Here is a 57,671-nt window from a genome sequence, read left to right as displayed (position 1 = left end):
CAATGGATTTCGACTTTGAATGCCGGATATAATATTTGGAATTGGGTCGAAGTCTATGGCGATCTAGGTGTTGTCAAAAATAAATCTCAAAACGAAAAACTGCTATTTGACAGCGGAATTCGTCTGAATTTAGTTCCGGACTATTTTGAAATGTATTTACCAGTCTATTCTTCGAATGGTTGGGAAATAGGACAAAACAAGTACAATGAAAAAATAAGGTTCATAATTACTTTATCACCAAAAATATTAATCAATTTATTTAATCGAAAATGGTTTTAATTGATTAAACAAAAACATTGCAATTAAAATATTCTCAACAAACAAGTCTTTTAATTACACATAATAAAAAAATACATAATACAAAACAGATAAAATTACACATAATTAAATTTTATTTCTTTTATTGAATTATGATAATAGCTAGTTTTTAAGTAAATTTGCAGCACTAAGTTATACTTTTCAATTATGATAAAAGAAAAAACCAATATTACATTGACATTCGAAGATTTTAAAACCGAAGTATTGAACGACTACAGAATCGCTATAACAAGCCGAGAATGTAGTCTATTAGGACGTAGAGAAGTATTGACCGGAAAGGCTAAATTTGGAATTTTTGGTGATGGGAAAGAGGTCCCTCAGCTTGCGATGGCTAAATTTTTCAAGGACGGAGATTTCCGTTCTGGCTACTATCGTGACCAAACTTTTATGATGGCTATTGGTCAATTGACTGTAGAACAGTTTTTTGCCGGTTTATATGGAAATACTAGTATAGAACAGGATCCTATGTCGGCAGGCAGACAAATGGGCGGGCACTTTGCCACTCATAGTTTGAATGAAGATGGTTCCTGGAAAGATTTAACAAAACAAAAAAACTCCAGCGCTGATATATCTCCTACTGCAGGGCAGATGCCCCGCTTACTGGGACTTGCACAAGCATCAAAAATATACAGACAGGTTGCTGGAATAACCAATAAATCCAATTTTTCGGTTGAAGGAAATGAAATTGCTTGGGGGACTATTGGAAACGCAAGTACATCTGAAGGGTTGTTTTTTGAAACTATCAATGCAGCAGGTGTTTTACAAGTACCTTTAATAATAAGTGTTTGGGATGATGAGTACGGAATTTCAGTTCATGCCAAACATCAAACTACAAAAGAGAATATTTCGGAAATCCTAAAAGGATACCAACGCGATAAAGATGCTAAAGGTTATGAAATCCTTAGAGTAAAAGGATGGGATTATTCAGATTTGATTGCTACCTATGAAAAAGCATCTCTCATTGCCCGTGAAGAGCATGTGCCCGTGCTCATTCATGTAAACGAACTGACACAACCTCAAGGACATTCCACTTCAGGTTCGCATGAAAGATACAAAGATGCTGATCGTCTTGCTTGGGAAAAAGATTTTGACTGTATCCGACAAATGAAATTATGGATGATTGCTATTAATATTGCATCACCGGAAGAAATTGCCGAAATTGATTTGAAAGCAAAAAATGAAGTTCTTGAAGGTAAAAAAGCGGCTTGGAACGCTTTTATAAATCCCATCATCCAAGACCAAAAAGAACTGGTAAAACTATTGGAAAAAGTCGCTGTTTCTTCTGAAAACAAAGACAATATCCTAAAGCAAATCTCAGAATTAAATAGCATAAAATCTCCTTTGAAAAAGGAAATTCTTATAGCAGCCCGCAAATCTTTGCGTTGGATTTCTAATGGTGACGGAAAAAATGAATTGTCCACTTGGATTACCTCCTACCTAGCAAAGAACCAACCCGATTTTAGCAGTCATTTGTATTCCGATTCTGATTTGAATGTATTTTCTGTAAAAGAGGTTTTGCCTCAATATAACGAAAACTCAAAAGAAGAAGCAGACGGAAGAATGATTCTGCGCGATAATTTTGATGCCATTTTCACAAAATATCCAGAAGCCTTAATTTTTGGAGAAGATGCCGGAGCTATTGGCGATGTAAACCAAGGACTGGAAGGAATGCAGGAAAAATACGGTGCACTACGCGTAGCTGATACCGGAATACGCGAAGCTACTATTATAGGACAAGGAATAGGAATGGCCTTAAGAGGCTTAAGACCTATTGCCGAAATTCAATATTTGGATTATTTATTGTACGCTATACAAATCATGAGTGATGATTTGGCAACCCTGCAATACAGAACCGTCGGCAGACAAAAAGCACCTTTAATTATTCGTACCAGAGGACATCGCTTAGAAGGAATTTGGCATTCTGGTTCCCCAATGGGAATGATCATCAACGCTGTTAGAGGAATCCATGTTTTGGTTCCAAGAAACATGACCAAAGCGGCAGGTTTTTACAACAGTTTATTAGAATGTGACGAACCGGCTTTAGTAATCGAATGCCTGAATGGTTACCGATTAAAAGAGAAAAAACCAATTAATTATGGGGAATTCAAAACACCAATTGGTGTTGTTGAAACCATCAAAGAAGGCAATGATATCACCTTGGTTTCTTATGGTTCTACATTGAGATTAGTGGAACAAGCTGCCAATGAGCTTATAGAAGTGGGTATTGACTGTGAAATCATCGATTTACAATCTTTATTACCTTTTGATATTAACCATGATCTGGTAAAAAGTATCGCTAAAACAAACCGTCTTTTAGTAATCGACGAAGATGTTCCTGGCGGCGCTTCGGCTTATATTCTACAACAAATTGTGGAACAACAAGACGGCTATAATTATTTAGACAGTAAACCGCAAACCTTAACGGCAAAAGCGCACCGACCTTCTTACGGGACAGATGGTGACTACTTTTCAAAACCGTCTGCAGAAGATATTTATGAAAAAGTTTATGCTATGATGAATGAGGTAAACCCTTCTAAATTTCCAAGTTTATACTAAAATAACTATTCAATAAGAGAAAAAGGATGTCTACAATGACATCCTTTTTTTGCACTAGAGTATCGATTTTGCCCAAAAAATCATCTTAATTAAACATTATAATTTAGATATCAATCTCTTATGTTGTATTTTTATTGTAATTTAAAAATTCAAAATTCAATAAAAATGAACGACTTAGAAACGACACTAAAAAACATCCAAAATGTAAAAGTAATAGATGATTCAATAGATTATCAATACTATTTTCCTCTGGATCTTTCGGTTTCTAATAATGAATTATCAAAACACGATTTAAACAGTGCAGCTGATTTTGAGAACTATATAGAAAATCAATTGATCTTGAACAAATCAAAAGTAGCTTATGGCGGTTATAATGAAGAAAGAAATCTTTACAAAAGAAGCCAAATTTTCAAGAATCAAGAGACTGAAGAAAGAAACATACACTTGGGTTTAGACTTATGGATAAAAGCTGGAACAGCAGTATTAGCGGCCCTTGACGGTAGAATTCACAGTTTTGACAATAATGCCGGTTTGGGCGATTATGGACCAACAATAATCTTAGAACACAGACTGGAGCATCAACAGTTTTATACTTTATACGGACATTTAGCGTTAGAGAGTTTAGATAATTTAGAAATAGGCGCTTTTTTCAGAAAAGGAGAACAACTAGCCACTTTAGGAGATACATCGGTAAATGGTGATTATGCTCCCCATTTACATTTTCAAATCATAAAAAATTTAGAAAATAATCTGGGTGATTATCCTGGCGTTTGTAGCAAAAAAGATTTGGCTTTTTATCTGGAAAACTGCCCTGATCCCAATTTATTATTAAAAATACAAGCATGAAAAAAATAATCCTACTACTTAGCTTAATTGTACTCATTGGGTGTAAATCCAAAAAAACTGCCCTCGAGACTGAGAAAAAAAAAGAAATTAAATTTGAGAAACTAGCCCTGACAGCGGTTGATGCAGGCTTGAAGAATAAAGCATACGAACTGGGCAAAAGAATTTTGATGACTTGCAATACTTCAAAATTTAAGCCTTTTAATGAAACGGAAGCTACAAGCTCTGTTATTGCCAATATAACCTTAGAAAAACTTTCCAAAACCTGTACCCGTTACCGCCAGTTTTACGGAGATTTCAAAGATATTCAGTTAGTTGAAATTTTTAAAGACTATCAAAACAACAACATCGTTTTTCGCTATAAGGCATTATACACTAAAAAAGTGGCCAATAAAGAGCTTCGCGTGTATATGAATGAAGAAAATAAAATTTCTGCAATAAAATCAATGGATTGGAAAGATTCATTTTAATTGAAATAAAATTAAAATCCTAAATAATAAATTTTAGGTGCTGAACAAAAAATACAATTGGCCAATTCATACTAGCTACCGATAAATCAAAACTTTAAAAAAAGTACTGCCTTTTATTTTAGCTTTTATCTACTGGCGTAAATTTCAGTTAAAGTCTAAAATCAGTGAATTATATAACTTTTTAAAAAAGTTATATAATTCATTTTCAATAAAAAAGAGCAACTTTTACAATCAGTTAAAAAAACAAACAATTTGAAGTTATATATTAAATACATGGTCAGCAATCGCTGCAAATCAGCGGTCAAAGAAGAGTTAAAAAAACTTGGATTGCATTTTATAGTTGTTGATTTAGGGGAGGTTGATGTGATGGAAAATATTTCCAAAGATCAACGTGAATCTCTTAAAATAGGACTGCTTAGCTCTGGCTTTGAACTGATGGATGATAAAAAATCTATGCTTATAGAAAAAATTAAAAATGTAATTATTCAGATGGTTCACCATTCTGACGAAATCATTAAAGTAAATTTCTCTATTTATTTAAGCGAAAAATTAAATCACGATTACACCTATTTATCAAACTTATTTTCTGAAGTTCAAGGAACGACTATTGAACATTTTATCATTTCCCATAAAACAGAAAGAGTCAAGGAATTAATCATTTACGGAGAACACAATATCACTGAAATTGCATGGAAAATGGGATACAGCAGTGTAGCTCATCTCTCGAGTCAGTTTAAGAAAGTAACGGGACTCTCCCCTTCCCACTTCAAGAATTTAAAAGATAAGAGACGCTGTCCAATCGAAGAAATTGGCACTGAAAACAATAGGAATCAAAATATTCTAAATTAATTTTTTAAAAACGATTATGAAATTAATTTCAGACAAAAAATTCCATTTCTATTCCCTTTTTTTAGTTCTAATATTGGCTTCCGTCTTAGCTTTTTTCTATTACAACAACCTAAAAGTCAAGTCTAGCGGCGACTCAGCTAACCACGCTCAGGATATTCTTAGTAAAAATGATAATGTTCTTTTGGATCTTCTTGCTATTGAAATTGGCATGAGAGGCTATATCATTTCCGAAAACAACATTTATTTGGAGACCTATAATAATGCCAAAAAATCGCTACACAAAAACCTACTGGCTTTATCAGAATTGACTAAAAATAATCCAAAGCAAAAAAAACAGGTCGATTCCTTAAGGATCATGGCGTCGGAAAAATTATTCTTACTTCAAAAAAGTATCGATGACAGAAAGATCGGTTTATTAAATGAGAATGAAAAAATAGCCATTCTTAACAATGGAAAAGTTATCACTGATAAATTAAAAAACATCATAGCTGATATAAAACAGGATCAGTACAACTATTTAAAACAAAGTAAAGACGAAAATGACAATAGAATCCAAACCACGGAAATCCTAATCTTTTTACTTTTACTTTTAATATTTACCATTTTCAGCCTTGTCTTTATTATCATCAAAAATTTAAAAGACAGAAATAATGAATTAGAACTCTTTACCGCTTCACAAAAATTGCTCTCTAATTATTCCCTTAGCCTTATTGAAGCCAGTTTAGATCCGTTAATTACTATAAATATAGACGGAAAAATAACTGATATAAACGAAGCAACCGTTAAAATTACGGGCTTGAATCGTGACAAACTCATTGGTTCTGACTTCTTTGATTATTTCACCCAACCCCAAATGGCAAGAGAAGTATATCAGGAAGTTTTTGCCAAAGGTTCTGTGGCTGATTCTCCCCTTACGCTGCGACACAAAGACGGAAAATTGACTGATGTACTATTTAACGGATCTGTTTATAGAGACGATCAAAAAAATGTACTTGGAGTAGTTGTGGTCGCTCGTGATATCACTGACCAAAAAAGAATTGAAACAGAACTGATAGAAGCCCGGGTTTTTGCCGAACTAGCAACCGGAATTGCTGAAGAGGAAAAAAGAAATGCCGAATGTGCCACCTTAATCGCCGTAAATGCCGTAAAGGCAAAGCAACAGTTTTTATCCAATATGAGTCATGAAATACGAACTCCAATGAATGCTATTATTGGGTTTACAAAAGTGGTCTTAAAAACAGATTTAACGGCAAAACAAAAAGAGTATTTAGACGCCATAAAAATGAGTGGCGACGCACTAATTGTATTGATAAATGATATTCTGGATTTAGCAAAAGTCGATTCCGGAAAGATGACTTTCGAGAAAATCCCCTTTAAAGTAAAGTCATCGATATCATCGATGCTCCATCTGTTTGAAACAAAAATTCAGGAGAAAAATTTAACGTTAATTAAAGAATACGATCCTAACATTCCCTCAATAATAGTGGGCGATCCCGTTCGTTTACATCAAATTATTTTAAATTTGGTGAGTAATGCCGTAAAATTTACCTCAAGAGGAAAAATTACTGTTGTCGTTCGTCTTATTGATGAAAGCCCAGAAAACGTGACCATTGAATTTGCTGTTACTGATACCGGCATTGGGATTCCAGAAGAAAAAATAGCCACAATATTTGAAAATTTCCAGCAAGCATCCAGCGGAACATCCCGAATTTATGGAGGCACAGGCTTGGGACTGGCTATCGTTAAACAATTAGTAGAACCCCAAGGCGGTACTATTAAAGTAAAAAGTAAAGTGGGCGAAGGAACTACATTTAGTTTTAGACTGAATTTTGAAAAAACGGATGTCGATGCCGAACTGGAAACTGAAATACTTGAATTGGATTCTGACATAAAAAACATAAAAGTTTTAGTCGTAGAAGATATTGCACTAAATCAATTATTGATGAAAACATTATTGGATGATTTTGGTTTTCAAAGGGACATTGCCGAAAACGGAAAAATAGCCATAGAAAAACTAGAAAAAAACAGTTATGACATTATCCTAATGGATTTGCAAATGCCTGAAATGAACGGTTTTGAAGCTACTGAATACATTCGAAAAGTAATGAAATCCAATATTCCTATTGTTGCTTTAACAGCTGATGTCACCACCGTAGATTTGGCCAAATGTAAGGCCGTAGGAATGAATGATTATGTTACAAAACCCGTTGACGAACGATTGTTATACAGTAAAATAGTAGGAATCGTAAGAAAATCATCAAGCATAAAAGACAAAGAACTGAAAAAAAATAGCCTTGCGAAAAATTCCAAATGCATTGATTTAGCCTATTTGAACAGTCGTACTAAATCAAATCCTAAACTAATGATGGAAATGATTGCGGCCTACCTGCTACAAACACCTCCTCTTATAACCGCCATGAGACAGGGCCTGAGCAACAAAGATTGGTCTCTACTTGGAGCTTCGGCCCATAAGATGATCCCTTCTTTTTCCATAATGGGAATGAGCTCTGATTTTGAAGAAATGGCAAAAAAAATTCAGAACTATTCCAATAATTTAGAGCATCAAAAAGGAGAAATCGACGATTTGGTTTTGGAACTTTCAACTATTTGCGACCAAGCTTGTAAAGAATTAGAAATAGAATTTAATAATATTAAAAACATAAACGGATGAAAAACGAAGAGAAAATAAAACTATTTTTAGTAGATGATGATGCCGTTTTCTTAAAATCATTAGAAATCGAGTTTCTTCATCATACCGATTTTATTGTTGAAACTTTTGCTACCGGTGAACTTTGCATCGCTAATTTAGATCAAAATCCAGATGTGATCATTCTTGATTACCATTTAGACGGAATAGATCAAAATGCAATGAACGGAATAGAAACATTAGATAAAATTAAAGAATTTGATGCTAATATTCCTGTAGTAATGCTGTCTTCACAGGATAAAATTGATGTAGCAATAAGCTGTATGCATCATAAAGCCTTTGATTATGTCGTAAAAAGCGAAACGGCTTTTTTGCGACTTCAAAAAAATATTACTGCCTTTTTCCATTTTGAAAGAATTGAGAAAGAACTGAATTGGTATATGGCTAGAATGTAAATTGGTGATCGTTAATCTATATTTAGCCTAGAAAAAATCATTTTGAAGAAATACAAGCACCCTTTGTTAAGTACAAATGGTGCTTTTTTGCTTTTAAAAACCACAGATATCCTAAAAGTGTGAAAGATGAAACTTTCTGTACAAATTATATAAAACGAACTATGTATAAGAGCCTTACCTTTGATATTAATAATACAATTACAAATTATTGTATGCTATTAATGAAACAATTCCTTCTTTATTAATTATTACTGTATTTAAAACTTTAATCTGTAAATCAATACATTCTATAATTAAAAAAGATAACCAAATCTAACAACTTACGATCATGAATCTAAAACGAATCTTCGGGGCATTACTTACAGTTCTAGGCATAGGAGCTCTTATTTATACTGCGGTAGTGTTTTCAAACACTTCTGGCAGTAATGCAGACATTAAATTCCTAATTATTTACGGAATACTGGGAATAATATTCTTTACTTCAGGTATCAGTTTAGTTAGGACCACTAAGGATGAATCTTAAAAAGTTTATCTCTAATTAGTGATTGCCAACAAAATTTATTTGTAAATGAATCAAAAAGAGGTAAATACAGACTGAATGCCAATTAAAAAAGAATTCTATGAATCTAAAAACTATCGGAATAGGAATAATTATTATAGGAGCCATCATGGTTTTCTACACAGGGTTTAATTATGTTACTACAGAAAAAGTAGTCGCCTTTGGACCAATTGAAATAAACAGACAGCAAAATCATCCTGTACAATGGTCACCAATAGTTGGAATAGTACTAATCATTGTTGGAGGAATACTTGTCATACGGGATAAAAAATGAAAGAGATAAAAAATGAAAAATGAAAATTTGAAGCAGACCTGGAAAGAGCAAAAAGAACATCTAAAACAAAAATTTGCGTCTTTGACTGATACCGATTTGCTTTTCCTTCAAGGTAAAGAAGATGAAATGATGACAAAACTTCAAATTAAATTAGGCAAAACCAAAAAGGAACTCTATAAAATTATAAATACACTTTGAACTAAATTTTATACTCCTAAAATATAAAGCTCTTCAAATCTAAAAATCAAAAAAATGAAAAATTCAAAAACAATATTTTTAGCGTCAATCGCATTGACATTTATGGTTTGTACCTCAATTACAGCCCAAGAAAACGCTCCCAAATTTGGTATAAAAGGAGGTGTTAACTTCTCTAATTTGTACACTGATAATGTAGATGACGAGAATGTACTAACTGGTTTTAATATTGGACTATTTGCAAAATTACCAATAAGCAATTCTTTTGCCATTCAACCCGAAATATATTATAGCGGAAAGGGTGCCGAAGTAATTTACGACAACACTTTAGCAAGTGGTACCGCACGATTCAAATTGAATTATATTGAAGTTCCAGTAATGCTAGTAGCCAATATCTCAAAAAACTTCAATATTCAGGCCGGACCTTATGTTTCTTATTTGATTAACGGTAAAACAACAAATGAATCAAACGACGGTAGTTTTAACTTCGAAGATAACATTGATGTGAATGACTTTAATAGAATCGATGCGGGACTTGCCGCTGGTCTTGGCCTTGATTTAGGAATGATTAGTTTAGGCGTACGTTACAACTATGGATTAGTCAAAGTAGGAAAAGAAAAAAATTATTTTGGAACAAACTATACTTTTCCAGATGCCAAAAATAGTGTATTAAGTTTTTACGCTGCTATTTCATTTAACTAAAATCAGCCCAAAATATCCTACACAACAAAATAAAGCGTAATTATTTGATAAACAGATAAATAAGCTTAAATTTATATGTAATTTTACTTAACACTCTAAAAAATAGAAATCATGAGCAATTTACTTTACACAGTGGCTATAATATTAATAATATTTTGGGCAATTGGATTCTTTGCCTATAGTGCAGGGAGTATCATACATATTTTACTAGTTATAGCAGTAATCGCAATATTATTAAGACTTATCCAAGGAAAAAGATTATAAAACTAAAAAATTAAACTATGAAAACAGATAAAGTAATACTAGGAGTTATAGGTGGTCTTGCTGCCGGCGCACTAATGGGAATATTATTTGCTCCAGCTAAAGGTACCAAAACCAGAAAAAAAATTAAGCGAAAAAGCAATGAGTATGCCGATGGGATAAAGGAAAAATTTGATTCTACCATAGATACTATTTCAAACAAATATGATACGCTAAAACAAGAAGGCTTAAATCTCTTAAATGATGGAAAATCTAAATTTGAGAAAACAAGAAAAGAAATTGAAAATCTAGAAGTATAAAAAATTTCAAGACATACGATTTCACAATCATTGAAATCGTCTCTTACTATCACTTTCTGTTTATTATTTATTAAAAAAAAAACCGAGAAGCATTCTTCTCGGTTTTTTTTTGCTTTAGACCAAAAAGACTAAGAGTATCTTCTTGTCAAAAGTCCAATTCATTGACTACTTCCATTGATTTAAACAATGCGCATACGTGAATCTTACAACTTATGGTTTTAATTGTATAATACATTACGGCCATAAGTAAGCAACCTTTGTTTTATCAAATAATTAATCCCCTAAACAAAATAAAATGAAAACTAAAAAATTATTAATACCTTTTGTAATACTATTTATTACATTAATTTCAAGTTGTGCTAAAGACGATTTTGAAGGAATAGACGGAATTTGTCCCATGGTAGAAATCACTAGTCCGGCTGATGGAGACATTAATATAGCGCTCGACAAAACGATTTCTGTTGTCTTTAATGAAGACATGAATGCTAGCACTTTCAATCAGGCCTCTTTTACTTTACAGGGTACATCTTTAGTAGCAGGTACTGTTTCATTTTCAGGAAAAACAGCATTATTTACTCCAACCAATCCTCTGGCGCCTAATACAACTTACACTGGAACCATTAAATCTTCGGTAAAAGACCTCACAGGAAATGCTTTACAAAAAGACTATATTTGGACATTCAGTACCGGTTCTACTATTACCCCAATGGTAACTGTAACTGATCCAGCGTCCAATGCAACAAACGTATTCCTTAACAAGGTAGTTTCGGCTAATTTTAATATGGTCATGAATTATTCTACCATTAACACTTCAACTTTTACTTTAAAACAGGGAACAACATCAGTTGTTGGAACCGTTGAATATGTTGGAATGACAGCTTATTTTACTTCTAATAACCCTTTGTTGCCTAGTACCGAATATACCGCTACAATTACATCTGGAGCCAAAAATATTCAAGGAACAGCAATACCTAATGCTTATACATGGAAATTTACCACTGGTATCATTACAGCACCCAAAGTAATAGCTACAGACCCTAAGGATAAAGCTATAGGCGTTGCGCTAAATAAAGCTATTACAGCAGACTTTAGTATTTCTATGGATCCATCGACCATTAACGCTACTACTTTTACTTTAAAAAACGGTACAGCTTTAATAACAGGAATAGTTACTTATTTAGGTACTACCGCTACTTTTACACCAAGCAGTCCTCTATTAGAAGCGACTACTTATACCGCCACAATTAAATCTGGAGCCAAGAATTTAGCGGGTGTTTCTTTAGCAAACGACTACAATTGGGACTTTACAACAGCTTCAACTTTAGTAGGTACTTTAGTGGATTTAGGTTCAGCCAAAAGATTCGGAATATTAGCTGGTGTAGGTGTTAGTAATAATGCTGGTTTCAGTGTAATTAACAATATGGATGTAGGCATAAGCCCAGGAGTTCGTTCTTCAATTACAGGTTTCCCTCCTGCCACTATAGTTGGCGGAGCTATTTATGCTTCTGATGATATTGCTCCTCCTGGAACTCCTGCAATGTTAACCCAAGCCAAACTGGATTTAACAAATGCCTATCTTTTTGCCGAAGGGGCATCTTATAGCGCGCCAATAACAGTATCCGGAGATCAAGGAGGAAAAACACTTGTTGCCGGTATTTACAAATCAACATCAACTCTTTTAGTGCAAAATGGAGATTTAACTTTATCCGGTAGTGCCACAGATGTTTGGATTTTCCAAATAGCATCTGCCTTTACCACTGTAGGTGGAGCGGGTGGAAACATCAAACTTACTGGTGGAGCTTTGGCTGAAAATGTTTTTTGGCAAACCGGAAGTTCTGCAACTATTGGTGATTACACAAGCTTTGTAGGAAACATATTGGCCTTACAATCCATAACAATGGGATCACATTCAACTGCAAAAGGCAGAATGCTTGCCAGAAATGGAGCAGTAGTAATGACTCATACTAACATCATCACAAAACCCTAAATCATAAAAATAATGGAATTAAAAAATAATAATAAAAAGGGACTGTGCTCAGCATGGTCTCTTAATAGCCTTAGCATTAAGAATACTGCTATAATCGCCTTATCATGGTTGAGTTTTCAAACAACGGTGCAAGCACAGGAAACACTTGAAGTAAAATACAGCAAACCTTCTTGGTACTTTGGTTTAGCGGGTGGAGCCAATTTTAATTTTTACCGTGGATCAACCCAACAAATGAATGCAGGCTTTACATCTCCAACAACTTTTCATGATGGATTTGGGACAGGACTATTTATTGCACCACTTTTAGAATATCGTCCTGCTGATTCTAGATGGGGTGTTATGCTACAGGCAGGTTATGATAACCGAAAAGGTAAATTTGACCAAGTAGTTACTCCATGTGACTGCCCAGCTGATTTAAAAACAAACCTAAGCTATATTACGGTGGAACCAAGTTTGCGTTTTGCACCTTTCAAATCTAGTTTCTACTTATATGGAGGTCCACGTTTGGCTTTCAATCTGGACAAATCATTTACTTATCAATTAGGTACTAATCCAGCGTTTCCGAATCAGGAACCTAATACAGCAGTAAAAGGTGATTTTGATAATGTCAATAAAACGATTATTTCGATGCAAATTGGTGCCGGTTATGACATTCCTCTTTCATCGGATAGTAATAAGACACAATTTGTACTGTCGCCATTTGTTTCCTTCCAACCTTATTTTGGCCAAAACCCACGTTCTACAGAAACATGGAACATCACTACTGTACGAGCTGGTGTTGCGCTTAAATTTGGACAAGGACAAAACAGCCAACAGTCTACTGATATGGTGAAGGATGCCGAAGTTCAATTTTCAATAAATTCTCCTAGTAATGTACCAGGTACATCTCGATTTAATGAAATATTTCCGCTTAGAAACTATGTTTATTTTAACACTGAATCTACTGAAATACCAAATCGTTATGTTTTATTAGAAAAAAATCAGGTAAAAGAGTTTAAAGAAGACCAATTAGAAGCATTCGCTCCAAAAAAATTATCGGAACGCTCAAAAAGACAAATGACAGTCTACTATAATGTACTGAATATTCTTGGAGACCGCATGCAAAAAAATCCATCTGCAACCATTACTTTAGTTGGTTCTTCGGAAAAAGGTCCTGAAGATGCTTTACTAATGGCTGAATCTGTTAAAAATTATTTAGTCAATACATTCGTTATAACTGCCTCAAGAATAAAAACTACAGGCCAAAACAAACCTAATATCCCCTCTTTACAACCAGGCGGAACATTAGAATTAAAGCTTCTTAGCGAAGGAGACCGTAGAGTTTCTATTGAGACAAGCTCTCCTGATTTGTTGATGGAATTTCAAAGTGGTCCCGATTCTCAATTGAAACCGGTACAAATTGTTGCACTTCAAGAAGCTCCAGTAGAAAGTTATGTCACTTTTGATAACAAAGGAGCCACCGAAGCTTTATCTTCATGGTCCCTGCAAATTGCAGATGAACAAGGAAAAACACAATCTTTCGGTCCTTATACTGAAGAGGTAGTTAGTATTCCTGGGAAATCAATTTTAGGCAGTCGTCCAGCAGGTGATTACAAAGTAAAAATGATTGGTCAAACCAAAAGCGGTAAAATAATAGAGAAAGAAAATTCAATGCATGTAGTCCTTTGGACACCAGCCAAAGTTGAAGAAGGCATTAGATACAGTATTATCTATGAGTTTAATAAATCTAAAGCCATTACTATCTATGAAAAATACCTCACTGATGTAATAGTGCCAAAAATTCCATTTGGAGCTACAGTAATTATTCATGGTCACACAGATATTATTGGTGAAGAAACCTACAATCAAGATTTGTCTTTGGCTCGTGCTAATGATGTGAAGAACACTATTGAAAGTGGTTTGTCTAAAACAGCAAGAAATGATGTTAAGTTTGAATTAAATGGATTTGGAGAGGATCAGAACAAAGCCCCTTTTGAAAATAAAACTCCAGAAGAACGTTCTTATAACAGAACAGTAATTATTGACATTATTCCCGCAAAAAAATAAGTCAAGACAATACAAAATTTATTTTTATAATTTACAAAAGAGGATAGACACATAAAAGTCTATCCTCTTTTGGTTTTTTATAGCTTTCTAATTAATGATACGCTAACAAAAACTGCACACTGAAGTTGCTGGTTATTTAAGTTTAAAGTATCAAGAAGTAATAAAGTAATTTCATGTTATCAGCTGATTGTTTTTTGAACCATTTACAAAACACAATCTTAACAAAAATTTACAAACAAAATTAATTTAAAACACTTAACTTCAATAAGTTATTACTTTAATACCTAAAATTAATGATATGAAAAAGTTCCTGCTTTTAATCCTTTTAGGAGGATTTACATTATTAGTTAACAGCTGTGCTGGATATGTTTCTGAACAGCCTGCTTATGTTCAATTAGACATCACTCCAAGACCTTACCCAAATTATATTTGGATTGAAGGAGGATGGAGATGGGATAATTCCCGTAAAAATTATATCCAAAAGAAAGGATATTGGGCAAATCCTAATACAGTACGAAATCACAAAAATGGAGAATGGAGAAAATACGATCGTGGTTATCGTTGGGAAAAAAGAAGACGATGAATAAATCTTTCAAATTAACAAGAGCTTTTCCAAAATGATTCACAATTCCAATCATTCTGGAAAAGCTTTATTATAAAAATCAAGATCTAAAACTGCTCGAAATCAAACGCCCAATCCAACTCTTTTCTATACCATAATTCCCCTTTAAAAACTTCAAGCGGACAGTCAAAATTATTCGTATAAAGCGCTCCGGTTCCAAGTCCTTGTGGCATCAAATTATGCTGTAAAAAAGTCCATTGTGCAATGGCATTTAATCCGATGTTACTCTCCAAGGCAGAGGTAATCCACCATCCTATTTGATACTTTTCGGCCAAAGAAATCCATTCTTGAGTTCCCCGAAAACCACCTACAAAACTCGGTTTTAAAATAATGTATTGGGGCTTAATTTTTTGTAATAATTTCTCTTTTTCTTCGAAAGAAAACACTCCAATCAACTCTTCATCTAAAGCAATAGGCAAAGGAGTGATTTTACAGAGTTCTGCCATCCTGTCAGTATGATTTTTTCGAATAGGCTGCTCGATACTATGTAATTCAAAACCAGTTAGTTGTTTTAACTTATATAAAGCTTCGTTTGAATCAAAAGCGCCATTAGCATCAACTCTTATTTCTATCTCTTTCGCACTGAAATGCGCTCTGATAAATGCCAATAATTGCAATTCTTTATCAAAATCTATCGCTCCTATTTTGAGTTTAATACAATGGAATCCCTGAGCTAATTTTTCCTCAATTTGCTCCTTCATAAAAGCTTCCTCTCCCATCCAAACAAGTCCGTTGATTTGGATCGAATTCTCCCCTTCGGTAAAACCCGAAGGAAACAATAAAAAAGGATTTTCACTTTGCAAAGACTGGAACGCCATTTCAACTCCAAACTGGATCGAAGGAAACTCGATCAGCGCCTCCCAAAGTGCATCTTTTCCAAGATGAATATTGGCACAAGTCCACTGCAATTTTTCTTCATAATCCGGTCTGTCATCTGCGCTCAATCCTCTGAGAATTCCGCACTCTCCTATTCCTTTTTTTCCTTCGTTTTCCAAAACTAAAAACCAGGTTTCTTTTTCGGTCATAACGCCGCGCGAGGTTCCGGAAGCTCTCTTGAAATCGAGGATGTATTTATGGTAGCTTGCTTTCATTTTTTATCTAAATTGAAGTTTTTTTTAAACATATAAGTCATCTAAGAAAATCTAAGTTTATCAATATTTTAAAATTTGCTTCATCAAAAAACTTAAATGACTTATATGTTTGAAAAAATAAAAAGTCTTAAATCGTTAATCATTTCCCAACAACTTCAAAACTCTGTCAAAATCACCTGAAGACAATCCCGCTTTTTTGAAAGTCTCAAAATCCAGTTTTACTTTTTGACTCCAACTCAAGCTATCAGTCACATTTTGGGTTTGATATTCTTTGTAAATGGCTTTAGCGGCAGAATAGTTATTATTCAACAAATAGGCATGTGCTAAATTTAATTTCAATAACAACTCCGAATCATCCAGTTTTACGCCTTCTTTCAAGAATTTAATCGCTTTGCCGTACTGTTTAGTCAAAATATAATTCGTCCCAATAGCATTGTAATCCAATACCGTTGCTTTGCCCTCGTTGATTATGGTTGCATATTGAGCTATTGCATTGCCATAATCCCCTTTCTTAGCAAAACCCGCAGCCTGCTTTCTTAAATCGTTATAAAGTTCCCGAGAAGCTCCAGTTTCGTTGAAACAACTGTTGCCAAAATCTTTATACACTTTTGCCTGTTCTATGGCCAGCAGTTTTTGAAATTCTTGAAACTTGTACTTTTTTTCCATTTTTTCCTGAATGCATACGCAAAAATCATCCGAATTAGCCAGTTTTCTGGCCAATGCTGAAGTTTCACATTGATTGATGATGCTTTTCCTGTTTTCCAAAGACCAGCCGCGACTGAGCTTTGTATCGACCCAAGGAACAACTTCAAGAATTATTTTTTGTTTCAAAATCCAGTTGGTACTTTCAAAACCGAACCATAAATTTTCAATTCCCGGTTTCAAGCAAGCCGATTTATCTACCGAAAGTCTTTTTGCGTCCTTACTCACCGGAGTATCCTGTACCAAACAGGCTTTGTCTTTTTTAGCTTTCTTTTGATATTCTAAAGCCAATTCGGATGATGAAAAAACAGCGTATTTGCATTTGTCTGATCCGGAAACTTTAGACAAAACAAAAACAGCTCCTGCTGATCCCTGACTGATTCCTGTAGGATCTGGAATGGCTTTTAAAACCGAAACTAAACTGCTGGCCAGTTGTTGATTCTCATCCAAAAGCGTGATTCTATAAATCAACTCTGTGGTTCCTACGGGGAAATCGTCTGTTTTTATTAGTATCCGGTCTCTGGCCGAAACGACAATTTCTTTGGTTGTTGCCCTGTCTTTGTCCCAATAACCGTCCTTTTGCGCAAAAGCCGACTGATAAAAAATGCTAATGAATAGCACTAAAAAGATATTTTTCACTTGTATTTTCTTAATTAACGATTTGCCCTAGCCCTGATGGGAGTGAAAATCCTTTCCTAGTGGTTCTGGAGCTTTGGAACCACTAGGAAAGATTGCAACGTACAGCAGGAATAGCTCCTAAAAAAATTATAATTCGATACTATCGCCTATTTCCAGCAACATTAAATCCTTGCCTTTATCAAAGAATTTACGGATTGCCTCTTCGTGGTTGATTTCGATGTATCCAAAAGTATCGTAATGATAGCCCAGAATTTTATCGCATTCGACAAAATCAGAAGCTACAATCGCATCTTCGACGTCCATCGTGAAATTATTCCCGATAGGCAGGATGGCCAAATCGAGTTTGGTTCGCATCGGAATGAGCTTCATATCCATCGTCAGTGCCGTATCTCCGGCTATGTAAATGTTTTTATGCTCGCCTTCAATGACAAAACCGCCGGGATTTCCCCCGTACGTTCCATCAGGAAAAGAACTGGAATGAACCGCATTGACGTATTTTACTTTTCCAAAATCAAAATTCCAGCTTCCGCCATGATTCATCGGATGAGTTTGTAATCCTTTGGCTGCATAATAACCCGCAATTTCCGCATTTGAAACGATGATCGCATTGGTTCGCTTTGCTATCGACTCGACATCCAAAATATGATCACCGTGAGCATGAGTCAATAAAATGTAATCGGCTTTTAAGTTGTCAATATCGATATGTTCTGCCAATGGATTAGCTGAAATAAATGGATCGACTAAAATGTGTTTTCCGCCTACTTTTATTCCTAAGGAGGCATGTCCGTAAAATGTTATTTTCATGGTAGTAAATTTATCTTCCGCCCAATAGCGTGTTAACAATTATATCTGAAAAAAAGTAAATCATGCATAAAGCAAGCAATACTGAAAGCGCAAAAGTACTCAAAGCCAGTTTTTTTAATTCAGGATCTAACAACTTGGCTTCTTTATTTTTATAGACATTAATTAAATGTTTAGTCAAAGGAATATAAGCCAGTAAAAAAAGATACTGATCTAGTTTAAAACCACTTAAAAGCGCAAAAACAATCACCAAAACCATTGCTGAGATTATTAGAAAATAGTGATAGATTTTTGCTTTGGCTCCACCAATTTTCACCACTATGGTGTTTTTATTTGACTTTCTATCCGAGGCTTCGTCACGCATATTATTTAAATTCAAAACTCCTACACTCAAAAGTCCCACTGCAGCAGCCGGTAAAAACAATAATGGATCTAATTCTTTTGAGTAAAGAAAATTCACTCCCAAAGTACTCACTAATCCAAAAAATACAAAGACAAACAAATCTCCGTAACCGCGGTAGCCATAAGCGGTATTCCCCACTGTATAACGAATTGCGGAAGCAATTGCCAAAATACCCAAGATTAAGAAAAACAGAGAATAAAAAATATTGGTATCTGTAAATGCATAATAAATCAACAGCATTGCAGAAAGCAAGGTCAGTGCTGCCGTAATAATTATCGCTCTTTTCATTGCCTCAGGAGAAATCACTCCGCTTTGAATGGCTCTTTTTGGACCTACCCTATCTTTATTGTCTGTGCCTTTTATACCATCCCCATAATCATTGGCAAAATTGGACAAAATCTGTAATCCAAGAGTAGTTAAAATTGCAAAACCAAATAACCTCCAGTTAAAAACCTCTGTTGGCGTAAGTATATTATCCGTTGGGTTAGCCAATGCGTACATGCTTCCCACTATGATTCCAGATATGGATAAGGGCAATGTTCTTAATCGTGCGGCTTCAATCCAATGTTTCATTTTATTTATTTTTTAGTATTTCTATTATTCTTCTTTTTAAAATTTGGACCATTACATCCAATTATTGTTGGCGGTTTCTATTCGATACAACCAAAGATTCACGTACTGTTTAATGCTGGTAAAATTCCCCAATTGAAAAACTACGTCACCTCCTGCTGTGTGAATTATCAAAGAACCTATATCGGCCTTTTTGTGCCAAAATAGCTGTGAAGTTGTTATCGCCTGGATTTTACCCGGTTCAATAATTTCATTATCAATATCCCAAGCTCCGCTTTGCTTAATAATAAAATCATCACTTATATAGAGTCTGTTATTTTTGTATCCAAAACTAACAATCAGCCCTACAAAAAGCAAGTACAAAGGCAAAGCAAAAGCATAATCAAACAAAGTTGCGTCGATAAAATTGGCCAAAGTAAAAAAAACAATAACCGGAAGCAGCATAAAAAGGACTATTGAAAAAACCAATTTTCGATAATTCGGTTTCAAAACGAAGCCTTTTTCTGGAATGCTATGAAACAAAAGCTTAAAAATAGCTTCTTTCTCCTTTTCGTCACAACCCGGAATTTCAATTATGGATTTATTATTTTCTTTATCGCTACTGGTTGCCTGTTTTATTTTAATTTCCAGAATATTCATTTTCTTCTGAAAATAATTCCTACTTAGGGTCACTATTTGAACTTTTTCCGGTTTTACAATAGTACTTTTAGTACTTAATAATCCAAAAGAAAGCAACAAAGAGCCATTTTGTTTGGTCAATTGATAATCAAAATATTTAAATACAACACGGACTAAATTGATTATTAAAATCAAACTCAGCGTCAAAAAGAAAACAAGTACAATTGAACTAATAACAGCACTTTGATCGATATAATTCCCAATTTCTTCCTTATTAAAACCGTCTTCCGGTAAGAATTTTTTTCCGTTTTCATAAATGGTGGCCAAGAAAGCCAATATCAACCCCAGCGTTTTTACATAATTTGACGTAATCCCCACTTTCAATAAACTTAGAAAACTAATCTTAATGAACGGCTTTGGGTCTATAATTTCTTCTTGCAAAAATCCCTCGGCCATTACGGTATCCTGATTTTTCCTGTCATTTTCCAGCAACCTTGTTTTCAAAGCCAAAGCTAAAGGATGCGAAATCGCTTTTATCTTTCCTTCTTTCTTTGCACTACCGGCCGTATCGACATTAAGCTCATAAACCCCGATAAGCCTTTGAATCAAAGACTGGTTGATATCGACTTGCTGAATCTTATTTAATTGGATAATCGTTTTTGTTTTGTTTAAAATTCCTTCATTGATAACAAACTCCTCATTTTCACTTTCTAAAAAAAAAGTAAAATTCAGGTATTTCAAATAGGCCACAAAGACAATAATCAGCAAAAAAACACTAATTCCCAGAAAAAGATACACTTTATTCAGTTCATTGAATTTAAAAGCATAAACAACTAAAACAGGCCACAAACCGCGCGCCCATTGCTGTAAAGTTTCAAAAAACATCACCAAAACGCCTATTGGAGACTGCCTTTGAGGATGATTAAATTGTTGCTCCATTACAATTGTTTTTGAATTTTACCCATCAACAATTGCTTGATTTTTTCGGCTTGTTCAATCGCTATTCCCGGAACTTCTAAATCGCTTGAACTACCTCCTGCTGTGAAAATCTCGATTTTGGCCAAGCCAAAATAACGCGAAACAAACCCTTCATGTAAAGCCACATGTTGTATTCTATTATAAGGGATTATGATTGTATTTGTAGCCATCATCCCAGATCTAAAAAGCACATCATGTTCCCTGAATGCGAACCCTTTTTTCTTAAAACTAATTCTCGAAAAAATGAACGTAAGCAACAGTAAAACAACAAAAAGAAGGCTTATTTCGACACTAAAAAACTTTACTTCTTCATTATAAAACAGCAACAAGCTGAAGCCTGTCCCTAAAACCAAGAATAGCATTAGAATATTTATCACTATTACTTTCCAATAGCTAGCGCTCAGCACCGAGAACTGTACGGCTTCAAATTTTGGAAGTTCGGTTGTATCGATAGTCTCGTTTGAGAAGTTCTCCATTCATTATGTATTAAAAATTAAATCCTTTAAGTCACTCTCAAAGACTTTTTTGTTTTTAATTCAAAAAACTAAGGCAACCATTTCTTTTCAAAATTTGGTTTTCTCTTTTCAAGAAAGGCATTTCGTCCTTCTTTGGCTTCTTCTGTCATATAAGCTAATCTGGTCGCTTCTCCTGCAAAAACCTGTTGTCCAACCATACCGTCATCAGTTAAGTTCATCGCAAATTTCAGCATTTTAATCGAAGTTGGTGATTTTTGCAAAATCTCCTGTGCCCATTCAAAAGCAGTATCTTCTAGCTCGGCATGAGGAACTACGGCGTTTACCATTCCCATTTCAAAGGCATCCTGGGCAGAATAATTGCGTCCCAAGAAGAAAATTTCACGTGCTTTTTTCTGACCTACCATTTTGGCAAGATAAGCTGAGCCGTATCCGCCGTCAAAACTGGTTACATCGGCATCGGTTTGTTTAAAAATAGCGTGCTCTTTGCTGGCCAACGTCATATCGCAAACTACATGCAAACTATGTCCGCCGCCTACTGCCCATCCCGGTACGACGGCAATGACCACCTTTGGCATGAATCGGATTAAACGTTGTACTTCCAGGATGTTCAAACGGTGTTGACCGTCTTCGCCCACATAACCCTGATGACCACGAGCATTTTGATCCCCTCCGCTGCAAAAAGAATACACTCCGTCTTTTGACGAAGGACCTTCAGCCGACAGCAAAACCACACCTATCGAAGTATCTTCTTGGGCGTCATAAAAAGCATTATACAATTCAGCCGTAGTCTTAGGTCGAAAAGCATTTCGTACATCCGGTCTGTTGAATGCAATTCTGGCAACGCCATTGCATTTTTTATAAGTGATATCTTCGTATTCCTTGGCAGTGATCCAGTCCATTCTAAATAGCTTTAAATTATTTTAGTGTAAAAATAATGCATTTTTCACACTTTAAACAACTCAATTCGGACTATGATAGAAAAGGAATTCATAAGAATCCTAAAATCAGAAAGACGCAAAGCGTGCTCCAAACAAATAGCTTATTTTTTTTTTGTTTTTTTTAAATAATATTCTTACTATATTTACAATAGCTTCTGACTCATTATCATGTAGTTACCAACTAAACCCTGACGCTAATGATTTCTTGGAAAAAATATATTTCAGTTATAAAACATACAATTTTAGTTTCTTCAGATCAAAATAAAAATTTAAAATATTGGAGAGACGATATGTTTTCCAATACGATTATTTTTATAATCCCCTTAAGTATTATTACTTTGGCTCCTTCATTAATTTGGGCTTTCGATTGCGGTTATTACCCTATGGTAGTTATAGATCTATTGTCTGTTTTAATGATTATACTGCTTGGTTTTAGAAAAGGAATCAAAATAAAATACCGAAAATTATTATTTATTGCTAATCTATACATCCTTAGTTTTACTTTGATTTATTATGTTGGCCTTAATAGTACACTTTACCTACTTGCATCCTGTTTTTTGTCTGTTTTTATACATTCTTTTAAAAACAAATACACTCCGGCGCTTTTAAATCTTTACATTTCTATCCTTTACATTTCATTGTATTATATTGATTGGTTACCCGTTCATCAAAATAGCACTAAACCAAATGAGCTCTTTGCTGTTTTCTCCAACTTAATTTTCCTTAGTTTTTTAGTATGTTCTTTAATTCCAAGGTTGTTTAGCAAATTAAATGACCGTTTTCGAGAAAACTTAGTCCATACTAAAAAAATAGAAAAGCAAAATAACCTATTAAAAGAAATCACTTGGATTCAGTCCCATGTTGTCAGAACACCATTATCTCGATTAATGGCTCTTATTGAACTATTAAAAGACAGTGGTAATTCCGAAGAAGACAAGAAATTTCTTTTAGACAATATCGTCATTTCCAGCAGAGAACTTGATGGTGTAATTAAGGAAATTGTAGTAAAATCAGAAAGCGTACATGCCGAGAAATAGATGGCTTTGAATTCAAAACAAAAAAAAAAAGACCAATCTTTATTGATTCGTCTTTCTTTCTTTTTATTATTCTTTAACCAGATAAATTCCGTCATCCTTAATCTCGATAAGCTTTTCACGATACAAAGCTCCAATCGCCTTCTTAAAAGTTTTCTTACTCATTTTCAAGACCGTTTTGATATCTTCGGGATGCGAATTGTCGTTCAATCTCAGAAAACCACGACTGGCTCTTAGCTCGTCTAATATTTTCTCGGCATTGGGTTCAATACTTTCATAGCCTTGAATTTGCAGAGAAACATCTATTTTATTATCAGGTCGAATATTTTTAATATAACCACGCATACGATCTCCGGTACGAATTGCATCATCATAAACTTCATCTTTATACAACAAGCCTTTATGGCGCTCATTGATAATGACATTGATTCCGATTTCAGTAATATGAGAAACGATTAACTCTACTTCTTCGCCTTTTTCAACGGTCAGCTCATCATTATTCAAAAACTGATTCGTTTTGCTCGAAGCCACTAAACGGTTGGTTTTCTCATCCATATAAAGATAAACCAGATAACGCTTGCCTTTTTCCATAGGACGCGCCTGCTCTTTAAAAGGAACCAGAATGTCTTTTTCCATTCCCCAGTCCATAAAAGCACCTATTTGATTGACATAATTCACACGCAAAAGCGCAAATTCGTTCAGCAAAATATAAGGTTCCAAGGTAGTTGCCACCGGACGCTCTTCATGGTCCAGATAAACAAAGACAATCAATTCCTCACCTATTTCAAATTCGTTGGGAACATATTTATTGGGCAAGAGTATATCATGTATTCCTTCGGGATCCGTTTCTGGTGATCCTAAAAACAACCCCACTTTAGTATCTCTCAGTATAGTAAGCGTATTGTATTTTCCTATTTCAATCATTTTATTCTTTTTTCTAAAGCGCAAAGGTACGAAGTTTGAAAATAGCAAAACCAAAAATGATTTTACAAACACCTAATTTATTTAGTTCTAAAGCTACTTTTGCGATAACATCAGAGAAAAATCTGCTTATATGCAATAGTCTTCATTGTCTTTTTTTTGTTAAATTTGAAAAAAAACATAACCAAAAATGAAACTACATTCCATCGCTTACCTATCGCTGTTACTCTTTTTACCTGTTGTTTTATCCGCCCAAACTATACTGAAGGATCCGGAAATCAGCAAAATGATCACCGAAGTAAAAGCAGAAAATCTTGAGACAACAATACATAAATTAGTATCCTTTGGCACAAGACATACCTTGAGCGATACCAAAAGTAAAACTCGCGGCATTGGCGCGGCACAACAATGGGTAAAATCTCAATTTGATAAATATGCATTGGAATCTAATGGAAGACTGACTGCCACCATCGACTATTTTACCGTAAAAGCGGATGGCAAGCGAATTGCAACAGACAGCCAGCTGGGAAATGTAATGGCAACGCTAAAAGGAACTGACCCAACTGATGATCGCGTTATGATTATAAGCGGGCATCTGGACTCCAGAGTTTCGGATGTGATGAATACCAAATCAGATGCGCCGGGAGCAAATGATGACGGTTCCGGTGTTGCAGCGATGATGGAATTGGCCAAGATAATGTCCAAAAAAGAGTTTCCTTTTACTTTAATTTTTGTTGCTGTTACGGGAGAAGAACAAGGCCTTTATGGTTCCAGACATTTGGCGGAACACGCCAAAAAGTCCAAATGGAATGTGATCGCCATGATTAATAATGACATGATCGGCAACAGCTTATCGAGCGGAACCCAGTTGAGAGACAATACAAAAGTGCGGGTGTTTAGCGAAACCATTCCTTATCTGGAAACCGAAGAAGAGGCTAAAATGCGCAAAGCAACCAATAGAGACAATGACAGTCCATCGAGATTACTGGCGAGATATATCAAAACTACCACAAATCAATACGTAGATCAGTTGGACATCAATTTAGTGTATCGAAATGACCGTTTTTTGCGTGGCGGCGATCACACGCCCTTTAGCCAAAATGGTTTTCCGGCGATACGTTTTTGCGAAATGAATGAAAATTTCAACCATCAACACCAAGACGTAAGAACCGAAAATGGCACAAAATACGGGGATCTTCCTGAATTTATGGATTTTGAATACCTAAGAAAAATTACCTGTTCCAATCTGGCGGTATTCAGCAATTTGGCCTGGTCTCCCAAAGCTCCTGTCAATGTAGGAATTGAAGTCAAAGAACTCAGTAATTCTTCCACTTTGGTCTGGGAAGCTCCAGAAGGAAAAAAGGTTTATGGTTACCAAATCCTGATCAGAGAAACTGCCGCTTCTCATTGGGAAAAAACCATTTTTGTGACCGGTACCAAAGCCGAAATCCCTTATTCAAAGGACAATTTCTTTTTTGCCGTTCAGTCTGTTGATGCCTTAGGACATGCAAGTATCCCCGTTTTTCCGGTTCCTATTCGGTAATTTATTTATCCCGAGTTAGCTAATGTCTTTTTCTCCAATCCATCATAATCGAATATCACTTTTAGAAAAGGTAAAGCAATCTTCAGATAACTACTTAAAAAAAAAGTTAACTCAAAAAAAAACGCCCAAGAAGGGCGTTTTCTATTTTTAAGGCAATTTACTAATTGTAAACACTCTCTTTATTAAAGTGAAGTGTCAATAAATAATAAACCACCACTCTGTATTTATTCTTGTTAGAACGACCGTATTTTTCCATTACGGCATCAATTCCAGCATCTAAAGCAGCTCCATCAGAAAGGCCTAATTTCTTGATTAGAAAATTATTTTTAACTGTATCCAATTCTGATTGCTGACTTCCGGCTACAGTAGCCGAATCAGCATTATAGATTGAAGGACCGCAACCAATAGTCACTTTTGTCAATAAATCCATATCTGGATTAACACCACATTTGTCTTTCAAATCAGCTGCATACTTTTCAATTAATTCTTCTCTTGCACTCATAATTAAAATTTTAAAATATTGATTAATAATTCTCTTATATTCTCAAATTTAAACATTTATTCAAAAAAAGACTACTATTTAATGTAAAATAAACATTAAAATTCAGCTAAGCCCTATATCCAACATCATGTTAGTTCTTTGAAATATTGTAAAAGAATAGCATCATTCTCCAATGTTGGGGTGAAAACTTCCAATATACTAGGCTTCTTATTCTGGCTGTATAAAGTTGTTAAACCCTTTGTCAGACTGTCTTTGTCTGTGGCAATTGCATATTCGAAACCATGCATTTTGGCCAAATGTTCCGCTGTCAAACTGTGGGAAGTTTCAAAAAAAGTATTAAAAACAGGAGTTTCTTCATGTCCCGGTAAAATCCTAAAAATACCGCCACCGCCATTATTAATTAAAATAATTTTGAAATTAGTGGGAATATATTGATTCCACAGTGCATTATTGTCATAAAGAAATCCAATATCACCTGTTATAAAAACGGTCTGTTTTTTATTGGCCACAGCCGCACCAATGGCTGTCGAAGTGCTTCCGTCAATACCGCTGGTTCCTCTATTAGAATACACTTCTATCGAAGGATCGATATCAATTAATTGCGCGTAACGAATCGCCGAACTGTTGCTGATTTGCAGCATACTGTTTTGGGGCAAACTTTTAATCATACGATCAAAAACCACAAAATCAGAAAAAGGAATTCTTGAAATGTAATTTTCGCGCTTTCTTTTACGCAAAAGATTAACCTCATTCATTTTTTGGAAATAATCACTTGGAACTGCCTTCGTAAGCGGTAAAAACAAATCGAAAAAGACGTTGGGTTCCATTTCAAAATGCTGCGTCAATGCGCCAAAAGTGTCATAGGCCCGCAAAGAATCAATATGCCAATGATGCTTTGGCTTGTATTTTCGCAAAAAAGCCTTAATGCGCTTAGAAACTATCATTCCTCCAAAAGTCACCAAAATATCGGGACGAAAACGCTCAAAATCAGCTTCGGTAAAAGGAGTAATTATCGTATCAATATTAGTTATAAAAGAAGGATGATGCAAATTGGACGTCGTTTCGGTCATTACCACAACCGATTCATCTTGGGCTAAAGTCTGAATTATATCTTCGCTAATGGTATGAGGTGCATTTACTCCCACCAACAGCATTTTTTTGGGAGCTGCATTCCAAATAGCAGTAAATTTTGATAAATCTCCATTCGAATCGGCTTGCTTATCATTTGCGGCAGCATGAATCTTAACCTCTACAGAAAGTTGCGAAACGGTTTCATACAAAGGCTCTTCAAAAGGAACATTAATGTGTACCGGTCCTTTTTTCAGAATTGCCGTATTGATAGCTTCGTTAATCTTAAAATCATTTTCCACGGAAACTAACTCACTCAAATTCGCATTGTATAAAGAATGATTGGCAAAAACATTTTCCTGTCGGATCGTTTGACCGTCACCTATATCTATTTTACTTTGAGGCCTATCAGCCGAAATCACTATCAAAGGAATTTGGCTGTAAAAAGCTTCCGCCAAAGCAGGATAATAATTCAATAGCGCAGATCCCGAAGTACAAACCAATGCTACGGGTTTATTAGTTTGCTGGGCTATTCCAAGACCAAAAAAAGCAGCAGCGCGCTCATCAGCTATACTATAACATTTAAAATTGGGATTAGACGCAAAACCGATTGTTAAAGGAGCATTTCTGGATCCCGGCGAGATTATAATGGTTGTTATTCCTTTGGCCAGACAAATTTGAATTAAACTTTGGGCTAAAGGTATTTTGGGGTAAATCATTGTTCTTATTTTATGTTTGCCTTCGAGGCTCGGATCAAGTATCAAAGATACAAAGTTGTAAAGGTTTTTCCATAAACTTAAATAGTTTTCTTAATTTTGATGGAAATTACATTTGATATGAAAATCAAGATAAGACCGGCTGTTTTTTCTGACTTAGACACTATATTGGAAATCATAAATCACCAAATTCTGAACAGTACATCGATTTACGATTATGAACCACGCGATTTTGAAACCCAGAAATTATGGTTTGAAAAAAAACAAGAGCTTAATTTTCCCGTTATTGTGGCCGAATACGAAAACTCCCCTATTGGGTATGCCACTTATGGGACTTTCAGGGAAAAAGAAGCCTATCGTTTCACGGTAGAGCATTCTGTCTATGTGGCCGAAGAATTTATGGGAAAAGGAGCCGGGAAATTACTCTTGGCCGAGCTCATTCAATTAGCCCGAAATCAAGGTTTTCACAACATGATTGGTGTTATCGATTCAGAAAATCAAGGCAGTATTGATTTTCATCAAAAATATGGTTTTAAAGTTTCGGGAATTATTAAAGAATCGGGTTATAAATTTGACCGCTGGCTTGATTCTGTTTTTATGCAACTTTTGCTTTAATTTTTCTTTTCAGCTATAAAAAAAGCTATTCCCAAATTCAGGAATAGCTTTTTTATTTTGCTTGTGTTTTCTTAAAACTAGGCTTTGATCCAATTGATTACAGAAGCATCTGTTGGCAATGTTCTTGGAGCGATTACTTGTTCTAATTGTCCTTTTTTATTGATAAGGTATTTTTGAAAATTCCATTCTACTTCTGAATCTTTCAATCCATTTTTAGCTTTCTGTGTCAAGAACTGATATAAAGGACACATATCATCTCCTTTTACCGATACTTTGTCCATCATTGGAAAAGTAACTCCATAATTTTCTTGGCAAAAAGTAGCGATTTCTTCATTGGTTCCCGGTTCTTGTGAGGCAAAATTATTTGCTGGAAAACCTACAATGACAAAACCTTTGTCTTTGTATTCTTTATAAATAGCTTCTAAACTTTTGTATTGAGGAGTCAATCCACATTTTGAAGCTGTATTGACAATCATTATCTTTTTGCCTTTTAAAGTCGAAAAATCAAATACATTACCGTACAAATCCTCTACTTTAAATTGATAAATTGTTTGTTTTTCCATTGCGTTTTCGCTTTTACTTTTAACTGCTTTTTGGTTTTGTGCCTGACTTTGACCTCCAAAAAAGAATAGGGTAAAACAAGCTAATACTACTATTTTTTTCATTTTTATATTTTTTTATAAAATTAGACAAATTGGTAGGATACAAAGCCGATTACCTCTATTATTTTGCTTCAACGGATGTTAAATATTAATTAAATAAAAACAATATTGTTACTGATTCAACCTAAAAGAATCGCGATTAAAATTAAAACCTATACGTTACTTTAGCTTTCATGAAGAAAGGCGTTCCCGGTGTAAAATGAATTTCTTCGACGCTATTGACTTCATCCTTCAATCTGGATTCGGTGGCAAACTGAGTTTCGTTCCATTTCGTATTAAACAGATTATCTATTGAAACCCCAAAAGTGACGCTTTTATATTCATAATTTACATTCATATCGGTTACAAAATATCCTTTGGCAACGATTGAATTGTCTTCATTTGCCGGACGATTCTTCAAATAGCGATAGCGCAATCCACCTGAAAATCCGTTCCATTTTTGAAAACTCAGCCCGCCGGTAGTCGTGAAATCTGGAGCAAGCGGAATGAAATCCTGTCCTTTAGACTCATCAATACTTCTGGCATAAGTATAATTAGCATCGGCATCGAGATACAACCAATCGTTCAATTGGTAGCGTAATCCTAAATCGGCACCCATGCGATTCGATTTTCCGCTTGGCTCAATAATTCCCGCGTCACCCACATAAACAAATTCCTGTTGCAGGTAAAGGTACCACAAGGCCGAGTTCACGAATAAGTTAGGAAATGGTTTCCAAATGGTACCTACATCCGTACCAATAGCCGTTGGTAAAATCTGTTTTCCATTATTTTGAACTACTACACGAGTATCATTCGAATGAAATCCGATTCCTGATTTTACAAAAAACTGCAAATTGTTATTTTGCGAATAAATAAAATTTAACTTAGGCGAAACTTTCACTTCGGTTTCAGACTGATTTTTATACACAGGAGCGAGTTTATCCTGATAATTAAATTTGAAATAATCCAAACGTACAGCCGGGTTTATGGTTAATTTTCCCCATTTAATTTCTGAATTCAAATAGCTAAATCCATTTGTTTGATCAATATCACCTAATTTAATATTCTCTAAAGTAGTCGATCTGTTTAGGGTGTGAGACAGTTCAGAATCTATGGTTGCATCGGCTCGAAAACCGGCACCCAGCTGAAACGAAATATCCCAATCATTATTCTTTATCTGCTTATTGAGCTCCACATTCATTCCATAAATAGAACGGTCTTCTTTTTGCTTGATTTGGTCTCCATTGATAGGATCTTCCAGAAAAAAAGTAAAATTAGAATACAACTCAAAATCATATTTGGAATAAAAAGCATTGGCTTTCAAGAAAGTATTTTCATCGATGGGCTTACTCAAAGTCGCATTTATATTAGTTCTAGCAGTATTTCCTCCCTCGGTATCATCAACAGATCCGAATCTGGAAATGATTCCATTGTCAACCAATCGCTGTGGTATTTGTCCGGAAGCATCCCATTTACTGTAAAAACGGGAAGCCATTATAGAAAACTTACTGTCATCATTTAGTATTGCCGAATATTTCCCCAGCAAATTGACTCTGCTAAAATTTTGCGGCGAATCAAAAGGTCCATCGGTTAAAATGTATTCCGTGGCGATATAGGCACTTTGCTTTTTTTGGTTACCCAAAAGATTAAACAAACCTACTGTTCTAAGCGTATTAAACTGACCGGCTTCAAAACTAATGCTGCTGTTTTCTAATTTTTCTTTAGTTTGGAAAGTGACGTATCCTGCTGTTGTAAAATCCCCTTTACTGGCATAATACGTCCCTTTTCCAAAATCTATCTTTTCTACGGTTTCCGGAATCACAAAATGCAAATCAGAATAACCCTGACCGTGCGCATGAGACACCATATTCACCGGCATTCCATCTACCGAAATAGCAATATCAGTACCATGATCTATGTCAAAACCTCTTAAAAACAGCTGCTCTGCTTTACCTCCGCCGGCATGCTGCCCGATGAATAATCCGGGAACTTTCCTTAAAATTTCCTGAGAGGAATTGACAGGAGTGGTTTGTAAATCTATTTTGGAAATGACATTCATCGCCGAGAGTTTAGGTTGAATAACAATTTCATTTAATCTAAAAATATCCTCTTCTAAGACAATTTTATTTTCAGTGCCTACAATAGTGAAATTCTTTTTTTTGTACCCTAAAGCCGTTACTTTCAAAACATTTCCTGCCACCGATTTATCAATACTTAATAGCCCAAATTCATTAGTATGCGCATGACTTTCTGAATTTATATTAACGATATAGGCATTCTCTATCGTTTTCCCAGCTTCGTCCAGAACAATTCCTTTTTGTATTTGACCGTGCGATAGTAATCCTAGAACAGACAGTAGTATTGTAAAAAAATATTTCATATTGGGGATTTATTGGGTATTATAATTGTTTTACTTTTTCTTCCATATTGGGACCTAATTCATAAATGCTCGAAAGTAATTCTTGCTTTATAGGTGCCACTTTATTCATTTTATTATTTGACTTGTAAATCATCGCTAAATGGTACTGCACTTTGGGTTCAAATGTTTTTCCCTGCACATGCTTTTCGGCAATTTCCAATGCCTTTTTATTTTGTCCCATCTTTAAATAAGACCAAGCCAATAGATCATAAGAATCTGGTGTAGGTCTGTGATTGACTTCAATTTTGGCTATCGCCAGGGCTTTGGATGCCGTTTCCTTTACATCGGCATAAATCAGAGTATTGTATTTATTGTACATTGCTCCATAATCGTTATTCTCCTGCATGCAAAAATAAGCGTTTCTTTCATGTAATGCCTCCTCTTTATTTCCTTCAAATTGAGCTATTTGAGATTTCAACAAATAAAAATCAGGTGTATTATGGGTCAATTCAATAGCTTCTACAATTCTATTTGCCTCTTTTGTATTCCTTTCATGAGAAAAAACAATCCAGGCAATTCCTTTTAAAGCATAGGAATAATTGGGATCTATTGCTAATGTTTTTAAATAACAATCATAGGACTCTTGAATTCTTCCGGCATGTCCATAGAAATCCCCCAGATTAGAATAAGACCATATTTTGAGTGTTTTATTATCTTCTTTTTCGGCAATATCTCTTGCCTTTTCCATAAAGGTAATGGCTGTTTCCAAATCGCCTTTGTGATCATTCCATTTTGCCAAACGAATCAAATAATCAAAATCATTCATATCCTTAACCGCATTTAAATTTTTTTCGGCTTCGGTATAATTGCCCAATTCCATTTGGACATCAAACAATAACTTTTGAGTTTCTTTTCGGCCTTCGCCTATAGCAAATGCTTTATTAGCCAAAACTAAAGCTTCTTTAAATCGGTGTTGGGAAATATAATTCCTGGCCAAAGAGCGAATTGCCGCCACTTTGGAATATTTATAGGATTCATTAACCTTTGTCAATAGTTCTTCTGCTTTATACAAATGACTAACATCTCCAGTATACTCAAAAAGAGTCGCATATTTTGAAGCTATTATACCCAAATAACTGCTTTGATTAGGCGCTTTATCAAATTTCTTTTGCCAAAAATCAATTTCGGCATGGGCAAAATCCAATGCTTTATTTTCTTTCACCTTTAAGTAATTATTGTAATCGGCAACTTTTGTGATTTGGGTATTTTTAGTATCGCAAGCGAATATAAAAAGGATTGTGAAAACCAAAACGGGGATTAATTTATAGGGTTTCATAATATGTCGTTTATAAGTTGTTTATAAAAAAAAACAGAGTGCTATTAATATAAAAGAACTCTGTTTTTTTTGAATTATGTCTTACCAGGCTGCCACCAAATAAGGAAATGAGGCCGAAAATGGTTTATCATTTGCATCTACATGATCTGAAGTAAGACCAGGATTAGAAGTTCCCATTGGTCCTCCAAAAATTAATAGTAATTCCACATCAATCACATCATCAGCCAAAGCTCTGCCCGTTAAAACATTAGTTCCGTCAAAAAAAGTTGTTTTTCCCGACGTTTTTACATTTAAAACATCCGTCGCTAATACTCCGCTAAACTGAGAAGCCGTTAAGCCTAAAGCATTTGTTGTATAAGCCGCATTCAAAGCAAGAAGACGGGATTGAAAAGCAGATTGGTATTTAGCGCCCATCATCGAAGGAATGGTTGCATTAAACTCATCTTTAGGTTGTCCCGAAGCAATAAATACCGTATTGATTGCCGGTCTTGCCATTTGATCTTGTTGCACAAAAGTTCCTGAGAAATCAGCGCTCACCATCGAATTATTACTAGCATCGTCGTCGTTACAGCTTGCTGAAACCACTGCACCCATAAGTGCTATTGCTATGATTTTGATTTTATTTGTCTTCATAATTTTTGATTTTAATAATTGGTTTTTATTGTTTTTTCTTAGTTTCTGCCCATACATTCAGTGAAGTTGCTGTTCCCAACATTGCTTTTGGCACTTCAACAACTACCGAAAGTACATTTGTTCCTGCAAAAGTATCTGTTCCCGGATTATTAAATCCTGAAGCTGTTCCGCCTAGTATGGCCTGAAACTGACCTAAGTCAAAAAAGAAAGGATCATCTCTGGGACCTGCAAAAAACTTCATTCCACCACTTTCAGCAATCACAGCAGCCGAACCATAAGTAGAAATTGCTACGTTTCCTGAAGCAGCACTCGTTTTTATGGTGCTAGAGGTTCCTGTTGCAGCTGGAGCATAAGGTCCAAAGAAATACATCTTATTTCCTTTTCTTATCGCTTGAATAACCAAATCTTCAACATTATCACCCGTATTATCGATGTTAATTTCAATCATCACATTTTCACTAAACATGGCCGCAGCAGTTGCATTGGGACTTAATAATCCTTGTGTGTTAACCGCAAAAACTAAATTGTTGGTGTTTTGTCCTTGAAAAGTGTACATATCGGTAATATCAGCGGCATTTCCTGTTACCGATGGCGCATCAATATGATCCGCTGCTACTAAAACTAAGCCTGTAATCGCCACTAGCGCCAGACCTAATATCATTTTTGGTTTTTTCATTTTGTTAAAATTTAAAAGGTTATAAAAGCATTTACGCAATAAGATTCCTTTTGGTTTTAAAAAATTAAAAAAAAGTTAACTAAACTTATAAATACCTACAATACAGCATCTTAAAAAACATAAATAAATAAAATCGGATTCAATCAGAACCGAATTTAAAGCAGTTGCTAATTTTAAGTGTCCAATTATAAATAAGTTTGTATAAGTTTGTAACTATAAAACATAAAGTATATGACTCAGGAAGAACTTTTAGTATTGATCTATAAGAAAGACGATAAGGCATTTACACATCTTTACGATATGTATTCAAAAAGTTTATTTTCAGTGATACATGTTCTGGTAAGAAACCGCGAAGAAGCAGAAGATGTACTTCAGGATGTTTTTGTAAAAATCTGGAAAAACATTGATTCCTATCAGGAAAGCAAAGGCCGATTCTATACTTGGATCATAAACATTGCGCGAAATACCGCTATAGATATGCTGCGTTCCAAAAATTTTAACAACAGCCAAAAAAACCTTTCTTCTGATAATTTCGTACATCTATTAGACGACAGTAGTAAACTGATCAATAAAGTGGATACTATTGGTATGCAGGAATTTGTAAAAAGACTCAAACCAAAATGCATTCAAATAATTGATTTGTTATTTTTTAAAGGGTATACCCAGCAGGAAGCTTCAGAAGAATTAGCCATTCCTTTGGGAACCGTAAAAACACATAATAGAAATTGTATCAATGATTTAAGAAACTATTTGAAAGTATAATGGAAAATAAAGAATATATAGAATCCGGAATATTAGAACTTTACGTTTACGGTTTGCTTAGTGAAACCGAAAATGAGGAGATTAGCGCTCTGGCCAAAAAAAATCCTGAAATCAATGAGGAGATTATCGCTATCGAAAAAGCAATTATCGCATTATCTTCCAGTTTTTCGCCTTTTCAATCAGCTGCTAATTATGAAAAAATAAAAGCAAAGCTCGACTTACAGCAAACAGCCGTAGTTCCAATGGAAGCTTCACGAAATTGGTCACAATATATCGGATGGGCCGCCGCTATTCTATTATTGGTTGGAATCGGATTCCAATACAACCAATTGCAACAAACCAATAATCAGGTGGTAAATGCTCAGATTGAAAAAGTAAAAATAGAGAAAGAACGCAATCTATTAGAGTTAAAAAACAAACAAACTGAAACCAATCTGGCCGTAATAAGAGATGCCAAAAATACCGTTGTTTCACTTGGTGGACAAGCTGTAGCACCTGAGTCATCTGCCAAAGTGTATTGGAACAAAGAAACCGAAGTGGTTTATGTTGATGCATCCGGACTGCCAGAACCTCCTAAAGGAATGGTTTACCAAGTTTGGGCTTTGAAATTGAATCCTTTGACGCCTACCAGCATTGGTTTGTTAGAAAAATTTGACGAAAACAACCAACGCATTTTTGCAGTGAATAATACGGGAGATGCCGAAGCTTTTGGAATTACGTTAGAGCCAGCCGGAGGAAGTTTGACCCCTACAATGGAGCAATTGTATACCTTAGGAAAGGTTTAAAACAACAATTCAAAATATTATATTCTAAAAAAGACTTTCATTTGAGAGTCTTTTTTTTTGTTTACCAATACTTTTCTTAAAGACTGACAAAACATAAACTCACTTAGAAAGTCATAACCGCCCAAAGTATCTTATATTTGCACAATTATAATTTTCATGAGCTACACCCTACTTTCTTCGCCCCTTCAAGGTTTTACTGATTTTCGTTTTAGAAATGCTGTAAACAAATATTTTGGAGGCATCGATACCTATTACGCGCCCTATATCCGTTTGAACGGAAAATTAGTCATCAAATCCTCTTATCAACGGGATTTGCTACCTGAAAACAATGCCAATCTGGAGGTTATTCCACAAGTGATAACAAATGATGCCGATGAATTTTTGTTCGTGGCAAAATATGTTCAGGAGCTGGGATACAAAGAGCTGAATTGGAATCTAGGTTGTCCTTATCCAATGGTAACCAAATCAGGAATGGGCTCAGGATTGATTTGCCAAACTCAAAAAATCGATACTATTTTAGAAAGAGTTCATGCGGAGTCGGATATTATAGTGTCTATGAAAATGCGTTTGGGCTATGAAAATACCGAAGAAATTCTTCAGGTTTTACCCATTTTGGAAAACTATCCTATCAAAAATGTAGCAATTCACGCCCGCATTGGAAAACAATTGTACAATGGTGGCGTAAATTTGGATGCGTTTCAACAATGTGTCGATGCCACAAAACTCAAATTGTATTACAATGGCGATATTACCTCAGTAGCTAAATTCCATGAAATGCAAGAACGTTTTCCTAGCATAGACCACTGGATGATCGGTCGAGGTTTAATTGCTGATCCCTTTTTGCCTTCGATGATTAAAAACAATAGTGTAGAATATCCTAAAAACAAAATGCAATTATTTAGCGATTTTCATGATACCTTATACGAAGGTTATAGTGAATCCTTATCTGGTGCAACACACATCCTGTTGAAAATGCACCATTTGTGGGAATATTTTTCTGTTATTTTTGATAACCCACACAAAGTAGCTAAAAAAATAAAAAAAGCGAACAGTATCCGTAATTATGAACAAGCCGTTCAAGAAATAATAAAAGCGGGCTAAACATCCAAAATGTTTCTAAGAGTTTATTAGCTTTCATAATTCTAACAAAAAAAGGTTCAACTTGCGTTGAACCTTTTTTTGTTTAAGACTTATAAACTATTTATTTATAATATTTCCTATATTTTGGATAAGTAATCGCTCCAATAAAAGTAATTGTTCCCAACGAATACCAAATCCAATCTAATGAATGTGCTTCTCCACTGGCATAAGAATGCAGTCCTACCAAGTGAAAGTTCACCCCATAATAGGTAAACAAGATAGAAATAAAAGCAAACATACTCATCAGGTTAAATATCCATTTTCCTCTTAAAGAAGGTACAAATCGAGCGTGAATCACAAAAGCGTACACCATAATACTAATTAGTGCCCAAGTTTCTTTTGGATCCCACCCCCAATAACGTCCCCAGCTTTCATTAGCCCATTGCCCTCCAAGGAAGTTTCCTATAGTTAACATAATCAATCCAATGGTCAAAGCCATTTCATTGATATAGGTAATTTCCTTAATATTCAACTCCATTTTAGCTTTGTTCTTTTCATTGGTAAAAAAGATTAGCAATAAGGAAACAAAACCTAAAATCATTCCTAATGCGAATGGCCCATAACTAGCCACGATTACCGCCACGTGAATCATCAACCAATACGAATTAAGAACTGGTTGTAAGTTAGCAATTTCCGGATCAATCCAGTTTTGGTACGCAGCCCAAAGAATCATTGCTGTTACAAAGGCTGATGAAGCTACTGTCAATTTAGATTTGATATCGAAAGCCAAACCAAAAAACATAGTTGCCCAAGCAATATAGATAATAGATTCATAAGCATTACTCCAAGGGGCATGACCTGAAATATACCATCTGGCAATCAGTCCCAAAGTATGCAAAACAAACAATAATCCTATAATTACATGCATTATATTAACGGCAACAGTCAAAAACTTACGCTCCTTGAATATCGATAAAATTGTAAATGCCAACATTAATATAGCCGATAGAATATACCAATAAAATAATTTTTGAAAAACATCATATTTGTTGTACAATATTTCAGTAGTCACTTTATCTTCACTTGGCAAAACCTTACTGCCAAATTTTCTTTGGAAACCGTGAATACTTTCCAATAAATCATCTGGATTTTTATAATCATTTGAAATCGAAGCGTTATTTAAAGAGCCAAAATACAAAGGCAAAACACTTTTGGTATAAGTAGAATCCATTCCTTTTAAACCGGAATTCCCCACTTCTAAGTAAGAAATCCATTTATCATTTTCATGATTAGGAATCGGGAAAATTTTTAAAATCCTACCGCTCAAGGCTGATTCCATTATGTTTACTTTCTTATCCGTTTCGATAAAATCTTTCTCAAATTGATTTGGATTTGCCGCTTTATAGGCAGCATCCAAATAAGGAGCTAATTTGTAGTTTCCTTTTTCGTCAAAGAAAGCTACAAAAGGAGCCGTTTTGGCTTTTAGATCAACTCCAATTAATTTACGGATACTATCATTACCACTTCTCAAATAAATCAACGGAACTTCAATCCACAATTGAGCATATTGAGACATCGATAAAAATACCTGATCCGGATTCATCCCTTTATAATCATTAGAATGGCTCACTTTTCGCAACAATTCAGACGAAAAAGTATTGATGGGTTTCATTCTTCCACCGGCATCTTGAATAATTAATCTACCAAATTTAGCTGCATGCTCTTCCTTAACCTTAAATTTGTTAAGTAAAGAATCCAATTGTTTTTCGGTAGGTTTATTTCTAGTATGCATCCCGTTTTCGGTATGGTCCGGATGATTTCCATGTTCATCATGTTGATGATTATGGGATTGTGCCATTGCACCAAAACTCAAGAACAAAACCAAAATCGTAATCAGTTTTGACTTTTTCTTTTTTACCACTTCCAATTTACGTTTCAAATCAGCAAAACGAGAATGTTTGGTAAACATAATTGCCATCATCGCAAAATACAACAAGAAATATCCGACATAAGTAATCTGTGTTCCCCAAAAATCGTGATTTACAGATAAAACGGTTCCTTTTTCATCAGGATCAAATGAAGATTGAAAGAAACGATAGCCTTTATGATCTAAAACATTATTCATATAAATTCTGGCATCAAATGGTTTTATAGAATCCTCAACGGTAACTTTACTTTCAAAAGAGGAATAACTTTTTTCTGTACCGGGATATTTTTGGGCAATAAAATCATTCAGTTTTAATTTGAAAGGCAAGACATAAGCTTTGCTTCCGAAGAAAAAAGTATAATCCATTTTTCCTATTTTAACTGTTTGAAAATCACCTGTTTTTCCTTTGGATCCCAATACCGTAACTTCTTTTTCCTCTCCGTCGGCGGTCAATTTAAGAGTCAGCGCATCTTCATGAGTTTTAGCTTTAAAATCATTATCTGATTCATAAGCTATTACACCTTTTACCGCAGGATCTGGAAATACAAATCGCATTTCGCCAATAGTGTAAAGCGATCGCATCATCAATGGTTGCACATTGTCTTTAGTGACTGCTCCTTCGAGTTTGTCAGCCATACGCATAAAATTCCCTTCAAACGGCGTTTGAATAGTGTAAGCATCGCCATTGGTATTAATATTTATGGCACCATCCGTTGGTTTATTCAACGCAAATAAAACGTTGTGAATATTTTGAACTTCCCCTTCTTTCAGGAAATGTTCATGACGCCCTCCGTCACCTGCTTCCACAATTTTCAAAAACAAGGTTCCTTTAGGATCCGCTTTAACATATTCTTTGGCTCCCATAATGAAATTTTTATACTCCACTTTAAATGGCGTATCGGCAAATTGTCCTGAAACCGTAAAACTATTGTTGGTCACCGGAGACAGCAATAAAGGTTTTTCAAAAACCCTGCGTTTCATTTCTCCTTTATACTCTCCATCGACAAAAATGGTCAGGAATGTTTTATCTGAATAAAATTGATTTTCGCTGGCTCCTTCACGTATCGGCATCATCCCTTCATAGCTGATATATCGCGTAATAAAGGCACCCAAAAGAATCAAAATAAAAGCCAAATGAAGCATTAAAGTAGCCCATTTTTCTTTTTTAAACAATTGGTATCTTTTTATATTTCCAATGAAATTAATCATAAAAAAGACCATTATCGCTTCAAACCACCAGGCATTATACACTAAAATGCGGGCCGTATCTGTATTGTATTTGCTTTCGATAAAAGTTCCTACACCCATTGCAATTGCAAAAGTCACAAAAAGAAGCGCCATTAATCGTGTAGAAAACAAAAACGAGTATAATTTTTTATTCATTTGTAAGGAATTACGTTTTATAAAAGTGCGACAAAAGTACTTAAAATTGTTGACTTCTATATTCGTATAATTGTTAATTAAATCCAAAATTAAGTACTTTAACAAGGCAACTAATCGCTGATTTCCAATACTAATTTATTTCACCTATCCCTGAGTTGGTAGTAATCCTTCACTTTTTTTTTGCTAATTTTGCCGAATGATTAAAGTAATTATTATAGGCTCCGGAAATCTAGCGCAACATTTGATTGTCGCTTTCCAAAATTCCCAAAACGAAGGGGCTGGAATTGAGTTGATTCAGGTTTTTTCAAGAAAAAAAGAAGCCTTGACGCACTTAGTCGATTCCAGTAAAATCACCTCTGATTACAATCAATTACTAGAAGCTGATCTATATATCATTGCCGTTTCTGATGATGCAATTGCTTCTGTTTCTGCTCAATTGCCGTTCGAAGATCGCTTGGTAGTACACACTTCGGGTGGCGTAGTAATAGATGTTTTGGATAACAAAAATCGAAAAGGAGTTTTTTATCCGCTTCAGACCTTTACAAAAAACAAGGCAGTAGATTTCAAAAACATTCCGATGTGTCTGGAAACCGAAAATACGGCTGATTTTCAATTATTGGAAAAAGTAGCCAAATCAATATCCAATAGCGTTTTTGCTATAGATTCTCATCAAAGAAAAGCCTTGCATGTGGCGGCAGTATTCGTAAATAATTTTACAAATCATCTGTACCAGATAGGAAATGAAATTTGTCAGGAAAACCAAATCCCGTTTGATATACTCAAACCTCTGATACTGGAAACAGCCCAAAAAATAATGCATCTCTCACCAGAAAAAGCACAAACTGGTCCTGCAATACGCAATGACAAAAAAACAATTGAAGCCCATGAATTGTTTTTGTCCCATAAAAATCAATCAACTATTTATAAATTATTAACACAATCCATACAAGATAATGGCAAAGAATTATAAGGAAATAATGAACGACATCACTACTTTTATTTTTGATGTTGATGGCGTACTTACTGACAGTTCCGTTTTCGTAACCACCGAAGGAGAAATCCTTAGAACAATGAATATCCGTGACGGCTATGCGATGAAAGCAGCCGTAGAAAGTGGTTATAACGTATGCATTATTTCCGGAGGCAGCAATGAAGGTGTGCGTGTGCGTTTGCGAAATCTGGGAATTACTGACATCCATCTGGGAACACCGAATAAGGTCGAAACTTTTAAAGAATATACTGAATTATACCACATCAATCCGGAGCAGGTTTTATACATGGGCGACGATATACCAGATTATCACGTGATGAAACTGGTAGGCTTGCCTACTTGTCCTCAGGATTCAAGTCCGGAGATTAAAGCTATCTCAACTTATATTTCGCATAAAAATGGAGGAAAAGGCGCTGCCCGTGATGTCATTGAACAAGTAATGAAGGTACAAGGAAAATGGATGGAGCATTTTGACGGAAAACTGGACTAGTTTTTAGTCTCCAAGCGCAATAATAACCTACTATCAACTCCAAAAATGAAATACCTAAAACTCATTCGATACCAAAATCTACTCCTACTTGCTTTCATGCAGTTGGTTTTTAGATACGGTTTTCTACACCTGCAAAATATTCTTTTGGCATTGAGCCATTGGCAATACGGCTTACTTGTTTTAAGTACTGTATTAATAGCAGCCGCAGGCTATGTGATCAATGATATATTTGATCAAGATACCGACAGAGAAAACAAACCCGACAAAGTTATTATTGGCAAAAGTATTAGTGAAGCGACAGCTTATAATTTATACGTCGCCTTGAACGTAAGCGGTGTGGCTATTGGTTTTTATTTATCGAATGTGATTCTAAAACCTGGTTTTGCGGTCATTTTTATCTTGATTGCTTCTACACTATATATGTATGCCACCAGTCTGAAACAACTGCTCCTTCTTGGTAATATTGTCGTAGCCATGTTGCTTTCATTTAGTGTTTTGATTATTGGTTTATTCGACTTGTATCCTGCCATTGACGTCGAAAATCAATTGCTGATGGGTAATTTATTTTCGATACTGCTGGATTATGCCCTCTTTGCTTTTATGGTCAATTTCATTCGGGAAATTGTCAAAGATGTAGAAGATTTAAAAGGAGACTCATCTCAGGGAATGAAAACGCTGGCTATTATTTTGGGCGCTGCCAAAACTTCTAAATTAATTTCCGCTTTAGGTTTAATTCCTATTGTATCACTTTTAATGTACGTCAACAATTACTTTGTGCCCAATAACTTAATTATTGCCACGATTTATACTTTTATTTTCGTGTTGGCTCCGTTGATTTATTTTAATGTAAAAATTTGGACCGCAAAAACAAAAAGTGACTTTAAAGCCTTGAGTTTACTTCTAAAATGGGTTCTTCTTTTTGGAATTTTGTCTGTTGTTATTCTTACTTTAAATATAAAATACAATGCTTAAAAATAAATTAAAACAATACCAACTGATCCTTGCCTCGGGTTCGCCTAGAAGACAGCAATTCTTCAAGGATTTAAATCTGGACTTTGAGATTCGTTTAAAAGAAATTGAAGAAATATATCCGCCTGAACTAAAAGCAGCCGAAATCACCAACTTCCTTGCCGAATTGAAAGCCAATGCCTTTGAAGGCGAATTACAGGAAAATGAAATCCTGATAACAAGCGACACCATTGTTTGGCACAATGAAAAAGCACTGGGAAAACCAAAAGACCGTCAGGATGCTTTTGAAATTCTAAAATCATTGTCCAATTCGACCCATGATGTCATTACTTCGGTTTGTTTCAAAACAATTACAAACACAAAACTTCTATGCGAAACAACCAAAGTCACTTTTAATGCATTAAGTGATGATGAAATCCTGTATTATATTGATAATTACAAACCTTTTGACAAAGCGGGAGCTTATGGCATCCAGGAATGGATTGGTTTCATAGCCGTTTCTAAAATTGAAGGCTCTTATGCCAATGTCATGGGCTTACCGGTTGATAAGGTCTATGAATATTTGAGTACCTTAGCATAAATAAACAACTGCATATGACTTTTTTTAACGATTTCACAAAAGAATTAATCGAATCTGGAATTTTGCTATTTTTGGTAATAGTGTTGCGAATTATCATTGCAAAAGGAGTTCGGAGTTTTGCCAATACAACTCATATTATAGAACACCGAACCAATCTCGTCATCAAATACATTCATTTGTTCATTACAATTTTGGCACTCATTATTCTCATTATTATTTGGGGATTTGAGGCACAAGACATTGTTATTGCCCTTACCTCGGTTGCCACAGTGGCTGGTGTCGCCATGTTTGCCCAATGGTCTATTCTGAGCAACATTACCTCGGGAATTATCTTATTCTTTTCTTTCCCTTTCAAAATAGGTGATGTCATCCGAATCCACGACAAAGACTTCCCTATTGAAGCAGAAATTGAAGACATAGGCGCTTTCCATATCGCATTGAAAACCAATGATGGAGAAATGATAATCTATCCTAACAATCTTCTTTTTCAAAAAGGAATCTCCATATTGAAAACTCATTACGATAATAAGGAATTTGTGGATTAGTTTTTTCTTAAAAAAAACAATCTTAGATTATTTTACCCTAACTTTATATACAATGCTTGATTAACGCTTATATTTCTGATTGAATCAAAAACTTGGTTTCAATTAAAGAAATGATTAGTTACGACGCAAATAGAAATACTTTAAGTAGCCACAGTTTTAGCACTACTTAAAATAGATTGTGACAAAATCGAATATTGAATGCCTTTTTAGCTCAAAAAGCGATTAAAATTATTTTTAGATGTCCACAAAACAAAAAATAGCGATACTTATTTTAATCTCTTTTAGCTATCAAATTTCTTTTTCGCAAAGTGACAAGAAAGCAAAAGACAGCTCTAAGGTCTACCAAAATATTCAAACCTATTCGAAGAAAAACAAGTATATCAAGTTCTTGCATAAGCTCATTTTTGAACCAATTAATCCCCAAAAAAAAGCACCAATAGTTGAACCCAAAAAACAAATCAATGCTGAAGGAAAAATTATTCGGAATATTATTATTACCACATTAGACCCATTTGGTTATTCTGATACAGACTCGACAAAAACACCGAATAAATGGACTGAAAGAACTGGAAACCTATTGCATCTTAAAACTAAAAACCTGGCAATAAAGAATTTATTACTGTTTAAAAAGAATACTCCTTATAGTAGCATAACCATAGATGAATCGGAGCGTATTATCCGTTCTCAAAAATTTGTCAGCAGAGTCACTATTTCCGAAAAATTAACCGCTGAACAATCAGATTCTGTAGATGTTTTCATTCGGGTTTTGGATTCTTGGAGCTCATTACCCAAGGCTTCGGTTTCCAGTTCAAAAGCTTCGGTGGGCTTAAGCGAAAGAAACATTTTTGGTATCGGCCATCAATTCGATTACAGATTCACAAACCGTTCAAGTGACGGAAAAAATGCCAATGATCTTGCATACACCATCCCCAACATCAGGCACACCTTCATCAAAACAGTAGTGCAATATCGTATTGACTTAGATAATAACTACAGTAAAAGCACTAGTATAGAACGCCCTTTTTATTCCCCTTTAACAAAATGGGCGGGTGGAATTTATTTGGACCAACAATTTAGAACCGATACAATACAAGACTTAAATCAACAATACGCAAAGCAAAATTTCAAGTACAGTTCACATGATTTTTGGATTGCCAAGGCTTTCCAAATATTCAAAGGAAATACCATCGATGAAAAAACAACTAATCTTATTATTTCAGGACGATTATCAAACAAAAATTATATCGAAAGTCCTGCGGTTGATTATGATCCTATTTCTTTTTATGCCGATGAAACCTTCTTACTTTCGGGAATTGGCATTAATACCCGAAAATTCATCAAAGACAAATACATCTTCAAAAACGGGATTATTGAAGATGTACCAATAGGACGAATTTATGGAATCACTTATGGCTACCAAAATAAAAACAACAATTGGCGTCCGTATATAGGTAGCCAAATCTCCTTTGGGAAATACTATAATTGGGGGTTTCTTAGCACCAATTTTGAAGCGGGCACCTTCTTTAATAAATCCAAAACAGAGCAAACCACTTTTTCTTTTCAGGCCAATTATTTCACCAAACTAATCGATATTGGAAACTGGAAATTAAGACAGTTTATTAAGCCGCAGGCAATATTAGGTATCAACCGACAAAACTCAATTGGTGATCAGCTCACCATTAATGAAGAATCTGGTATTCAAGGATTCAACAGCCCTATATATGGAACTAATAAAATGGTGCTAACCTTGCAAACCCAAGCCTATTCAACTTGGAATATTGGCGGGTTTCGACTTAACCCTTATTTTAATTATTCTATTGCTTTACTGGGAAATTCTCAAAATGAATTGCAAAAAAACAAGGCCTATTCGAAAATTGGAATTGGGCTTATCATCAATAATGATTACTTAGTATTTAGCGCTTTTCAAATATCGCTGGCTTATTATCCCGTTATTCCTTTTCAAGGTGATGCTATTTTTAAAACCAATGCCTTTCAAACTTCTGATTTTGGCCTACAAAATTTTGAACTTGCTAAGCCTCGAATTGTTCCTTATCAATAAAAGCTTAAACTATAAAACTATTGATAATGCAGTATTTTTAAAAGTGTAAATTTTACAAAATTCACTGCTAATTATATAATATTGATTACCAATTAATTACTATCTTTATATAAATATTCTTATTAAATCAAAACCAAATAAAAAATGAAAAAACTAAGTCTTTATTTAATGATAATGGTATTATCGTTAAGTGCAATTCCGACTACAATGACAGCAGCCGAAAAAAATCCGGTTCCTAAAGAAATTCCAGCTGAGGTTCAAGTAATGCTTAATCGCTTAGAAGAAATCAAAGAGATGGATAAATCTTCTTTAAGCTCTTCAGAAAAAAAGGAACTACGTAAGGAAGTTAGAGAAATCAAAACTAATTTAAAAGCATCCGGAAATGGGGTATATCTATCTGTAGGTGCAATAATCATCGTAATTCTATTGTTAATTTTATTGTTATAACTTACTTTTTACAATATTTAAGAATAGGCTGTTTTTTTAATAAAACAGCCTATTCTTTTTGCAATAAAATTAAAACCCAATTAAAGACCAAAATCATTTTGGCACAATTCTTGGCTTTGGACATCAAAGATTGATAAAGTCAATGCTTTTAAAATATTAATATCTAAATAAAAACAAAATGAAAACTTTAAAATTAATTGCTGCCGGAATAGTACTGTTTATAGCTACTTCCTCACAAGCACAAGTATCCGTTAATGTAAACATTGGTTCGCCACCTTCATGGGGTCCTGCAGGTTATTCCGCAGTCGAATATTACTATCTACCAGATGTACAAGCCTATTATGATATTCGAGCATCACAATTTATTTACTTTGGTAATGGAAGATGGGTAAGATCAAGATACTTACCTAGACAATATAGAAACTACGATTTATATAGTGGCTATAAAGTAGTATTAAATGATTATCATGGAACCAGACCTTATACCTATTTTAAAAATCATAAAGCTAAATACCATAAAGGATATAAAGGTCCACAACAAAGAACAATTGGACAAAGAAACGGTAATCACGATAATTACAATCAAAAAGGAAATAAGGAGAATAACGGTCATAAAGGAAACAATGGTCATGGCAACAATGGTCATGGCAACAATGGTCGTGGAAACGGAAAGCATTAATTTCATTTTTTCCTGATTAAAAAGGAAACGCAAGCAGCGTTTCCTTTTTTTTTTGACTTAATTATTAAGCTAATTTTATACAACTAAAACATCTTGGCACAGTTGTTGGATTTAGCTAAAGCGTAAAGCAATAAGCAATACATTTTTAGAATATAAACATTAAAAAATAGAAAGATGAAAAATTTAAAATTACTCGCCGTTGGAATAGTTCTACTTGTATTCAGTTCAGCTCAAGCTCAAGTTTCAGTAAGTGTAAATATAGGAACAGCTCCTTCTTGGGGACCTAGAGGTTATGCAGAAGTAGAGTATTATTATTTGCCAGATATTGAGGCTTATTATGACATTAGAGCTTCACAGTTCGTTTATTTTGGTAATGGAAACTGGGTAAGATCAAGATATTTACCTAGACAATACAGAAACTACGATCTGTACTCTGGACATAAAATAGTGTTAAACGGTTATCATGGAAACCGTCCTTATGCACACTTTAACAACCATAAAAAACACTACCGTGTAGATTCTAGAAATGAATATCACAGACCCATAGCGCAAAGATACGATGATAGAAGATACGCTAAAAACCACAAATATTCTAATGACAACAGACGTTATGATGACCATAGAGGCTATGATAAAAATGATAACAGAGGTTCTAGAGATAATGACCGTAGAGGGCATTAATTCCTAGTCCATAAATAAAAAAGGGAGCACTAATCAGTGCTCCCTTTTAGCTATATATGCTTTTTAGCAAAGAAAATATAATTCGGTTTTAAATAAAACTTTTAATTACTACATTTGAACTAATTGCAAATTAATTTTATATAAAATGCACAAAACTAAAATTCAATTTCTATTATTTTTTCTTATTTCCTTTCAAATACTGCTGGCTCAAAAGCCTCAAAAACCAAATTCGGTTGAGATTTACAATCAAATACAAAAATTAAACTTTCTGGGATCTGTGCTTTATGTTGCGGCGCATCCCGATGATGAAAATACCCGCTTAATTTCTTATTTGGCCAATGACCAAAAAGCAAGAACAGGATATCTCTCATTGACAAGAGGCGATGGAGGTCAAAATCTAATTGGTCCCCAATTAAGAGAATTATTAGGCGTTATAAGAACCCAAGAACTCATTGAAGCCCGAAAAATTGATGGAGGAGAACAGTTTTTTTCTCGTGCCAATGATTTTGGATATTCTAAAAATCCGGATGAAACCTTAGAAATCTGGGATAAAGAAAAAGTACTTTCTGATATCATTTGGGCAATTCGAAAATTCCAACCCGATGTAATCATTAATCGTTTCGACCATCGTTCCCCTGGAACTACTCATGGTCATCATACGGCGTCAGCGATGTTGAGCAAGGAAAGCTTTGATTTGACCAATAACTCAGGAGTATTTCCTGAGCAATTACAATTAGTACAACCTTGGCAACCCAAACGTCAATTTTTCAACCATTCCTGGTGGTTTTATGGTAGCCAAGAAAAATTTAATGCCGCCGACAAAACTAATTTGTCAACGCTTCAAACTGGGGTTTACTATTCAAATCTAGGAAAATCAAACCAAGAAATCGCAGCGTTAAGCAGAAGTTGCCATCAATCCCAAGGTTTTGGAAGTACCGGAACCCGAGGCGAGGAAACAGAATATCTCGAACTCATCAATGGCCAAAGCATGAATGACAAGTCCAATATCTTTGAAGGCATTGATACAAGCTGGAATCGAGTGAAAGGCGGCAAAGAAATTGGCGAATTACTAACATTGATCATCACCCAATTTGATTTTAATAATCCTTCCTCTAGTATCCCAAACTTGGTGAAAGCCTATTCAATGATTCAATCATTGGAAGAAAATCACTGGAAAACAGTAAAATCTGAGGAGATAAAAAATATCATTGCTGGCTGTTCCGGTCTGTACCTCGAAGCAGTAGCGCAAAATCAAGAAACAACACCGGGAAGTAACTTAAAACTTAAACTGGAAGCGATTAATCGAACTGCTGCAAAAGTGCAGTTAATGAGTATTACCACTTTACCGGATTATAAAAACACCATCCAAAACAAGACATTAAACCCCAATATTTCTGAAACCATAAATTTAGAATTAGTACTACCTCAATCCATTGCGTATACACAACCTTACTGGCTCAAAGAGAAAGGAACCGAAGGAATGTATGCTGTTGATGAGCAAAAAAACATAGGAATTCCCGATGTACTTCGAGAAGTAAAAGTGATTTTTAATGTCAAAATTAACGAAGTCGAAATCCCATTAGAACGCAGCGTAATTTATAAATACAATGATCCCGTAAAAGGTGAAATGTATAATTATCTGGATATTGTACCGGAAGTGACAACTAGTATTATTGATAAAGTATCCCTTTTCAATAATGGAAAAAGTAAGGCTGTTGCCGTAAAAATAAAAGCCGGAAAAGATGATGTAAAAGGAACTCTACAATTAGAATTATCAAAAAAATGGATTGTCAATCCAAAGTCTGTACCGTTTCAGTTAGACAAAAAAGGAATGGAGCAACTCATCTATTTTGAGGTAACTCCTCCATCAGAATCTTCGGAAACTATTGTCAAAAATATTGCTATTGTAGACAACAAAAAGTTTGACAAAGAACAAGTTATAATCGATTATCCCCATATCACCAAACAACAAGTTCTCAAACCCTCGGAAGCTACATTCCTCAAACTGGATTTGAAAACGGTGGATAAAAGAATTGGTTATATTATGGGTGCAGGTGATGAAGTTCCAGAAAGTTTAACACAAATGGGCTACAAAGTAACCCTATTAAAACCTGAAGAAATCACTCCCGAAAAACTAGAATCTCTTGATGTTGTGATTACCGGAATACGGGCTTATAATACCGTAGAAGAATTGGCCAACAAGCAAAGTATTCTTTTTGATTTTGTAAAAGGCGGAAAAACAATGCTGGTTCAATACAATACGCTAAATACAATTGTCAATGGAACTATTGCTCCTTATCCTTTAAAGATTTCAAATGACAGGGTAACCGAAGAAAATGCCGAAGTACGCTTTTTAGCTCCGGATCATCCTGTTCTTAATTATCCTAATAAAATAACCTCTAAAGATTTTGAAGGATGGAAACAAGAACAAGGTTTGTACTATCCCAATGAATTTGATAAGGCCTTCACTCCTATTTTATCTTCCAATGACAAAGGAGAAAGTCCAAAAAAAGGTGCTTTATTGGTCGCTCCTTACGGAAAAGGATACTATATTTATACCGGACTGAGTTTATTTAGAGAATTGCCCGAAGGAGTTTCCGGAGCCTATCGATTATTGTCTAATATCATTTCGTTAAAATCAGCAGTAACGGTTCCCTCTCAAAAAATGAAACCCTAAAACCCCACAACATGGAAACTAAAAAGGACAAACCCTGGAAAAAAAGTTATACTTGGGTTCTGTTGGCAAATGCCATCTATATTACTATTTTTTATCTAATAATGAAATTATACTCTTAAAACATGCAGCTATTCGATTGGATTGTACTCATAGTAACCCTGTTATTTATTGTAATTTATGGAGCTTGGAAAACCAAAGGAAGTAAGAATGTAGAAGATTTTATATTGGGAGGAAACGAAACCCCTTGGTATACCGTAGGTCTCTCTGTGATGGCTACACAAGCCAGTGCCATTACCTTTTTATCTACTCCCGGTCAGGCCTATCATGACGGAATGGGTTTTGTACAATTCTATTTTGGCTTACCCATTGCCATGGTTGTTATCTGTTTGACATTTATCCCTATTTATCATAAGTACAAGGTTTATACGGCATATGAATACCTGGAAAAACGTTTTGATCTAAAAACCCGTTCTCTGGCAGCTGTTCTTTTCTTGTTCCAAAGAGGATTAGGAACCGGCTTGACCATCTATGCTCCGGCGATCATTTTATCAGCTTTATTGGGATGGAATCTGACTTATATGAACATTATCATTGGGGTGTTGGTCATTATTTATACTTTTTCAGGCGGTACCAAAGCGGTAAACGTGACCCAAAAGCAACAAATGTTTGTGATTATGTCCGGAATGTTTATCACTTTCTTTCTGATTTTGCACTTTTTACCTAATGATATGACGTTTAGCAATGCCATGCATATTGCCGGAGCAAATGACAAAATGGACATTGTGAGTTTTTCAACAGATCCCGAAGAAAAATATACTTTTTGGAGCGGAATCACCGGAGGTTTTTTTCTGGCTTTAGCTTATTTTGGAACCGATCAATCACAGGTGGGACGCTACTTATCCGGAAAATCAGTTCGTGAAAGCCAGATGGGATTAATCATGAATGGTCTCTTAAAAGTGCCCATGCAATTTTTTATATTGCTTACCGGAGTTATGGTTTTTGTTTTTTTCCAATTCAATCCTGTTCCGTTAAATTTCAATCCCAACAATAAAGTGGCTATTGAAAAATCACAATATAAAGACGAATACCATCTTTTAGAGAAAAAACTGGACAGTCTTTCCGAAGACAAAAAAGTGATTAACCTCTTGTATATTGATCAACTGAATCAAGATTACGACAATCCTATTTTAAGAAAAGAATTGGTCGCCTTATCTACAAAAGAAAAAGATTTAAGGGACCATGCCAAAGAAATTATTCTGAAAGCCGATAACAGCAGTGAGACTAATGATAAAGATTATGTCTTTTTTCACTTTATTTTACATTATTTGCCCAAAGGTCTTATTGGGTTATTGTTGGCAGTAATCATATCGGCTGCTATGTCCTCAACTGCTTCGGGGCTTAATGCGCTCGCCTCTACGACGGCAATCGACATTTACAAACGCAATGTGAAAGGAGAAAAATCAGAGAAACATTATCTAAATGTTACCAAGTTTTTTACTTTGTTTTGGGGAATTGTTGCCATCCTGTTTGCCTGTATCGGAACCTTGTTTGAAAATTTAATCCAATTAGTGAATATCATTGGTTCCATATTCTACGGCACGGTACTGGGAATCTTTTTAGTGGGCTTTTATATAAAACATGTCAAGGCCAAGTCTATTTTTTACAGTGCTTTGATCTCCCAAATCACCATTTTTATCATTTATTATTACGCCATTTACATTTTCCCGAGTGGTGAAGAAAAACTGGGGTATTTATGGCTCAATTTCATTGGAGCCTTACTTACTATCGTGCTCTCTTCCTTATTGGAATTAACCATTTTTAGAAAAACAAAAAAACAGATCACATAGATCACCAAATAAAAATCCCGTCTAACCTATTGGGAAGACGGGATTTTTTATTTTAAAATTTAGACTACTATTTACTCCATTCAGTAATACTATCCTTATTCATTTTTACATAGTCTTGATTTCCGGCAGCTTCAGAAGCAGCAAGTGATAATTTAGCCGTTTCTATAGCGCCTTTTTTATCACCCTGTTTTGCTTGAATCAAAGATTTTAAACGCAAATAATAAAACGGTTTGCTTGGTGTTAATTCTAATGCTCTATCAATATAAGTTCTTGCTTTATTGATATCTAAATTAGACAGATAATAGAATTGTGCTGACGAAAAATAATCTGCTCCTGTGGCACCTGACAATACTTTCTCAATACTTTCAATGGCTTTTTTCTGGGTTGGAACTTCAAATTTTAAAGCGGCATATGAATTCTCCCAATACATTTCCAAATAAGCAAAATCAGTATCCAAACGACTCAATCCAATAGTAAACGTTTCCACTGGTTTAGACAATGCCTCTTCTTTTACAGTAGTTCTTAAGGCTACATTCGCTTCATTAAATTCCTGTGGAGTTCCCCAATTATCTGTTGTTTTATAAAAAATGATTTCCCAACTTTGAATGTTTGGAATGGTATACAAAGCATACTTTCCTTTCTTTAAAGTCTTGCCGTCTATCATCACATCGTCACTAAAAGAGATGGTGCTATTTTCATTAGCTCCAGTTCTCCACAATTTCCCAAAAGGAACCAAATTGCCAAAAACAGCTCTGCCTCTTGCAGAAGGTCTAGAATACACAATCTCAATATCTGTTAAACCAACAGACTGATTGATCTTAGTTTTCGGACTGGATTCTGGTGTTTTCACCTGGGCTTCAATACTAAAATTAGCAATGACAACCGCTAATAGAATAAGTAAGTTCTTCATATTTATTGTTTTATTTTTTTCAAATTTACAAATTCAAACATTTATAATTGTTAAATATTTAATAAACCCAAATCAGAATTGGGCTACTTTTTCAAAACTCAATTCATCAAAATGATTAATTATCACATCGGCAGCTGATAAATCCTGCAATTTAGAGTGGAAACTATTGTAACCCACACAAAAAATCCCTGCAGCCTTTGCTGCTTTCACGCCATTGGTACTGTCTTCAATTATAATGCAATTCTCTTTGGATGCAATTGATAATGAGGCCGCATGAACAAAAATGGCTGGATCGGGTTTTGATTTTGGAAAATCCTCCCCGCTTACAATGTGAGTAAAATATTGGTGCAAATTAAAACGCTTAAAAACGCGATCTATTGTCACTTTGGAAGCCGAAGAAGCCAAAATCAATTGCATTCCCTTTTGATGGAATTCTTGGATTAGCTTTTCTACCCCTTCGAGCAGTTCTAAATCTTCTTTGGTATCAAAAGCATCGTTGAAAATACTTCTTTTTCTTTGAATCAAATCTTCTACATCCTGTTCTAAATTGAAGAGCTCTTTTAAATTTTGGAATACATTGCGGGTCGAATTCCCCGTAAATTTTGAAAACTGTTCCTCTGTTACCGGAATATTCAGTTCCTCAAAATGCTGAAAATAGGCGTATTTGTGTACAGGTTCCGTATCGACAATTACTCCATCCATGTCGAAAATTACTGTTTGTATCATTTTATAAATTATGAGTTATGTGTTATTAGGTTGTAAAAGACTGTGAATAATCACTAATCATTAATTTTATTTCTTAAGTAAATAGCGAATCACGGTCTCGGCAGCATAAAGGCCAAATAAACCCGGCATATAACTGTTAGTTCCGTAAAATGATTTTTTAAAATTGGAACCATCGGTCATTTTTAAACTCGAATCGTCTTGAATTTCCGAAGAAAAGACGACTTTCAATTTGTCTATTTTGGCTTCTTTTAGTCTTCTTCGAATGGTTTTGGCCAGATAGCAATTAACGGTGTTACTAATATCAGCCACCTTGACTTTAGAAGCTTCCATTTTTCCACCGGCGCCCATACTCGAAATAATCTTTACTTTTTTTCGCTTGGCTGCAACAATCAAATTCAATTTGGGAGTTACACTATCAATACAATCCAAAACATAATCAAATTCATCCGTAATAATTTCAAAAGCACGCTCAGGCGAGAGAAATTCCTGCACTCTGGTCAATTTTAATTCTGGATTAATATCCATCAATCGGTCTCCTACCAAAGTCACTTTGGCCTGACCCACTGTAGAATGTAAAGCCGGCAATTGCCTGTTGATATTGGTAATATCTACCACATCTCCATCTACAATTGTCATGGTTCCCACTCCTGCTCTAGCCAAAAACTCGGCTGCAAATGATCCCACACCACCTAAACCTACTACTAATACATTCGCATTTTGTAATTTTTCCAAACCTTCTTTTTTAAATAAAAGTTCGGCTCTTTCTGTCCACTCTGCCATTTTTTTTGTTTAAAGCTTCAGGATTAAAGTTCTCGCTACTTCAATCCTAAACATTCGTTATTCTATGTTCTTAAATCAATTGTACTGCTATCTTGAATACGCTTAAAAAATTCTCCTTCAGTTGTTTTTGAATTTCTTCCACCGTATTGTTTTTGTATTTTGCTGCCAAAGCATAGACTTCCTCAATAGTTTTGTCTATGGTATCCGTTTCCAGAAAAAAACGATGGTTTGGAATGCTTTGAAAAACGGTTCGCAATTCGGGATTGCTCATTAAGTATTTTCCAAAGGAAATATAAAAACCATTATCAATTAATTGTTTTGCCAACTGTTGATTTTTAGAAAAACCATGAATAATCATTGGTACGCTAATCTTCAAGCTTTTCTTTATTTCGATTACTTCCTGAAATGCGGCTACGCAATGAATGACCACTGCTTTATTGTATTTTTGTGCCAACAGCAGTTGTTTTTCAAAAACTTTTATTTGCAAATCCATCGGGATTTCGATTCTTTTGTCTAATCCGCATTCTCCAACGGCCAGACAATTCTTTTGCTGTATTTTAGTTTCTATAATTTCCAAATCGGATTCCAATCGCTCTTCCACAATATACCAAGGATGAATCCCAATGGAATAATAAGGAATACCGGGATCAAATTCCTGTGGATATTGGTTGACCAATTCTAAAACATTGGGTTTATCCGTAAATTTATGGGTATGACAATTAAAGAATTCCACTAGTCCTTAAATTTTTTAACTCCGGCTTTTATCTCCACATTCAAGTCGTTTTCCAATGGGACAATAGGGCAAGAATATTTGTGGTTGTAAGCACAATACGGATTATAGGCTGTATTAAAATCGATAACTAAGGTATTTCCCTCTGGAATTTTCACATCAATATATCGTCCTCCAATGTAGCTTTCCTGGCCACAAGTCAAATCAGAAAAAGGCAAAAACAGATGGTCTTTGTATTCTTTTTTCTTGGAAAGGGCCAAATTTCTGTACACATTCAGTTTCAATGCTGCTCCGTCAATGGAAAAATAGACTTCGCCATATTTCACATAGATGGGTTTCCTCTCAGTAGATGTTTTCATCTCAAAAGGTTTCTCTTTTTTGGTTCGAACGAATTTAGCCGTCACGAAGTATTTTTCATTTGCGGGATAAAAATCCAAGGTCTGGAATGTTGCCAAATCCTCTTCCATCAATGGGCTGGTTTTAGCATCGGCGTACTCTGCATTTAGATCTGTCTGAAATTTTTGAACGGCAGCCAAATCAAATTTTTCTTGGGCAAAACCCCAATTCAATTGTACTAAAAAAACAAAAAGCAGCAAGGTTCTCATTTGTATATTTTTATGCAAAAATAGTTTAAAAGTTGCAAAGGCACAAAGGCTGAAAGTTACAAAGTTTTCTACCTTTGCAAGACACAAGCTATTTACAATGCTCCAAACCGCTTTCAGCCGCTATATTAATAATTTCAAAGGATTTTCAAGAGAAATTTGGATCCTTACTCTGATCACTTTTATCAACCGGGCAGGAACGATGGTACTGCCTTTTTTATCGAAATATTTAAAAGAAGACCTGCATTTCTCCTATGGGGAAGTGGGCTGGGTTATGGTTGCATTTGGTTTTGGCTCCATGCTGGGTTCTTGGTTGGGAGGCAAACTGTCTGATAAGATTGGGTTTTATAAGGTGATGGTTTTTAGTTTGTTTAGCAGTGGCGTTTTCTTTTTTATTTTACAGTATATCACCTCTTTTTGGGGATTGTGTTTGGGGATGTTTGCTATTATGACACTAGCCGATATGTTTAGACCCGCTATGTTTGTTTCCCTTGGAGCTTATGCAAAACCTGAAAACAGAACACGTTCCCTCACCCTTGTGCGTCTGGCGGTCAATCTGGGGTTTGCGGCAGGACCAGCTTTGGGCGGATTAATTATTATGGGAATTGGTTATAAAGGTTTGTTTTGGATTGATGGTACGTCCTGTATTGTCTCGATTTTAATTTTTGCCTTGCTGGTCAAAGAAAAGAAAAAGGTTTCCCATCATGATCCTCATGCCACAATACTGGAGGCTGCATCGGTTTTTAAAGATAAGATATTCTGGCTTTTTCTGTTTGTGAGTTTTGTTACGGCCATGATTTTCTTTCAACTCTTTACGACTTTGCCTTTGTATCACAGTGAGAAATTTGGTTTGACTGAATTTCAAACCGGATTATTAATGACCCTAAACGGCTTGTTGATTTTTGCCTTGGAAATGCCCATTGTGAGTTATTTTGAACGCAAGATGGTTCAAAAACTAAAAATAATCCTTTGGGGCACACTGCTGATGGCGGTCAGTTTCTATTGCCTGCTGATTAATGTTTGGGCTGGAATTTTGATCATCAGCATGATTATCATATCTATTGGTGAAATCTTTGCGTTTCCTTTTTCGAATAGTTTTGCTATGAGCAGAGCTCCCAAAGGACATGAGGGGCGCTATATGGCTCTTTATACGATGAGTTTTAGTTTGGCTCATATTCTGAGTTCCAAAATGGGAATGGAAATTATCGCGCGATTTGGTTATCAAATCAACTGGTTTGTGATGGGGACTTTTGGCATATTGGCCACATTTTGTTGCATTTGGATTCAAAAATTAGTGCGTTTAGAAAACCGCTAAAACAACTCTTTTTGATTTCTTTTTTCATTACAAACTTTAATTTTAGTTAAATAACTATAAAAATAGTTTGCAAACTACCTTCGCTGGCGCGAGCATCTTGCTCGTGCCCACAAAATAGTTCAAATCTATTTCTAAAATGTTGTGATCATTATTGCTATAATTCCCCGCTTGTGCATATCGATTTTAAAAGGTGTTTCACTTTTTCTTTTCTTTTCTTTTCTTTTGCCTTGATGCAAAAGAAACAAAAAATCAAGCCTGATCCCGATATCTCCTATGTTTGCGTTGCAAAAATAATTTGATCTCGAAGATGTATATTTGGATGTAATAAAGTGAAAAGAATGAGAGCATACCGATGGCTAAATA

The 57,671-nt window shown here is 35.0% G+C and carries 54 protein-coding genes (1 of these 54 running past the window's edge); 33 read left to right on the top strand and 21 right to left on the bottom strand.

The features are described 5' to 3' along the window. The 15 genes from BUB25_RS14575 to BUB25_RS14505 all read left to right on the top strand — a co-directional run. A protein-coding gene (locus tag BUB25_RS14575) for an aminopeptidase (RefSeq protein WP_072945689.1) crosses the window boundary here: on the top strand, positions 1 to 279 show its end. Its footprint begins 2,469 nt before the window's first position; only the last 279 of its 2,748 coding nucleotides appear in the window; the start codon falls outside the window, past its left edge; the stop codon is at positions 277 to 279. 186 nt (positions 280 to 465) lie between these two features. Next, a complete protein-coding gene (locus tag BUB25_RS14570; protein ID WP_072945603.1) occupies positions 466 to 2,874 on the top strand; it encodes an alpha-ketoacid dehydrogenase subunit alpha/beta in 2,409 nt (802 codons plus the stop codon). A 165-nt stretch (positions 2,875 to 3,039) separates the two neighbouring features. Beyond that, positions 3,040 to 3,720, top strand: a complete 681-nt coding sequence (locus BUB25_RS14565) for a peptidoglycan DD-metalloendopeptidase family protein (protein ID WP_072945687.1) — start codon at positions 3,040 to 3,042, stop codon at positions 3,718 to 3,720. Further along, on the top strand, positions 3,717 to 4,187 hold the full coding sequence (locus BUB25_RS14560) for a hypothetical protein (RefSeq protein ID WP_072945601.1): 471 nt from the start codon (positions 3,717 to 3,719) through the stop codon (positions 4,185 to 4,187). The genes BUB25_RS14565 and BUB25_RS14560 overlap by 4 nt, the downstream gene beginning before the upstream one ends. Positions 4,188 to 4,460: 273 nt before the next feature. Continuing rightward, the gene (locus tag BUB25_RS14555) at positions 4,461 to 5,036 is read left to right on the top strand and encodes a helix-turn-helix domain-containing protein (RefSeq protein WP_072945599.1); all 576 of its coding nucleotides are present in this window, start codon (positions 4,461 to 4,463) and stop codon (positions 5,034 to 5,036) included. Positions 5,037 to 5,052: 16 nt separating this feature from the next. Continuing rightward, complete coding sequence (locus BUB25_RS14550; RefSeq protein ID WP_072945598.1) at positions 5,053 to 7,707, top strand: ATP-binding protein; 2,655 nt, start codon at positions 5,053 to 5,055, stop codon at positions 7,705 to 7,707. Beyond that, the gene (locus BUB25_RS14545) at positions 7,704 to 8,138 is read left to right on the top strand and encodes a response regulator (protein ID WP_072945596.1); all 435 of its coding nucleotides are present in this window, start codon (positions 7,704 to 7,706) and stop codon (positions 8,136 to 8,138) included. The genes BUB25_RS14550 and BUB25_RS14545 overlap by 4 nt, the downstream gene beginning before the upstream one ends. Before the next feature lie 620 nt (positions 8,139 to 8,758). After that, positions 8,759 to 8,971: a hypothetical protein gene (locus BUB25_RS14535; protein ID WP_072945593.1), complete on the top strand. Its 213-nt coding sequence runs from the start codon at positions 8,759 to 8,761 to the stop codon at positions 8,969 to 8,971. A gap of 12 nt (positions 8,972 to 8,983) precedes the next feature. Further along, on the top strand, positions 8,984 to 9,169 hold the full coding sequence (locus tag BUB25_RS14530) for a CsbD family protein (RefSeq protein ID WP_072945592.1): 186 nt from the start codon (positions 8,984 to 8,986) through the stop codon (positions 9,167 to 9,169). A 54-nt stretch (positions 9,170 to 9,223) separates the two neighbouring features. Next, entirely contained in the window at positions 9,224 to 9,868 is a 645-nt protein-coding gene (locus BUB25_RS14525) for a porin family protein (protein ID WP_084089638.1), read from the top strand. 111 nt (positions 9,869 to 9,979) lie between these two features. Beyond that, the gene (locus BUB25_RS16500) at positions 9,980 to 10,132 is read left to right on the top strand and encodes a lmo0937 family membrane protein (protein ID WP_106357574.1); all 153 of its coding nucleotides are present in this window, start codon (positions 9,980 to 9,982) and stop codon (positions 10,130 to 10,132) included. A 17-nt stretch (positions 10,133 to 10,149) separates the two neighbouring features. Further along, complete coding sequence (locus tag BUB25_RS14520; protein ID WP_072945588.1) at positions 10,150 to 10,428, top strand: YtxH domain-containing protein; 279 nt, start codon at positions 10,150 to 10,152, stop codon at positions 10,426 to 10,428. Positions 10,429 to 10,723: 295 nt separating this feature from the next. Then, complete coding sequence (locus BUB25_RS14515) at positions 10,724 to 12,415, top strand: Ig-like domain-containing protein (protein ID WP_072945586.1); 1,692 nt, start codon at positions 10,724 to 10,726, stop codon at positions 12,413 to 12,415. A 12-nt stretch (positions 12,416 to 12,427) separates the two neighbouring features. Next, positions 12,428 to 14,461 carry an OmpA family protein gene (locus BUB25_RS14510; RefSeq protein WP_072945584.1) on the top strand — a complete coding sequence of 678 codons (2,034 nt, stop codon included), beginning with the start codon at positions 12,428 to 12,430 and terminating at the stop codon, positions 14,459 to 14,461. Between the two features lie 298 nt (positions 14,462 to 14,759). After that, entirely contained in the window at positions 14,760 to 15,044 is a 285-nt protein-coding gene (locus BUB25_RS14505; protein ID WP_072945582.1) for a YXWGXW repeat-containing protein, read from the top strand. An 86-nt stretch (positions 15,045 to 15,130) separates the two neighbouring features. On the opposite strand, the gene BUB25_RS14500 is transcribed toward BUB25_RS14505, so the two are convergent. The 7 genes from BUB25_RS14500 to BUB25_RS14470 all read right to left on the bottom strand — a co-directional run bounded on the left by BUB25_RS14500 (position 15,131) and on the right by BUB25_RS14470 (position 22,260). Next, on the bottom strand, positions 15,131 to 16,174 hold the full coding sequence (locus tag BUB25_RS14500) for an o-succinylbenzoate synthase (protein WP_072945580.1): 1,044 nt from the start codon (positions 16,172 to 16,174) through the stop codon (positions 15,131 to 15,133). A gap of 135 nt (positions 16,175 to 16,309) precedes the next feature. Beyond that, positions 16,310 to 17,515 carry a tetratricopeptide repeat protein gene (locus tag BUB25_RS14495; protein ID WP_072945578.1) on the bottom strand — a complete coding sequence of 402 codons (1,206 nt, stop codon included), beginning with the start codon at positions 17,513 to 17,515 and terminating at the stop codon, positions 16,310 to 16,312. Positions 17,516 to 17,641: 126 nt separating this feature from the next. Beyond that, complete coding sequence (locus BUB25_RS14490; RefSeq protein WP_072945576.1) at positions 17,642 to 18,319, bottom strand: metal-dependent hydrolase; 678 nt, start codon at positions 18,317 to 18,319, stop codon at positions 17,642 to 17,644. Positions 18,320 to 18,329: 10 nt separating this feature from the next. Beyond that, positions 18,330 to 19,292, bottom strand: coding sequence for a 1,4-dihydroxy-2-naphthoate octaprenyltransferase (menA, locus tag BUB25_RS14485; RefSeq protein ID WP_072945575.1), 963 nt, complete (start codon positions 19,290 to 19,292; stop codon positions 18,330 to 18,332). Between the two features lie 51 nt (positions 19,293 to 19,343). Then, positions 19,344 to 20,846 (bottom strand): PH domain-containing protein, encoded by a 1,503-nt coding sequence (locus BUB25_RS14480; protein WP_072945574.1) that lies wholly within the window; start codon positions 20,844 to 20,846, stop codon positions 19,344 to 19,346. Continuing rightward, positions 20,846 to 21,361 (bottom strand): PH domain-containing protein, encoded by a 516-nt coding sequence (locus tag BUB25_RS14475; protein WP_072945572.1) that lies wholly within the window; start codon positions 21,359 to 21,361, stop codon positions 20,846 to 20,848. Before BUB25_RS14475 ends, BUB25_RS14480 begins: the two co-directional genes overlap by 1 nt. A 68-nt stretch (positions 21,362 to 21,429) precedes the next feature. After that, positions 21,430 to 22,260, bottom strand: a complete 831-nt coding sequence (locus BUB25_RS14470) for a 1,4-dihydroxy-2-naphthoyl-CoA synthase (RefSeq protein WP_072945571.1) — start codon at positions 22,258 to 22,260, stop codon at positions 21,430 to 21,432. 236 nt (positions 22,261 to 22,496) lie between these two features. Between BUB25_RS14470 and BUB25_RS14465 the strand changes: the two genes are divergently transcribed. Beyond that, positions 22,497 to 23,336 (top strand): hypothetical protein, encoded by an 840-nt coding sequence (locus tag BUB25_RS14465; RefSeq protein ID WP_072945570.1) that lies wholly within the window; start codon positions 22,497 to 22,499, stop codon positions 23,334 to 23,336. Between the two features lie 66 nt (positions 23,337 to 23,402). On the opposite strand, the gene BUB25_RS14460 is transcribed toward BUB25_RS14465, so the two are convergent. Continuing rightward, on the bottom strand, positions 23,403 to 24,257 hold the full coding sequence (locus BUB25_RS14460) for a CvfB family protein (protein ID WP_072945569.1): 855 nt from the start codon (positions 24,255 to 24,257) through the stop codon (positions 23,403 to 23,405). 187 nt (positions 24,258 to 24,444) lie between these two features. Here BUB25_RS14460 and BUB25_RS14455 point away from each other — a divergent pair, with 187 nt between their 5' ends. Beyond that, a complete protein-coding gene (locus tag BUB25_RS14455) occupies positions 24,445 to 25,797 on the top strand; it encodes a M20/M25/M40 family metallo-hydrolase (protein WP_072945567.1) in 1,353 nt (450 codons plus the stop codon). A 160-nt stretch (positions 25,798 to 25,957) separates the two neighbouring features. Here BUB25_RS14455 and BUB25_RS14450 read toward each other — a convergent pair whose 3' ends face one another. Together BUB25_RS14450 and menD are read right to left on the bottom strand one after the other, a co-directional pair. Continuing rightward, entirely contained in the window at positions 25,958 to 26,299 is a 342-nt protein-coding gene (locus BUB25_RS14450; protein ID WP_072945565.1) for a DUF2853 family protein, read from the bottom strand. Positions 26,300 to 26,424: 125 nt separating this feature from the next. Then, positions 26,425 to 28,086: a 2-succinyl-5-enolpyruvyl-6-hydroxy-3-cyclohexene-1-carboxylic-acid synthase gene (gene menD / locus BUB25_RS14445; RefSeq protein ID WP_072945685.1), complete on the bottom strand. Its 1,662-nt coding sequence runs from the start codon at positions 28,084 to 28,086 to the stop codon at positions 26,425 to 26,427. 99 nt (positions 28,087 to 28,185) lie between these two features. Between menD and BUB25_RS14440 the strand changes: the two genes are divergently transcribed. Further along, the gene (locus BUB25_RS14440; protein WP_317614833.1) at positions 28,186 to 28,698 is read left to right on the top strand and encodes a GNAT family N-acetyltransferase; all 513 of its coding nucleotides are present in this window, start codon (positions 28,186 to 28,188) and stop codon (positions 28,696 to 28,698) included. A 77-nt stretch (positions 28,699 to 28,775) separates the two neighbouring features. Here BUB25_RS14440 and BUB25_RS14435 read toward each other — a convergent pair whose 3' ends face one another. The 5 genes from BUB25_RS14435 to BUB25_RS16805 all read right to left on the bottom strand — a co-directional run bounded on the left by BUB25_RS14435 (position 28,776) and on the right by BUB25_RS16805 (position 34,343). Beyond that, entirely contained in the window at positions 28,776 to 29,363 is a 588-nt protein-coding gene (locus BUB25_RS14435) for a glutathione peroxidase (protein WP_072945563.1), read from the bottom strand. A 142-nt stretch (positions 29,364 to 29,505) separates the two neighbouring features. Beyond that, entirely contained in the window at positions 29,506 to 31,719 is a 2,214-nt protein-coding gene (locus BUB25_RS14430) for a TonB-dependent receptor (RefSeq protein ID WP_072945561.1), read from the bottom strand. A gap of 19 nt (positions 31,720 to 31,738) precedes the next feature. Then, on the bottom strand, positions 31,739 to 33,034 hold the full coding sequence (locus tag BUB25_RS14425; RefSeq protein ID WP_072945552.1) for a tetratricopeptide repeat protein: 1,296 nt from the start codon (positions 33,032 to 33,034) through the stop codon (positions 31,739 to 31,741). Between the two features lie 81 nt (positions 33,035 to 33,115). After that, a complete protein-coding gene (locus BUB25_RS16810; RefSeq protein WP_072945682.1) occupies positions 33,116 to 33,667 on the bottom strand; it encodes a DUF4331 family protein in 552 nt (183 codons plus the stop codon). A gap of 25 nt (positions 33,668 to 33,692) precedes the next feature. Then, positions 33,693 to 34,343 carry a DUF4331 family protein gene (locus BUB25_RS16805; protein ID WP_072945550.1) on the bottom strand — a complete coding sequence of 217 codons (651 nt, stop codon included), beginning with the start codon at positions 34,341 to 34,343 and terminating at the stop codon, positions 33,693 to 33,695. Between the two features lie 231 nt (positions 34,344 to 34,574). Here BUB25_RS16805 and BUB25_RS14410 point away from each other — a divergent pair, with 231 nt between their 5' ends. From BUB25_RS14410 to BUB25_RS14400, 3 genes are all read left to right on the top strand, one after another. Continuing rightward, positions 34,575 to 35,105: an RNA polymerase sigma factor gene (locus BUB25_RS14410; RefSeq protein WP_072945548.1), complete on the top strand. Its 531-nt coding sequence runs from the start codon at positions 34,575 to 34,577 to the stop codon at positions 35,103 to 35,105. Beyond that, the gene (locus tag BUB25_RS14405; protein ID WP_072945546.1) at positions 35,105 to 35,890 is read left to right on the top strand and encodes an anti-sigma factor; all 786 of its coding nucleotides are present in this window, start codon (positions 35,105 to 35,107) and stop codon (positions 35,888 to 35,890) included. Before BUB25_RS14410 ends, BUB25_RS14405 begins: the two co-directional genes overlap by 1 nt. Before the next feature lie 156 nt (positions 35,891 to 36,046). Continuing rightward, the gene (locus BUB25_RS14400; RefSeq protein ID WP_072945544.1) at positions 36,047 to 36,991 is read left to right on the top strand and encodes a tRNA dihydrouridine synthase; all 945 of its coding nucleotides are present in this window, start codon (positions 36,047 to 36,049) and stop codon (positions 36,989 to 36,991) included. Positions 36,992 to 37,091: 100 nt separating this feature from the next. Here the strand turns inward: BUB25_RS14400 and ccsA are convergent, their stop codons facing one another. Then, positions 37,092 to 40,280 carry a cytochrome c biogenesis protein CcsA gene (gene ccsA, locus BUB25_RS14395; RefSeq protein WP_072945542.1) on the bottom strand — a complete coding sequence of 1,063 codons (3,189 nt, stop codon included), beginning with the start codon at positions 40,278 to 40,280 and terminating at the stop codon, positions 37,092 to 37,094. 196 nt (positions 40,281 to 40,476) lie between these two features. Between ccsA and BUB25_RS14390 the strand changes: the two genes are divergently transcribed. The 11 genes from BUB25_RS14390 (at position 40,477) to BUB25_RS14340 (ending at position 52,245) form a co-directional block, all read left to right on the top strand. After that, complete coding sequence (locus BUB25_RS14390; protein WP_072945540.1) at positions 40,477 to 41,250, top strand: Rossmann-like and DUF2520 domain-containing protein; 774 nt, start codon at positions 40,477 to 40,479, stop codon at positions 41,248 to 41,250. Then, the gene (locus BUB25_RS14385; RefSeq protein WP_072945538.1) at positions 41,234 to 41,761 is read left to right on the top strand and encodes a KdsC family phosphatase; all 528 of its coding nucleotides are present in this window, start codon (positions 41,234 to 41,236) and stop codon (positions 41,759 to 41,761) included. Before BUB25_RS14390 ends, BUB25_RS14385 begins: the two co-directional genes overlap by 17 nt. A gap of 45 nt (positions 41,762 to 41,806) precedes the next feature. Continuing rightward, complete coding sequence (locus tag BUB25_RS14380; RefSeq protein ID WP_072945536.1) at positions 41,807 to 42,733, top strand: geranylgeranylglycerol-phosphate geranylgeranyltransferase; 927 nt, start codon at positions 41,807 to 41,809, stop codon at positions 42,731 to 42,733. Next, positions 42,726 to 43,310 (top strand): Maf-like protein, encoded by a 585-nt coding sequence (locus BUB25_RS14375; RefSeq protein WP_072945535.1) that lies wholly within the window; start codon positions 42,726 to 42,728, stop codon positions 43,308 to 43,310. Before BUB25_RS14380 ends, BUB25_RS14375 begins: the two co-directional genes overlap by 8 nt. A gap of 14 nt (positions 43,311 to 43,324) precedes the next feature. Next, positions 43,325 to 43,855 carry a mechanosensitive ion channel domain-containing protein gene (locus BUB25_RS14370; protein ID WP_072945533.1) on the top strand — a complete coding sequence of 177 codons (531 nt, stop codon included), beginning with the start codon at positions 43,325 to 43,327 and terminating at the stop codon, positions 43,853 to 43,855. Between the two features lie 238 nt (positions 43,856 to 44,093). Then, entirely contained in the window at positions 44,094 to 45,914 is a 1,821-nt protein-coding gene (locus BUB25_RS14365) for a hypothetical protein (RefSeq protein ID WP_072945531.1), read from the top strand. A 144-nt stretch (positions 45,915 to 46,058) separates the two neighbouring features. Next, a complete protein-coding gene (locus BUB25_RS14360) occupies positions 46,059 to 46,361 on the top strand; it encodes a hypothetical protein (protein ID WP_072945529.1) in 303 nt (100 codons plus the stop codon). A 178-nt stretch (positions 46,362 to 46,539) separates the two neighbouring features. Beyond that, on the top strand, positions 46,540 to 47,040 hold the full coding sequence (locus tag BUB25_RS14355) for a hypothetical protein (RefSeq protein WP_072945528.1): 501 nt from the start codon (positions 46,540 to 46,542) through the stop codon (positions 47,038 to 47,040). A gap of 174 nt (positions 47,041 to 47,214) precedes the next feature. After that, a complete protein-coding gene (locus tag BUB25_RS14350) occupies positions 47,215 to 47,721 on the top strand; it encodes a hypothetical protein (RefSeq protein WP_072945526.1) in 507 nt (168 codons plus the stop codon). 145 nt (positions 47,722 to 47,866) lie between these two features. Beyond that, entirely contained in the window at positions 47,867 to 50,398 is a 2,532-nt protein-coding gene (locus BUB25_RS14345) for a PIG-L family deacetylase (RefSeq protein WP_072945524.1), read from the top strand. A gap of 122 nt (positions 50,399 to 50,520) precedes the next feature. Continuing rightward, positions 50,521 to 52,245 (top strand): sodium:solute symporter family protein, encoded by a 1,725-nt coding sequence (locus tag BUB25_RS14340; RefSeq protein WP_072945523.1) that lies wholly within the window; start codon positions 50,521 to 50,523, stop codon positions 52,243 to 52,245. A 67-nt stretch (positions 52,246 to 52,312) separates the two neighbouring features. Here BUB25_RS14340 and BUB25_RS14335 read toward each other — a convergent pair whose 3' ends face one another. From BUB25_RS14335 to BUB25_RS14315, 5 genes are all read right to left on the bottom strand, one after another. Further along, on the bottom strand, positions 52,313 to 53,155 hold the full coding sequence (locus tag BUB25_RS14335; RefSeq protein ID WP_072945521.1) for a DUF2911 domain-containing protein: 843 nt from the start codon (positions 53,153 to 53,155) through the stop codon (positions 52,313 to 52,315). Between the two features lie 72 nt (positions 53,156 to 53,227). Further along, positions 53,228 to 53,881 (bottom strand): HAD family hydrolase, encoded by a 654-nt coding sequence (locus tag BUB25_RS14330; RefSeq protein WP_072945519.1) that lies wholly within the window; start codon positions 53,879 to 53,881, stop codon positions 53,228 to 53,230. A 66-nt stretch (positions 53,882 to 53,947) separates the two neighbouring features. Next, positions 53,948 to 54,661: a tRNA threonylcarbamoyladenosine dehydratase gene (locus BUB25_RS14325; RefSeq protein ID WP_072945517.1), complete on the bottom strand. Its 714-nt coding sequence runs from the start codon at positions 54,659 to 54,661 to the stop codon at positions 53,948 to 53,950. Positions 54,662 to 54,731: 70 nt separating this feature from the next. Further along, positions 54,732 to 55,394 carry a TatD family hydrolase gene (locus BUB25_RS14320; RefSeq protein WP_072945515.1) on the bottom strand — a complete coding sequence of 221 codons (663 nt, stop codon included), beginning with the start codon at positions 55,392 to 55,394 and terminating at the stop codon, positions 54,732 to 54,734. After that, the gene (locus tag BUB25_RS14315) at positions 55,394 to 55,996 is read right to left on the bottom strand and encodes a DUF1684 domain-containing protein (RefSeq protein ID WP_072945513.1); all 603 of its coding nucleotides are present in this window, start codon (positions 55,994 to 55,996) and stop codon (positions 55,394 to 55,396) included. The genes BUB25_RS14320 and BUB25_RS14315 overlap by 1 nt, the downstream gene beginning before the upstream one ends. 97 nt (positions 55,997 to 56,093) lie before the next feature. Here BUB25_RS14315 and BUB25_RS14310 point away from each other — a divergent pair, with 97 nt between their 5' ends. After that, positions 56,094 to 57,308, top strand: a complete 1,215-nt coding sequence (locus tag BUB25_RS14310; protein ID WP_072945511.1) for an MDR family MFS transporter — start codon at positions 56,094 to 56,096, stop codon at positions 57,306 to 57,308. The last annotated feature ends 363 nt before the right edge of the window (positions 57,309 to 57,671 follow it).

It is taken from the genome of Flavobacterium granuli (genome assembly GCF_900129705.1).
Lineage (GTDB): Bacteria > Bacteroidota > Bacteroidia > Flavobacteriales > Flavobacteriaceae > Flavobacterium > Flavobacterium granuli.
The sequence above is the reverse complement of the archived record's forward strand: the minus strand, read 5'-3'. Positions and strand labels throughout refer to the sequence as shown.

What these genes read in the sequence shown, in the direction of transcription:
- BUB25_RS14355 (WP_072945528.1), top strand. Translation starts at nt 46,540, where the DNA reads ATGAAAACTTTAAAATTAATTGCTGCCGGAATAGTACTGTTTATAGCT.
- BUB25_RS14510 (WP_072945584.1), top strand. Translation starts at nt 12,428, where the DNA reads ATGGAATTAAAAAATAATAATAAAAAGGGACTGTGCTCAGCATGGTCT.
- BUB25_RS14465 (WP_072945570.1), top strand. Translation starts at nt 22,497, where the DNA reads ATGATTTCTTGGAAAAAATATATTTCAGTTATAAAACATACAATTTTA.
- BUB25_RS16805 (WP_072945550.1), bottom strand. Translation starts at nt 34,343, where the DNA reads ATGAAAAAACCAAAAATGATATTAGGTCTGGCGCTAGTGGCGATTACA.
- BUB25_RS14555 (WP_072945599.1), top strand. Translation starts at nt 4,461, where the DNA reads ATGGTCAGCAATCGCTGCAAATCAGCGGTCAAAGAAGAGTTAAAAAAA.
- BUB25_RS14315 (WP_072945513.1), bottom strand. Translation starts at nt 55,996, where the DNA reads ATGAGAACCTTGCTGCTTTTTGTTTTTTTAGTACAATTGAATTGGGGT.
- BUB25_RS14340 (WP_072945523.1), top strand. Translation starts at nt 50,521, where the DNA reads ATGCAGCTATTCGATTGGATTGTACTCATAGTAACCCTGTTATTTATT.
- BUB25_RS14515 (WP_072945586.1), top strand. Translation starts at nt 10,724, where the DNA reads ATGAAAACTAAAAAATTATTAATACCTTTTGTAATACTATTTATTACA.
- BUB25_RS14345 (WP_072945524.1), top strand. Translation starts at nt 47,867, where the DNA reads ATGCACAAAACTAAAATTCAATTTCTATTATTTTTTCTTATTTCCTTT.
- BUB25_RS14405 (WP_072945546.1), top strand. Translation starts at nt 35,105, where the DNA reads ATGGAAAATAAAGAATATATAGAATCCGGAATATTAGAACTTTACGTT.
- BUB25_RS14375 (WP_072945535.1), top strand. Translation starts at nt 42,726, where the DNA reads ATGCTTAAAAATAAATTAAAACAATACCAACTGATCCTTGCCTCGGGT.
- BUB25_RS16810 (WP_072945682.1), bottom strand. Translation starts at nt 33,667, where the DNA reads ATGAAGACAAATAAAATCAAAATCATAGCAATAGCACTTATGGGTGCA.
- BUB25_RS14360 (WP_072945529.1), top strand. Translation starts at nt 46,059, where the DNA reads ATGAAAAAACTAAGTCTTTATTTAATGATAATGGTATTATCGTTAAGT.
- BUB25_RS16500 (WP_106357574.1), top strand. Translation starts at nt 9,980, where the DNA reads ATGAGCAATTTACTTTACACAGTGGCTATAATATTAATAATATTTTGG.
- BUB25_RS14410 (WP_072945548.1), top strand. Translation starts at nt 34,575, where the DNA reads ATGACTCAGGAAGAACTTTTAGTATTGATCTATAAGAAAGACGATAAG.
- BUB25_RS14500 (WP_072945580.1), bottom strand. Translation starts at nt 16,174, where the DNA reads ATGAAAGCAAGCTACCATAAATACATCCTCGATTTCAAGAGAGCTTCC.
- BUB25_RS14520 (WP_072945588.1), top strand. Translation starts at nt 10,150, where the DNA reads ATGAAAACAGATAAAGTAATACTAGGAGTTATAGGTGGTCTTGCTGCC.
- BUB25_RS14385 (WP_072945538.1), top strand. Translation starts at nt 41,234, where the DNA reads ATGGCAAAGAATTATAAGGAAATAATGAACGACATCACTACTTTTATT.
- menD (WP_072945685.1), bottom strand. Translation starts at nt 28,086, where the DNA reads ATGATTTACCCCAAAATACCTTTAGCCCAAAGTTTAATTCAAATTTGT.
- BUB25_RS14475 (WP_072945572.1), bottom strand. Translation starts at nt 21,361, where the DNA reads ATGGAGAACTTCTCAAACGAGACTATCGATACAACCGAACTTCCAAAA.
- BUB25_RS14370 (WP_072945533.1), top strand. Translation starts at nt 43,325, where the DNA reads ATGACTTTTTTTAACGATTTCACAAAAGAATTAATCGAATCTGGAATT.
- BUB25_RS14490 (WP_072945576.1), bottom strand. Translation starts at nt 18,319, where the DNA reads ATGAAAATAACATTTTACGGACATGCCTCCTTAGGAATAAAAGTAGGC.
- BUB25_RS14310 (WP_072945511.1), top strand. Translation starts at nt 56,094, where the DNA reads ATGCTCCAAACCGCTTTCAGCCGCTATATTAATAATTTCAAAGGATTT.
- menA (WP_072945575.1), bottom strand. Translation starts at nt 19,292, where the DNA reads ATGAAACATTGGATTGAAGCCGCACGATTAAGAACATTGCCCTTATCC.
- BUB25_RS14435 (WP_072945563.1), bottom strand. Translation starts at nt 29,363, where the DNA reads ATGAAAAAAATAGTAGTATTAGCTTGTTTTACCCTATTCTTTTTTGGA.
- BUB25_RS14530 (WP_072945592.1), top strand. Translation starts at nt 8,984, where the DNA reads ATGAAAAATGAAAATTTGAAGCAGACCTGGAAAGAGCAAAAAGAACAT.
- BUB25_RS14545 (WP_072945596.1), top strand. Translation starts at nt 7,704, where the DNA reads ATGAAAAACGAAGAGAAAATAAAACTATTTTTAGTAGATGATGATGCC.
- BUB25_RS14380 (WP_072945536.1), top strand. Translation starts at nt 41,807, where the DNA reads ATGAAATACCTAAAACTCATTCGATACCAAAATCTACTCCTACTTGCT.
- BUB25_RS14565 (WP_072945687.1), top strand. Translation starts at nt 3,040, where the DNA reads ATGAACGACTTAGAAACGACACTAAAAAACATCCAAAATGTAAAAGTA.
- BUB25_RS14560 (WP_072945601.1), top strand. Translation starts at nt 3,717, where the DNA reads ATGAAAAAAATAATCCTACTACTTAGCTTAATTGTACTCATTGGGTGT.
- ccsA (WP_072945542.1), bottom strand. Translation starts at nt 40,280, where the DNA reads ATGAATAAAAAATTATACTCGTTTTTGTTTTCTACACGATTAATGGCG.
- BUB25_RS14480 (WP_072945574.1), bottom strand. Translation starts at nt 20,846, where the DNA reads ATGGAGCAACAATTTAATCATCCTCAAAGGCAGTCTCCAATAGGCGTT.
- BUB25_RS14430 (WP_072945561.1), bottom strand. Translation starts at nt 31,719, where the DNA reads ATGAAATATTTTTTTACAATACTACTGTCTGTTCTAGGATTACTATCG.
- BUB25_RS14535 (WP_072945593.1), top strand. Translation starts at nt 8,759, where the DNA reads ATGAATCTAAAAACTATCGGAATAGGAATAATTATTATAGGAGCCATC.
- BUB25_RS14505 (WP_072945582.1), top strand. Translation starts at nt 14,760, where the DNA reads ATGAAAAAGTTCCTGCTTTTAATCCTTTTAGGAGGATTTACATTATTA.
- BUB25_RS14425 (WP_072945552.1), bottom strand. Translation starts at nt 33,034, where the DNA reads ATGAAACCCTATAAATTAATCCCCGTTTTGGTTTTCACAATCCTTTTT.
- BUB25_RS14330 (WP_072945519.1), bottom strand. Translation starts at nt 53,881, where the DNA reads ATGATACAAACAGTAATTTTCGACATGGATGGAGTAATTGTCGATACG.
- BUB25_RS14550 (WP_072945598.1), top strand. Translation starts at nt 5,053, where the DNA reads ATGAAATTAATTTCAGACAAAAAATTCCATTTCTATTCCCTTTTTTTA.
- BUB25_RS14400 (WP_072945544.1), top strand. Translation starts at nt 36,047, where the DNA reads ATGAGCTACACCCTACTTTCTTCGCCCCTTCAAGGTTTTACTGATTTT.
- BUB25_RS14365 (WP_072945531.1), top strand. Translation starts at nt 44,094, where the DNA reads ATGTCCACAAAACAAAAAATAGCGATACTTATTTTAATCTCTTTTAGC.
- BUB25_RS14390 (WP_072945540.1), top strand. Translation starts at nt 40,477, where the DNA reads ATGATTAAAGTAATTATTATAGGCTCCGGAAATCTAGCGCAACATTTG.
- BUB25_RS14440 (WP_317614833.1), top strand. Translation starts at nt 28,186, where the DNA reads ATGGAAATTACATTTGATATGAAAATCAAGATAAGACCGGCTGTTTTT.
- BUB25_RS14335 (WP_072945521.1), bottom strand. Translation starts at nt 53,155, where the DNA reads ATGAAGAACTTACTTATTCTATTAGCGGTTGTCATTGCTAATTTTAGT.
- BUB25_RS14525 (WP_084089638.1), top strand. Translation starts at nt 9,224, where the DNA reads ATGAAAAATTCAAAAACAATATTTTTAGCGTCAATCGCATTGACATTT.
- BUB25_RS14455 (WP_072945567.1), top strand. Translation starts at nt 24,445, where the DNA reads ATGAAACTACATTCCATCGCTTACCTATCGCTGTTACTCTTTTTACCT.
- BUB25_RS14470 (WP_072945571.1), bottom strand. Translation starts at nt 22,260, where the DNA reads ATGGACTGGATCACTGCCAAGGAATACGAAGATATCACTTATAAAAAA.
- BUB25_RS14460 (WP_072945569.1), bottom strand. Translation starts at nt 24,257, where the DNA reads ATGATTGAAATAGGAAAATACAATACGCTTACTATACTGAGAGATACT.
- BUB25_RS14350 (WP_072945526.1), top strand. Translation starts at nt 47,215, where the DNA reads ATGAAAAATTTAAAATTACTCGCCGTTGGAATAGTTCTACTTGTATTC.
- BUB25_RS14450 (WP_072945565.1), bottom strand. Translation starts at nt 26,299, where the DNA reads ATGAGTGCAAGAGAAGAATTAATTGAAAAGTATGCAGCTGATTTGAAA.
- BUB25_RS14325 (WP_072945517.1), bottom strand. Translation starts at nt 54,661, where the DNA reads ATGGCAGAGTGGACAGAAAGAGCCGAACTTTTATTTAAAAAAGAAGGT.
- BUB25_RS14570 (WP_072945603.1), top strand. Translation starts at nt 466, where the DNA reads ATGATAAAAGAAAAAACCAATATTACATTGACATTCGAAGATTTTAAA.